53 protein-coding genes, 3 tRNA genes and 1 pseudogene (2 of these 57 only partly in view) are annotated in these 57,671 nt (G+C 39.6%); 31 read left to right on the forward strand and 26 right to left on the reverse strand.

All coding sequences use genetic code 11. The annotated features are described in order from the left end of the window. The 16 genes from CDG59_RS01085 to CDG59_RS01160 all read left to right on the forward strand — a co-directional run. Nucleotides 1–156, forward strand: the end of a protein-coding gene (locus CDG59_RS01085) for an FFLEELY motif protein (protein ID WP_205666450.1). It extends 552 nt beyond the left edge of the window; only the last 156 of its 708 coding nucleotides appear in the window; its start codon lies off the left edge, out of view; it ends in the stop codon at nucleotides 154–156. A gap of 195 nt (nucleotides 157–351) precedes the next feature. After that, a complete protein-coding gene (gene ubiE / locus CDG59_RS01090) occupies nucleotides 352–1,293 on the forward strand; it encodes a bifunctional demethylmenaquinone methyltransferase/2-methoxy-6-polyprenyl-1,4-benzoquinol methylase UbiE (protein WP_004659241.1) in 942 nt (313 codons plus the stop codon). Nucleotides 1,294–1,303: 10 nt separating this feature from the next. Then, nucleotides 1,304–1,984 (forward strand): SCP2 domain-containing protein, encoded by a 681-nt coding sequence (locus CDG59_RS01095; protein ID WP_087543021.1) that lies wholly within the window; start codon nucleotides 1,304–1,306, stop codon nucleotides 1,982–1,984. Between the two features lie 12 nt (nucleotides 1,985–1,996). Further along, nucleotides 1,997–3,616 carry an ABC1 kinase family protein gene (locus CDG59_RS01100; protein ID WP_087543022.1) on the forward strand — a complete coding sequence of 540 codons (1,620 nt, stop codon included), beginning with the start codon at nucleotides 1,997–1,999 and terminating at the stop codon, nucleotides 3,614–3,616. Between the two features lie 122 nt (nucleotides 3,617–3,738). Continuing rightward, a complete protein-coding gene (locus CDG59_RS01105; RefSeq protein ID WP_087543024.1) occupies nucleotides 3,739–5,055 on the forward strand; it encodes an FAD-dependent oxidoreductase in 1,317 nt (438 codons plus the stop codon). A 26-nt stretch (nucleotides 5,056–5,081) separates the two neighbouring features. Continuing rightward, complete coding sequence (locus tag CDG59_RS01110; RefSeq protein WP_087543026.1) at nucleotides 5,082–5,468, forward strand: VOC family protein; 387 nt, start codon at nucleotides 5,082–5,084, stop codon at nucleotides 5,466–5,468. A gap of 34 nt (nucleotides 5,469–5,502) precedes the next feature. Continuing rightward, nucleotides 5,503–5,925, forward strand: coding sequence for a hypothetical protein (locus tag CDG59_RS01115; RefSeq protein WP_087543027.1), 423 nt, complete (start codon nucleotides 5,503–5,505; stop codon nucleotides 5,923–5,925). An 82-nt stretch (nucleotides 5,926–6,007) separates the two neighbouring features. Beyond that, nucleotides 6,008–6,775, forward strand: coding sequence for a bifunctional phosphoribosyl-AMP cyclohydrolase/phosphoribosyl-ATP diphosphatase HisIE (gene hisIE, locus CDG59_RS01120; protein WP_087543029.1), 768 nt, complete (start codon nucleotides 6,008–6,010; stop codon nucleotides 6,773–6,775). 9 nt (nucleotides 6,776–6,784) lie between these two features. Continuing rightward, on the forward strand, nucleotides 6,785–8,287 hold the full coding sequence (locus tag CDG59_RS01125; protein WP_087543031.1) for a UvrD-helicase domain-containing protein: 1,503 nt from the start codon (nucleotides 6,785–6,787) through the stop codon (nucleotides 8,285–8,287). 24 nt (nucleotides 8,288–8,311) lie between these two features. Further along, entirely contained in the window at nucleotides 8,312–9,694 is a 1,383-nt protein-coding gene (locus tag CDG59_RS01130) for an ATP-binding protein (protein WP_087543033.1), read from the forward strand. A 408-nt stretch (nucleotides 9,695–10,102) separates the two neighbouring features. Then, complete coding sequence (locus CDG59_RS01135) at nucleotides 10,103–12,946, forward strand: monovalent cation/H+ antiporter subunit A (protein WP_087543035.1); 2,844 nt, start codon at nucleotides 10,103–10,105, stop codon at nucleotides 12,944–12,946. A gap of 2 nt (nucleotides 12,947–12,948) precedes the next feature. After that, nucleotides 12,949–13,317, forward strand: coding sequence for a Na+/H+ antiporter subunit C (locus CDG59_RS01140; protein ID WP_005218581.1), 369 nt, complete (start codon nucleotides 12,949–12,951; stop codon nucleotides 13,315–13,317). Further along, nucleotides 13,317–15,128, forward strand: coding sequence for a monovalent cation/H+ antiporter subunit D (locus CDG59_RS01145; protein ID WP_087543037.1), 1,812 nt, complete (start codon nucleotides 13,317–13,319; stop codon nucleotides 15,126–15,128). The genes CDG59_RS01140 and CDG59_RS01145 overlap by 1 nt, the downstream gene beginning before the upstream one ends. After that, nucleotides 15,128–15,655, forward strand: a complete 528-nt coding sequence (locus CDG59_RS01150) for a Na+/H+ antiporter subunit E (RefSeq protein ID WP_087543039.1) — start codon at nucleotides 15,128–15,130, stop codon at nucleotides 15,653–15,655. Before CDG59_RS01145 ends, CDG59_RS01150 begins: the two co-directional genes overlap by 1 nt. Continuing rightward, the gene (locus tag CDG59_RS01155) at nucleotides 15,652–15,927 is read left to right on the forward strand and encodes a monovalent cation/H+ antiporter subunit F (protein ID WP_004659265.1); all 276 of its coding nucleotides are present in this window, start codon (nucleotides 15,652–15,654) and stop codon (nucleotides 15,925–15,927) included. The genes CDG59_RS01150 and CDG59_RS01155 overlap by 4 nt, the downstream gene beginning before the upstream one ends. Nucleotides 15,928–15,938: 11 nt before the next feature. After that, entirely contained in the window at nucleotides 15,939–16,319 is a 381-nt protein-coding gene (locus CDG59_RS01160) for a Na+/H+ antiporter subunit G (RefSeq protein ID WP_087543041.1), read from the forward strand. Nucleotides 16,320–16,479: 160 nt separating this feature from the next. Here the strand turns inward: CDG59_RS01160 and CDG59_RS01165 are convergent, their stop codons facing one another. The 9 genes from CDG59_RS01165 to tpiA form a co-directional block, all read right to left on the reverse strand. Beyond that, the gene (locus CDG59_RS01165) at nucleotides 16,480–16,881 is read right to left on the reverse strand and encodes a ribosome-binding factor A (protein WP_004659268.1); all 402 of its coding nucleotides are present in this window, start codon (nucleotides 16,879–16,881) and stop codon (nucleotides 16,480–16,482) included. Continuing rightward, a complete protein-coding gene (gene infB, locus CDG59_RS01170; RefSeq protein ID WP_004659269.1) occupies nucleotides 16,881–19,595 on the reverse strand; it encodes a translation initiation factor IF-2 in 2,715 nt (904 codons plus the stop codon). Before infB ends, CDG59_RS01165 begins: the two co-directional genes overlap by 1 nt. A 10-nt stretch (nucleotides 19,596–19,605) precedes the next feature. Beyond that, the gene (nusA, locus tag CDG59_RS01175) at nucleotides 19,606–21,090 is read right to left on the reverse strand and encodes a transcription termination factor NusA (protein WP_087543045.1); all 1,485 of its coding nucleotides are present in this window, start codon (nucleotides 21,088–21,090) and stop codon (nucleotides 19,606–19,608) included. Between the two features lie 37 nt (nucleotides 21,091–21,127). Further along, entirely contained in the window at nucleotides 21,128–21,652 is a 525-nt protein-coding gene (gene rimP, locus CDG59_RS01180; protein WP_004659273.1) for a ribosome maturation factor RimP, read from the reverse strand. 197 nt (nucleotides 21,653–21,849) lie between these two features. After that, nucleotides 21,850–21,926, reverse strand: a tRNA-Met gene (locus tag CDG59_RS01185). An 85-nt stretch (nucleotides 21,927–22,011) separates the two neighbouring features. After that, a tRNA-Met gene (locus CDG59_RS01190) sits at nucleotides 22,012–22,088 on the reverse strand. A gap of 44 nt (nucleotides 22,089–22,132) precedes the next feature. Next, nucleotides 22,133–22,217, reverse strand: a tRNA-Leu gene (locus CDG59_RS01195). A 57-nt stretch (nucleotides 22,218–22,274) separates the two neighbouring features. Beyond that, nucleotides 22,275–22,604 carry a preprotein translocase subunit SecG gene (secG, locus tag CDG59_RS01200; RefSeq protein ID WP_005162938.1) on the reverse strand — a complete coding sequence of 110 codons (330 nt, stop codon included), beginning with the start codon at nucleotides 22,602–22,604 and terminating at the stop codon, nucleotides 22,275–22,277. Between the two features lie 12 nt (nucleotides 22,605–22,616). Further along, on the reverse strand, nucleotides 22,617–23,408 hold the full coding sequence (gene tpiA / locus CDG59_RS01205; RefSeq protein WP_087543048.1) for a triose-phosphate isomerase: 792 nt from the start codon (nucleotides 23,406–23,408) through the stop codon (nucleotides 22,617–22,619). Between the two features lie 343 nt (nucleotides 23,409–23,751). Between tpiA and pilB the strand changes: the two genes are divergently transcribed. Genes pilB through coaE form a run of 4 tightly spaced genes read left to right on the forward strand, consistent with a single transcriptional unit; the run spans nucleotide 23,752 to nucleotide 28,184 of the window. Next, nucleotides 23,752–25,467 (forward strand): type IV-A pilus assembly ATPase PilB, encoded by a 1,716-nt coding sequence (gene pilB / locus CDG59_RS01210; RefSeq protein WP_087543050.1) that lies wholly within the window; start codon nucleotides 23,752–23,754, stop codon nucleotides 25,465–25,467. Between the two features lie 23 nt (nucleotides 25,468–25,490). Next, nucleotides 25,491–26,717, forward strand: a complete 1,227-nt coding sequence (locus CDG59_RS01215; RefSeq protein WP_004659280.1) for a type II secretion system F family protein — start codon at nucleotides 25,491–25,493, stop codon at nucleotides 26,715–26,717. Then, on the forward strand, nucleotides 26,717–27,577 hold the full coding sequence (locus tag CDG59_RS15630; RefSeq protein ID WP_087543052.1) for a prepilin peptidase: 861 nt from the start codon (nucleotides 26,717–26,719) through the stop codon (nucleotides 27,575–27,577). The genes CDG59_RS01215 and CDG59_RS15630 overlap by 1 nt, the downstream gene beginning before the upstream one ends. 1 nt (nucleotide 27,578) lies before the next feature. Beyond that, on the forward strand, nucleotides 27,579–28,184 hold the full coding sequence (gene coaE / locus CDG59_RS01225; protein WP_087543054.1) for a dephospho-CoA kinase: 606 nt from the start codon (nucleotides 27,579–27,581) through the stop codon (nucleotides 28,182–28,184). Here coaE and CDG59_RS01230 read toward each other — a convergent pair. The 3 genes from CDG59_RS01230 to CDG59_RS01240 all read right to left on the reverse strand — a co-directional run bounded on the left by CDG59_RS01230 (nucleotide 28,181) and on the right by CDG59_RS01240 (nucleotide 30,381). Then, a complete protein-coding gene (locus tag CDG59_RS01230; protein WP_087543056.1) occupies nucleotides 28,181–29,092 on the reverse strand; it encodes a DMT family transporter in 912 nt (303 codons plus the stop codon). The genes coaE and CDG59_RS01230 overlap by 4 nt on opposite strands. 30 nt (nucleotides 29,093–29,122) lie before the next feature. Next, a complete protein-coding gene (gene rlmB / locus CDG59_RS01235; protein WP_087543058.1) occupies nucleotides 29,123–29,872 on the reverse strand; it encodes a 23S rRNA (guanosine(2251)-2'-O)-methyltransferase RlmB in 750 nt (249 codons plus the stop codon). A 182-nt stretch (nucleotides 29,873–30,054) separates the two neighbouring features. Then, the gene (locus tag CDG59_RS01240; RefSeq protein ID WP_004659291.1) at nucleotides 30,055–30,381 is read right to left on the reverse strand and encodes a pyrimidine/purine nucleoside phosphorylase; all 327 of its coding nucleotides are present in this window, start codon (nucleotides 30,379–30,381) and stop codon (nucleotides 30,055–30,057) included. A 342-nt stretch (nucleotides 30,382–30,723) separates the two neighbouring features. Between CDG59_RS01240 and recN the strand changes: the two genes are divergently transcribed. The 3 genes from recN (at nucleotide 30,724) to ruvX (ending at nucleotide 33,488) form a co-directional block, all read left to right on the forward strand. Next, nucleotides 30,724–32,382 (forward strand): DNA repair protein RecN, encoded by a 1,659-nt coding sequence (recN, locus tag CDG59_RS01245; RefSeq protein ID WP_005162954.1) that lies wholly within the window; start codon nucleotides 30,724–30,726, stop codon nucleotides 32,380–32,382. A 115-nt stretch (nucleotides 32,383–32,497) separates the two neighbouring features. Next, nucleotides 32,498–33,052 carry a YqgE/AlgH family protein gene (locus CDG59_RS01250; protein ID WP_004659294.1) on the forward strand — a complete coding sequence of 185 codons (555 nt, stop codon included), beginning with the start codon at nucleotides 32,498–32,500 and terminating at the stop codon, nucleotides 33,050–33,052. Next, nucleotides 33,045–33,488, forward strand: coding sequence for a Holliday junction resolvase RuvX (gene ruvX, locus CDG59_RS01255; protein WP_087543060.1), 444 nt, complete (start codon nucleotides 33,045–33,047; stop codon nucleotides 33,486–33,488). Before CDG59_RS01250 ends, ruvX begins: the two co-directional genes overlap by 8 nt. Nucleotides 33,489–33,654: 166 nt before the next feature. Here the strand turns inward: ruvX and CDG59_RS01260 are convergent, their stop codons facing one another. Genes CDG59_RS01260 through CDG59_RS01270 form a run of 3 tightly spaced genes read right to left on the reverse strand, consistent with a single transcriptional unit; the run spans nucleotide 33,655 to nucleotide 37,011 of the window. Then, nucleotides 33,655–34,656, reverse strand: coding sequence for an HlyD family secretion protein (locus tag CDG59_RS01260; RefSeq protein WP_087543062.1), 1,002 nt, complete (start codon nucleotides 34,654–34,656; stop codon nucleotides 33,655–33,657). 53 nt (nucleotides 34,657–34,709) lie between these two features. Then, a complete protein-coding gene (locus CDG59_RS01265) occupies nucleotides 34,710–34,925 on the reverse strand; it encodes a DUF1656 domain-containing protein (protein ID WP_004659299.1) in 216 nt (71 codons plus the stop codon). After that, nucleotides 34,918–37,011 carry an FUSC family protein gene (locus tag CDG59_RS01270; RefSeq protein WP_087543064.1) on the reverse strand — a complete coding sequence of 698 codons (2,094 nt, stop codon included), beginning with the start codon at nucleotides 37,009–37,011 and terminating at the stop codon, nucleotides 34,918–34,920. The genes CDG59_RS01265 and CDG59_RS01270 overlap by 8 nt, the downstream gene beginning before the upstream one ends. 416 nt (nucleotides 37,012–37,427) lie before the next feature. Between CDG59_RS01270 and CDG59_RS01275 the strand changes: the two genes are divergently transcribed. After that, nucleotides 37,428–38,201: an IclR family transcriptional regulator gene (locus CDG59_RS01275; protein ID WP_087543066.1), complete on the forward strand. Its 774-nt coding sequence runs from the start codon at nucleotides 37,428–37,430 to the stop codon at nucleotides 38,199–38,201. Nucleotides 38,202–38,427: 226 nt separating this feature from the next. Here the strand turns inward: CDG59_RS01275 and pgsA are convergent, their stop codons facing one another. The 6 genes and pseudogenes from pgsA to CDG59_RS01305 all read right to left on the reverse strand — a co-directional run bounded on the left by pgsA (nucleotide 38,428) and on the right by CDG59_RS01305 (nucleotide 44,445). Next, nucleotides 38,428–39,015, reverse strand: a complete 588-nt coding sequence (gene pgsA, locus CDG59_RS01280; protein WP_004674390.1) for a CDP-diacylglycerol--glycerol-3-phosphate 3-phosphatidyltransferase — start codon at nucleotides 39,013–39,015, stop codon at nucleotides 38,428–38,430. A 105-nt stretch (nucleotides 39,016–39,120) separates the two neighbouring features. Then, complete coding sequence (locus CDG59_RS01285; RefSeq protein WP_087543068.1) at nucleotides 39,121–39,918, reverse strand: thioesterase family protein; 798 nt, start codon at nucleotides 39,916–39,918, stop codon at nucleotides 39,121–39,123. 104 nt (nucleotides 39,919–40,022) lie between these two features. Next, a complete protein-coding gene (gene uvrC / locus CDG59_RS01290) occupies nucleotides 40,023–41,822 on the reverse strand; it encodes an excinuclease ABC subunit UvrC (RefSeq protein WP_087543070.1) in 1,800 nt (599 codons plus the stop codon). A gap of 106 nt (nucleotides 41,823–41,928) precedes the next feature. Next, nucleotides 41,929–42,236 (reverse strand): annotated as a pseudogene (locus CDG59_RS15405) (hypothetical protein); the annotation flags it as partial. Between the two features lie 71 nt (nucleotides 42,237–42,307). Beyond that, nucleotides 42,308–43,222 carry a lipid A hydroxylase LpxO gene (gene lpxO, locus CDG59_RS01300; protein ID WP_005162989.1) on the reverse strand — a complete coding sequence of 305 codons (915 nt, stop codon included), beginning with the start codon at nucleotides 43,220–43,222 and terminating at the stop codon, nucleotides 42,308–42,310. Between the two features lie 158 nt (nucleotides 43,223–43,380). Next, nucleotides 43,381–44,445, reverse strand: coding sequence for a GGDEF domain-containing protein (locus CDG59_RS01305; RefSeq protein ID WP_087543072.1), 1,065 nt, complete (start codon nucleotides 44,443–44,445; stop codon nucleotides 43,381–43,383). A gap of 604 nt (nucleotides 44,446–45,049) precedes the next feature. On the opposite strand from CDG59_RS01305, the gene fadB reads away from it, so the two are divergent. Beyond that, nucleotides 45,050–47,203: a fatty acid oxidation complex subunit alpha FadB gene (gene fadB, locus CDG59_RS01310; protein WP_087543074.1), complete on the forward strand. Its 2,154-nt coding sequence runs from the start codon at nucleotides 45,050–45,052 to the stop codon at nucleotides 47,201–47,203. A 12-nt stretch (nucleotides 47,204–47,215) separates the two neighbouring features. Further along, nucleotides 47,216–48,388, forward strand: a complete 1,173-nt coding sequence (gene fadA, locus CDG59_RS01315) for an acetyl-CoA C-acyltransferase FadA (RefSeq protein WP_005163002.1) — start codon at nucleotides 47,216–47,218, stop codon at nucleotides 48,386–48,388. A gap of 67 nt (nucleotides 48,389–48,455) precedes the next feature. On the opposite strand, the gene CDG59_RS01320 is transcribed toward fadA, so the two are convergent. Then, nucleotides 48,456–48,956, reverse strand: coding sequence for a hypothetical protein (locus tag CDG59_RS01320; RefSeq protein WP_087543075.1), 501 nt, complete (start codon nucleotides 48,954–48,956; stop codon nucleotides 48,456–48,458). Nucleotides 48,957–49,245: 289 nt separating this feature from the next. Between CDG59_RS01320 and CDG59_RS01325 the strand changes: the two genes are divergently transcribed. Continuing rightward, nucleotides 49,246–49,944 (forward strand): hypothetical protein, encoded by a 699-nt coding sequence (locus CDG59_RS01325; protein ID WP_087543077.1) that lies wholly within the window; start codon nucleotides 49,246–49,248, stop codon nucleotides 49,942–49,944. A gap of 58 nt (nucleotides 49,945–50,002) precedes the next feature. On the opposite strand, the gene CDG59_RS01330 is transcribed toward CDG59_RS01325, so the two are convergent. Further along, nucleotides 50,003–50,752: a hypothetical protein gene (locus tag CDG59_RS01330; RefSeq protein WP_087537425.1), complete on the reverse strand. Its 750-nt coding sequence runs from the start codon at nucleotides 50,750–50,752 to the stop codon at nucleotides 50,003–50,005. Between the two features lie 176 nt (nucleotides 50,753–50,928). Between CDG59_RS01330 and CDG59_RS01335 the strand changes: the two genes are divergently transcribed. From CDG59_RS01335 to CDG59_RS01350, 4 genes are all read left to right on the forward strand, one after another. Then, nucleotides 50,929–51,624 (forward strand): DsbA family oxidoreductase, encoded by a 696-nt coding sequence (locus tag CDG59_RS01335; protein WP_005163014.1) that lies wholly within the window; start codon nucleotides 50,929–50,931, stop codon nucleotides 51,622–51,624. Between the two features lie 393 nt (nucleotides 51,625–52,017). After that, nucleotides 52,018–52,203, forward strand: coding sequence for a hypothetical protein (locus CDG59_RS01340; protein WP_005163017.1), 186 nt, complete (start codon nucleotides 52,018–52,020; stop codon nucleotides 52,201–52,203). 11 nt (nucleotides 52,204–52,214) lie between these two features. Continuing rightward, nucleotides 52,215–53,657 carry a hypothetical protein gene (locus tag CDG59_RS01345; protein ID WP_087543079.1) on the forward strand — a complete coding sequence of 481 codons (1,443 nt, stop codon included), beginning with the start codon at nucleotides 52,215–52,217 and terminating at the stop codon, nucleotides 53,655–53,657. 194 nt (nucleotides 53,658–53,851) lie between these two features. Further along, nucleotides 53,852–54,982 (forward strand): hypothetical protein, encoded by a 1,131-nt coding sequence (locus tag CDG59_RS01350; protein WP_087543081.1) that lies wholly within the window; start codon nucleotides 53,852–53,854, stop codon nucleotides 54,980–54,982. 90 nt (nucleotides 54,983–55,072) lie between these two features. Here CDG59_RS01350 and htpG read toward each other — a convergent pair whose 3' ends face one another. From htpG to CDG59_RS01365, 3 genes are all read right to left on the reverse strand, one after another. Beyond that, complete coding sequence (gene htpG / locus CDG59_RS01355; protein ID WP_087543083.1) at nucleotides 55,073–56,992, reverse strand: molecular chaperone HtpG; 1,920 nt, start codon at nucleotides 56,990–56,992, stop codon at nucleotides 55,073–55,075. Between the two features lie 116 nt (nucleotides 56,993–57,108). Then, nucleotides 57,109–57,459 (reverse strand): lysozyme inhibitor LprI family protein, encoded by a 351-nt coding sequence (locus CDG59_RS01360; protein WP_087543085.1) that lies wholly within the window; start codon nucleotides 57,457–57,459, stop codon nucleotides 57,109–57,111. 133 nt (nucleotides 57,460–57,592) lie between these two features. Continuing rightward, on the reverse strand, nucleotides 57,593–57,671 hold the 3' portion of the coding sequence (locus CDG59_RS01365) for an OmpW/AlkL family protein (RefSeq protein ID WP_005163031.1). It continues 506 nt past the right edge of the window; the window shows 79 of its 585 coding nt (coding positions 507–585); its start codon lies off the right edge, out of view — the gene reads right to left on this strand; the stop codon is at nucleotides 57,593–57,595.

The following is a 57,671-nucleotide window of genomic DNA, read 5'->3' on the forward strand; positions in this document are numbered from 1 at the left end:
TATCAATTTGAACCTATGTACGATTTTATCCAAGAAGGTTTTGCTGCAATGAAACCGATGAAGTCAGCTGCAACGTTTATCAAAACATTTACGGCAAAAGAACGTGAAATCATCGAAAAAGTCCACGCTGGTCACCCAAACCCATTTCGTGACTAAATTGAATTGATAGCCATCCCTCTTCGTATTAGGAGGGATTATTGAATTCCAAAACAAAAATTAAAAATGCTTTTGAGCATGTGACTTTCTGTATATTATTCATAACAATGATATGCTAAACCCTGTAAAAAAATACAAAATCTGTCATCATGCTTGCTGATTCGTGCCGCTAGAGCGAAAGTTTAGGAGAAAACAATGTCTAACGAAAACCAACAGCCTACCCCAGAAGTTGAGCAAAACCCAAGTTCAGACAAAGTCAGTCCTTTCCTCAGTTCTCCACTTCCTCAAGGAGCGCCTCAAGGTCAACAGCAATCGTTACAACAAGGTTCAACATCAACACCGAATACATCAGTACCAAAATATAATTTGCCACGTGGTGCCAACACGGGAAATGTTGGAGCAACCACTCACTTTGGCTATCAAACTGTAAGCAGTGATGATAAGGCACAAAAAGTTGCTGAAGTTTTTCATTCAGTTGCAAGTAAATACGATATTATGAATGACCTGATGTCATTCGGTATCCATCGTATTTGGAAACGTTTTGCGATTAATATGTCAGGTGTTCGCCGTGGTCAACATGTACTGGATATTGCTGGTGGTACAGGTGACTTAGCAAAAGTATTTAGCCGTGAAGTCGGTCCACAAGGTCATGTCGTACTCTCAGACATCAATGAATCCATGCTAAATGTAGGTCGTGATCGTCTGATTGATGCTGGCTGTACTAACGTTGATTTCGTACTTGCCAATGCTGAAACGTTAGAACCCTTTGCCGATAATAGTTTTGATTTAGTGACTATCAGTTTTGGTTTACGTAACGTGACGGATAAAGATGCCGCACTACAAGCCATGTATCGCGTACTTAAACCAGGTGGTCGTTTATTGGTTCTCGAATTCTCTAAACCTGTGTTCGAACCATTCTCTAAGCTTTACGATCTTTATTCATTCACTGCATTACCAATCATGGGTAAACTCGTTGCCAATGACTCTGAAAGTTACAAGTATCTTGCAGAATCTATTCGTATGCATCCAGACCAACGTACCCTCAAAGGCATGATGGAAAATGCAGGCTTCCAAAGCTGTGACTACCATAACCTCACTGGTGGTATTGTTGCAGTTCACCGCGGATTCAAACTTTAAGGCTTAAGATATGTGGTCGATTTTAGCACTGGGTGCAGTCGAACGTATCATTCATCAGGTGATTGATCTGGATGCGATTACCCGTATTCAGCTCAATCAGCTACAAGGTCAATTGTTGCGGGTGGTGATCGATCATCCACAGCTCTCGGTTGATGTTTTTTTTGATGAAAATAAAGTTCGTCTGGAACCTACCGTGACTGGACACAGTCAAACCCCATCAATATTTGAACAGCGTCCCTACGATGTCCAAAATAAAATTACAGATGCCACAGCCACCCTGCATGTCGCCAATGTGGTCGAATTAGTCAAACTCCTGCTCAGTGATATGGACCAGATTGGCAATATCCCCCTACAAGGCGATTACCATTTATTACAAGATATTCAAAGAATTATGCAGCAAGCAGAGCCTGATCTCGCTGCGCATTTATCGCCTTGGATTGGTCCACAACTGGCACATGAATTGGGTAAGATTCAACTTGCACCCAAACAACTCAAGCGTTCATTACAAAGCCATTTGTTCTTTATTGAAGATACTTTAAAAGAGGATAGCGGTTTATTTGCACCACGTTGGCAAATGGATGATCTTCATCGCGAAACGCGTCAACTCAATCAAGAATTAGATCGTTTAGAAGCGAAATTTCAACAGTTACACGCTTCATTTAATCCAGCAAAACATTCCTCACAAAACTAGGTAAGATTTTATATGATTCCGCATGTTACACGGTTACTCGAACTCTGGCGTATTGCAGCACATTATCGCCTTGACACCCTGTTCCCTGCGGAAGAATTACCAGTAAAAGCCCGCCATGCCCTAAACATTATCAAAACCCATCCTGCGGCATGGTCAAGTCGAGAGAAAAAGAATCCGCTCAAGCTCAAAGAAGCTTTAGAGGATATGGGACCCTTAGCAATTAAACTGGGTCAGTTGCTTTCTACTCGTCGTGATTTGATTCCACCAGAAGTATTATCACAATTGGTGTTGTTACAAGACCGTGTCAAACCATATGACACCCAATTGGCAAAACAACGCATCCAAGAATCGCTCAAGGCTGATGTATCCACACTATTCTCTCGCTTTGATGAGCAACCCCTCGCTGCGGCATCGATTGCACAAGTTCATACTGCTGCTCTGCATGATGGTCGTGAAGTGGTGGTGAAAGTCACCCGTCCTGATATTCGCAACCAGATTCTTCAGGACTTTGAAATTTTGGCATGGCTGGGTGACTGGCTGGAAAACCGTCTGGAAGCTGCCCGTGCGCTGCACCTGTCCGAGATCATTCAAGACTATCGTCAAATTATCTTGAATGAGCTTGATCTGAGTCTAGAAGCGGACAATACCCGCCGAATGCGTCATTACTTTACGGGCTCAAGTATGATGTATGTGCCTGAAGTCTATATGGACAGTAAAGATGTGATGGTGGCTGAACGCATCACGGGTGTGCCTATTTCAGATATCGCAACCTTTGATCGTTTGGGTATGGACCGTGCGGACTTGGCAGAAAAAGGTTTAACCATCTTCTTTACCCAAGTATTTCGAGACAACTTTTTCCATGCCGACATGCACCCCGGCAATGTCTTTGTCGAAACCATTAACCCAAGCAATCCACGCTTTATTGCGCTGGACTGTGCCATCATGGGTGAACTGTCCAAACATGACCAAATGACAGTTGCCCGTATGTTGCTTGCAGTAATGAATAGCAACTTTATGCAACTGATTCAGATCGTACATCAAGCAGGTTGGATTCCACCAGGCACAGATCAAGATGCCTTGTCACGTGAAATGCGCCGCACTGTTGGTCCAATGGTATCAAAACCGATGGATCAATTGGATTTCGCAGGAATTTTGATTCAGGTGATGGATATTGCACGTCGTTTCCATTTGGAAATTCCGCCGCAATTGATGCTATTACTCAAAACATTGGTACACGTAGAAGGCTTAGGCACAGATCTTTACCCACAACTCGATATTTGGAAACTGGCAAAGCCGATTCTGACCGAATGGGTCAAAGCCAATATGAATCCTGTTAAAAATATCAAAGAAATTGGACAACAGATTCCAGATCTATTATTAGGCGCTCAAGATTTACCAACATTATTAATTGATAGTTTAAATGGTTTAAAAAATCAATCGGCTTGGCAAGATAAGCAACTCCGTGAAATTCAGCAAATGCGCTTACAAATGCAACAACAGCAGCGCCGTAGCTGGATGTTTGGCAGCACCATGTTGATTATGCTCACCATTGCGATTATTAGTCCTTGGTTTGTCTCCATCATTTTAATCGTATTAAGTGCACTGATTGCAGTTTGGCGAATTATGAAATAAGTTCAAAAATCCCTTGCTCTGACAAGGGATTTTTTATGGTTAAGATTTCTTTTCAAAAATCGTTTAGTTTCAATTAAGATCATGACTCAACAAATTTATAGACCCCTACAAAAGAATAAATAATGAAAACACCTCATTTTGCCATTATTGGTGCAGGTACAGCAGGACTTACAACGGCGATTCTTCTTGCGCGAGAAGGTCATCAGGTTACGATTTTTGAACAAGTTGACAAGCTCTCTCCAGTTGGTGCTGGTTTATTACTACAACCTTCGGGTTTAGCTGTTTTTGAACATTTAGGCGTACTCGATCAGGCATTAAAACTCGGTGCAAAAGTCACAGGTTTAGAAGGGCAACTTCCCAATAAACGTCTCTTGGTGAATAGCCACTATCATCAGGCAGGTAACAACCTTTATGGTCTCGGTATTCATCGTGCAACCTTATGTCATGTCTTAACTGAAAAATTGGCGGAATATGCAGGTCATGTTACTTGGCGAATGAGTCATAACATTGAGAAAATTGAAGAACAGCCGAATGAAATTCGATTATTTGGCACTGATCAACAACACAACTTTGATGACTGTTTCGATGCGGTACTGACTGCCAATGGCGCGCGCAGCCAACTTCGTCCTAAAGCTTGGGTCAAAGTTGATCAAGCTTATCCGTGGGGTGCAGCTTGGAGCATCGTGCCTGAATGTCTAAACTTAAATCCTGAAATTCTGCATCAATTCTATGATCGTTCTAAAATCATGATGGGCGTTCTGCCAACAGGTGCTATCCCAACGGCTCCTCAGCAAAGGCTTTCCAGTGTATTTTGGAGTTTGCCGACTTCACAACTGCAATCATTCTTAAAAACGGATGAATCAAAACAGGATTGGTTACAGCAAATTTCTAAGCGCTGGCCCGAAGTCGCAGAATGGCTTAAACAACTTTTATTGGATGAACAAAATCAACCACAATGGCTCTCGGCACAGTATCGTGATGTGGTGATGTCTCAATACGGACAAGGTCGAATCGGTGTAATTGGTGATGCTGCACATGCAATGAGTCCACAATTGGGACAAGGTGCGAATATGGCGCTTTTAGATGCGTGGGCTTTTTCCCAATCATTACAAGCTGCTCAGAAAAATCAGCAAATTGACTGGTCAATATTATGGCAACACTATCACCAACAGCGTCGATCCTCGACTCAATTCTATCAGTTCCTTAGTCGTTTACTGACTCCACTTTATCAATCTGATCATTGGTGGGCGGGTAGCATACGTGATCTTACTTTCCCGTGGATGTATCAAATCCCCTATTTCCGTAAAGAAATGGCGATTACCATTTCAGGCTTAAAAAAGGGTATGTTCGAACAAATGAGCTATCAACAGATTGCGACATACCCACACAATGAAAATGCGTTAATTCAAAACAATCAATCACTACCTGAATATGACTAAGCGCAAAAATAGGATTTGAATTAGAAATGAAAATAAGTCATTTAGATCATTTAGTTCTGACAGCCGCTAGTATTGAAACAACTTGTCAGTTTTATCAGTCTGCTCTGAATTTTGAAGTGATTACTTTCGGTGAAAATCGTAAGGCGCTTCAATTTGGTCATCAAAAAATTAATTTGCATCAAGTTGGCAAAGAGTTTGAACCTAAAGCACTTCGTCCGACTGCAGGTTCTGCGGATTTATGCTTTATTGCTGAAACATCTTTAAAGGACGTGATTGCACATCTTCACACATTAAACATAGAGATCGTTGAAGGTCCTATTGAAAGAACTGGAGCAACAGGAAAAATTTTATCAATCTATTTACGTGACCCAGACCAGAACTTGATTGAAATCTCGAATTATCTCAACACTTAAAAATTTAAATTCATCAATAAAAATAAGGTTAGACATGAAATATAGTTTTCTATGGGCTTTGTATCGGCAGGATAAAGGAAAGGCGATTCGTAAAGGATGCTGGTTCTTACTCCCTAGCATTTTTAATTTATTTTGTTTTCTAAATTTCCACTATCAACTCCTTGAATGGCAAGTAAATCCAAAATCTTCAATAGGAAGATTGATTATTAGTCCTCAATTTCCATGGGTGATCTTATGGGATATTCTCCCTTTTTTATTGCTGTTATTGATTCATCAAAAATATATAGCTCGCAGTTTAAATATTTGGGTCTCTATCACTGCTATTTATTTCCTGGTTGATGCGTGGTACTGGTCAAATTACTCTAGTGGAACACTACTCATCGTTGCTTGGGCATTGCCCTTTTTAAAAATAGAAAATACCAATTTAATGGCAACTTATATTCAATCTAACCATTAAATGATTTTTTACCCAACATACATAGCCAACCCTAGTTACAAACGCTACACTAACGGCTTTCCACTCAATGGATTTTTCACTCATGTCAAACTGGTTAGATGAAGTTAAATTTGATTCCAATGGTCTTATTCCTGCCATTGCACAACATCATCAGACTGATCGAGTGTTAATGGTTGCATGGATGAATCGTGAAGCATTACAACTGACGGCTGAAAAAAATCAAGCCGTGTATTACTCACGTTCACGTCAAAAATTGTGGCACAAAGGCGAAGAATCAGGGCACTTCCAAACAGTGCATGAAATTCGTTTAGATTGTGACGCCGATGTCATTATTCTGCAAATTGAACAGCATGGTGGAATTGCTTGCCATACAGGTCGGGAGTCTTGTTTTTATCGTAAACTCACGCCACAAGGCTGGGAAATTGTTGATGCTCAACTGAAAGATCCGACTGCAATTTACGGCGCATCTGCGAAAGTCGAAGCACACGATCATGGTCAGGCTGAACAAGTTGACGTACTTAGTCACTTAGGTCGTTTGATGCAAGAACGCAAAAAAGCTGAAGCGGATAGTTCTTATGTTGCCAGCCTATACAAAAAAGGCATCAATAAAATTTTAGAAAAAGTCGGTGAAGAAAGCGTCGAAAGCATTATTGCAGCCAAAGATTATGCAGCACATGCTTCTTTAGAAAATAAGCATGATCTGATTTATGAAGTTGCAGATTTATGGTTCCACAGTATTGTAATGCTCGGCTACTTCGACCTTGATCCACAAGAAGTCCTTGATGAACTTGCTCGTCGCCAAGGTCTATCTGGCTTGGTTGAAAAAGCCAATCGTAGTCAAGAAGCGTAAACCTCGCCTGTGTCGAATATCGAGAAACCCAAAGCCACCTATGAGCAAGCGATTGCGATAGACAATGCACGTTTAGGTCAATCCTTTAAAGTGATTGCGTATGCTGGCACAGGTAAAACCACAACTTTACAAATGATCAGTGATGCCATGCCCGAACGGCGTGGTATGTATTTAGCTTTTAACAAAGCCATTGCATCTGAAGCACAGAGTAAATTTCATGGCAATGTAAATTGTCGTACCTTTCACTCTCTTGCCTTTCGTAGCGTACCGCGTGGCGTGACTGATAAATTACGACTACCACGTTTAAGCCCAAGTTTTATTGCTAAAGAATATCGTTTAGAGCCTATTACGCTCCGTCGTTTAATGGGTGGACGTTACGAAAAATATGTGCTGATGCCAAGTCGCCTTGCGAGTTTGGTTGCCAATGCTGTCAGCTATTTCTGCTCGACCAGCTCACAATATCCTGCCCCTCGCCATATTCAAGCGCCAAGCTGGTTGCACCAAGATGATATTGAATCGTTACAACAACACTTATATCCAGCAGTTGAACGCCGTTGGTTAGAGTCGATTGATCAAAACCATCAAGCAGGGATTGGTCACGATATTTACCTCAAACTTTGGGCATTATCAGAACCTAATATTCCAACAGATTATGTTCTGTTTGATGAAGCACAAGATGCTGACCCACTCATGTTGGGTATTTTACTACGTCAAAAAAGCACACAAGTGATTTATGTCGGTGATGCACATCAGCAAATCTATGCTTGGCGTGGCGCAGTCAATGCAATGCAACAAATGCCCTTACATGAAAGTCGCTTGACGACTTCATTCCGTTTTGGTGATGCGATTGCTGATGTAGCAAACTCCATACTAGGTGCATTGAATGAAACTGTCCCTTTACTCGGCAATCCAAATGTTAAGTCCAATGTCGTCAACAAACCGCATACCAAAATGCGCGATGCGATTTTATGTCGGACCAATGCACGAGCGATGGAGTTATTACTTTCAGGTTTAGTTCATGGTGATAAAGTCAGCTTACAAGCTGATCACCAAAAACTGAGTCGTTTTGTTGATGCTGCCAGTTTACTCAAACAAGGTAAACGCATCACCGATGTGCCCGAACTGGCTTGGTTTAATTCATGGCATGATGTGCATGAATATTGCGAAACCAATGATGGTAGCGATATCAAACCTTTAGTGAAGCTGGTCGATGATCATGGTACTGAGCCACTCAAGAAAGCACTTGCCAAAATCACGCCGATTGAACAAGCAGATTATGTTATTTCAACTGCACACAAAGCCAAAGGCTTGGAATGGAATCGTGTGCATATTGAAGATGATTACCAATTTAAAATAAATGGCCTAGAACATAAAATTACAGATGAGGAATTAAGACTACTTTATGTTGCCTGTACTCGTGCTAAAGTAAGTTTAAATATTCATCATCTTTACGATTTAATACAACAATTAAAACGGGGCGCTCCCTCAAGTCTTCGCCAGTCCGTAGGTTAAAGCGCTTATGTTCAGGGAGAGCTTATGCAACTTGAATCAGTGCTATTTAAACATGTTGGTATGTTTCGCGACTTAACCATTGAATTTCAACCGACTCAACGTCCAATTACACTTATTTTAGGTGAGCAAGCTACAGGCAAAACTACAATTTTAAAAAATATCTATCAAGCCTTAACGTGGTTTTCCGCACGTTATAAAGATATTCGTACTGCAGGTGTCGTGATTGCTGATCAAGATATTTTGTTGACACGCTTACAAGCTAAAGTTCAAGTCCAAGTTAGAATGAGCAGTGAATTAACTCATCATCTACCAGAAAGTAGCTCTGCACAAACGACTGATACTCAGAATTGTAGTTGGAAGTTATTTAAAACGTTTAACAGTCAAGGCGTTGGAATTAGCCAAGTTGAAACGCAGCAACTTGATCAAATGGTATCGCTATACCAAAAAACCAGTCTTCAAGATCCATTATTTGGATTACCGTTAATTGCGTATTATCCTGCCGAACGCTTTGTACAAGAGGTTAATTTACAAAGCAAGAATGCATCAGGAACACTACAAGATATTGCTGCCTACGATTTAACAGCGATTCCATACACAACTTTTGCGCGTTTCTTTGAGTGGCTACGGGAAATTAGTGATGTTGAAAATGCTCACTCTGCCCATATCGTCAGACGTCTTATTGGCAACGATTTCAGTCAGCAGAATCAATCAGAGGTTTTGCAGCAATTACAACAAGAACTAATGAATCATCCTAAACAACTTTCAGCACCTAATTTATATGCGCTGAAAAAAAGCTTACATACCATCTTTCCAGAATTGAATGATATCTATATTCAATATATTCCTAAACTCCAATTAATGGTGCGTTACAAAGATCAGACCATTCCCTTTCAGCAATTATCGGCCTCTCTTAAATCATGGATTGCATTGGTCGGTGACATTACACGTCGTTTATGCTTGCTTAATCCACATTGTTTCGACCCATGTTTAGAAGGTGAAGGCGTATTATTAATTGATCAAATTGAGCATCAGTTAGATCAAAATATGAGTGCTGAAATTTTAGAGCGTTTGCATCAAGCATTTCCAAGACTACAAATTATTGCTTCAGGCAATCGCGATGAATTATTAGAACATGCTTTAGAATATCAATGCTTCAGGTTAGGTGATAAAGAAATTTATGAGATTAATCTTGAGAAATCTCAACAACAACTTTCACAACTCTATAATGAATTAAGTCAATCAGAAAGCATTCTCTTGCAGCAGAATCAACACTTATTAGAATCAGAAAATTTGGTCAGTAAAGTTGATGAACTCTTGCATCAAATCCAAGCGCTTGATGAACAAGAAAAGAGTCATTTGCTTCATCTACTTAAAATTGATGATACCCCTCAAGAGAGATCAATTTGATATTGGGCTTTAAGATTGATTGCATCATTAATCCTCATAAACTAAGAGGTCAATTTTTTCTTTTAAATAGGTCTTCTTTACTGAAACACTAGATTGTAGGGACAAGCATTTGATCTAAGACCAGATCTCTATCGAATGGAAAATATTCAATTAAATAGCGAACAAAAAACGTTGATAGACAAGTTTTAGCGACAAAGATGTTGTTAGTTTCATGTAATAACATCAGATTTTTGTTGATTTTTTATAGTAAAATAAAATTCATTTTTTACTTTCAAGTTGTGCAATACAACTTGCTCTTTCCGTTAACTTGATTGGGTTTCGAGACTTGAAACTTTGGCTTTCTCTTTGAACGCCTTAAGTCTTGGAAGAAAATCCACCATTAGGTCTCTCTCGACCTAAATCATCGACATGGATACCAGTGTGCTACCGATTATTATTTTATTACCTCTCATACTTGGCACAACCCTTGTCTCACAATTGCAACGTATTTCACGGGGTATGACGGCAATTGGAGCAATTGGCATTAGCCTGAGTTGTTTTATTTTACTGCTTAGCCAAGCTGAAACGGTTTTACAGGGTAATGCCCTGCAACAGAGTTGGGAATGGCTTCCACAACTGGGCATCAATCTTAGTTTTCGCCTTGATGCATTAGGATTATTGTTCGGTTTACTCATTAGTGGGATCGGCACACTGATTTATATTTATGCCTATTATTATCTCAGCCCTAAAAACTCACTCAGTAAACTGTATCAGTTGCTCATGCTATTCATGGCAGCGATGCTTGGGATTTCACTTTCCAACAATTTAATTATCTTACTGGTATTTTGGGAACTGACCAGTATTTCTTCATTCTTGCTCGTGGGCTATTGGAGTCAATATGATGCCGCCCAACGTGGTGCGCGTATGGCACTCACGATCACAGGGATGGGTGGTTTGGCGATGCTAGGGGGCTTTGTCCTCTTAGGACAGATGGCAGGTACTTACCAGATTGACCAATTGGTGTTAATGAAAGAGTCTATTCAGCAGCATCAATTATTTGTTCCCACTCTACTGCTCATTTTACTAGGTGCATTTACCAAAAGTGCGCAATTCCCATTTCACTTTTGGTTGCCAAATGCAATGGCAGCACCTACGCCTGTTTCAGCCTATCTCCATTCAGCAACGATGGTGAAAGCAGGTATATTTTTATTAGCCCGCTTAGCGCCACTCTTTATTGGGGCAGTGTTGTACCACAATATCGTAACTTTCGTCGGTTTATTCACTTTATGTATGGCAGCGGGTTTCGCCATATTCAAAGAAGATCTCAAAGGGCTTTTAGCTTATTCAACCATCAGCCATTTAGGTTTGATTGTTTGTTTACTCGGCATTGGTTCACCACTCGCTGTTGCAGCAGCAATCTTTCATATTATTAATCATGCAACATTCAAAGCTGCTCTTTTCATGATTGCAGGCATTATTGATCATGAAACAGGAACACGTGATTTACGTAAGCTCAGTGGTATCTGGCAACTTCTTCCGTTCACAGGTACTTTAACCATGATCACCGCTGCTTCGATGGCTGGTGTACCGCTAACCAATGGCTTTATTTCCAAAGAGATGTTCTTTACGGAATTACTGGCAAACCTATCAGGTCCAGTAATGATAATTGCAGCGATCGTGGCAACTTTATCCGGTATTTTTGCTGTTACTTATTCTATTCGCTTGGTACATGGCGTGTTCTTTGATGGTGGGCTTGGTAAACACGTTCCTAATAAAGATGCACACGAACCGCCTCTCGGAATGCGCTTACCTGCGATTATATTAGCGACATTATGTATTCTGGTCGGCATTCTGCCTGCACTATTGGCTGGAACAGTCGTGAATAGTGTAACGCGCGCGAGTTTGGCTCAACCTGAATTTGAGGGTGTTCATTTAGCGATTTGGCACGGTATTAATGCACCTTTAATCATGAGTCTAGTTGCATTAATGGGTGGTGGTTTATTTTACTTTAGCCTCATTAAAAATCAGCATTTACGTAAAATTGACTTAGACCCTTATTTAGGTAAATTCCAAGGCAAACTTTTATTTGAATCATTCCTGAAGCATCTCTTACTTACTAGTCGAAAAATCAAACAAAAGACTGAAACTGGTTCTCTACAAAGTTATCTTCTTTGGATTGTTTTCTTTAGCATTATTATGGTGGGTTTACCCTTATTCAATCAGGGATTAACAACTGGCACACGTGAGCTTACCCATGCTCCATGGATTGCTGTGGTCTTATGGCTCACATTATTCTCTGGCTGTTGGATGATGTTGTGGTTCCACCACGAACGGATTAAAGCTGTTTTAATTAGTGGTGCTGTTGGACTTGTCGTCACCATGGTGTTTGTCACCTTATCTGCACCAGATCTTGCACTTACGCAGATTACTGTTGATGTTGTTACTACTGTTTTATTGTTGATGAGCTTATCATTATTACCGCAGTTAACCCCTTACGAATCGAGCCGTCCACGCCGTTGGCGAGATGCAAGCTTAGCAATCGCAGGTGGTATCGGTATTGGTTGGATTACATGGCTAATATTAACGCGAGAACATAATTCAATCTCATGGTTCTTCTTACAGCAATCCCTCCCATTAGGCGGTGGTTCAAACGTCGTCAATGTCATTCTAGTTGATTTCCGTGGTTTTGATACCTTCGGTGAAATTACAGTATTGGGTATTGCGGCAATAGGGGCACTGTGTCTCATGGATGGTATGCGTGCACATGGCACCACCATGACACAAGGTTTATCTTATCGTTTTAACCCTTCACCATTGATGTTACGTATTTCAGCCTCATGGGTACTTCCCCTTGCCCTTGTCATCAGTATCTACATTTTTATGCGTGGTCATAACTATCCGGGGGGTGGCTTCATTGCAGGTCTGATTACGGCAATGGCGCTGATTATTCAATATATTGTTTTAGGTCAGGATAGAACCGAACAACTGATCAAAGCAAAATCTGGTCGTTTATATGAGATTTGGATTGGCTCAGGTTTAGCAATTGCAGGTTTAACGGGTATTGCAGCTTGGTTTTGGGCACGCCCATTCTTAACAACAGCACATATTTATATAGAACCGCCATTATTTGGAAAAATGCATTTAGCTTCGGCTGTGTCATTTGATCTAGGGGTTTATATGACCGTTGTTGGCGCGACAATGCTGCTAATTTCAGTCTTAGGGGATTCGCGTCACTCAAGTATGTCAGGACCTGTTCCAAGTGGAGATAAATAAACATGGTTAGTATTGAGTTTTTGCTCGCTTCGGGAATTGGTCTGCTAACAGCAACAGGCATCTATTTAATTTTACGTGCCAGAACCTTTCCTGTCGTACTCGGTCTGGCCATGATCGGTTATGCCGTAAATTTATTTTTATTTGCAGTCGGTCGTATTCAAATTAATGCACCTGCAATCATTACAGAAACAACTAAAGTAACAGATCCGTTACCGCAAGCGTTGGTACTCACTGCGATTGTGATTGGTTTTGCAACAACCGCTTTTATTGTACAACTTGCTTTACGCAGTCGTTATGAATCGGGCACGGATCATGTTGACTCCAAAGAAGAAGCAACTGTGACTTATGACCCACGTGAGGATGAGCCATAATGTTTGATTTCAATAATTTTTGGCATGCTCATACTCCTATTTTAAGTATTTTAATTCCAGCATTTACGAGTTTTTTACTACTTTTATTAGGCAATCCTGGTTCTGGTTCTCTAAAACAGGATTGGCGCCAACCTTGGCGACGTGGCATTAGCTTAGGTTCTGCACTTCTAGGCTTAATCACAGCAATCAGTTATTTGATGATCGCAAATACAGGTCAAGTTACCGTTTATCAACTTGGTGAATGGTCTGCTCCTTTTGGAATTGTTTTAGTTCTCGATCGTCTCGCTGCATTCATGTTGGTGCTCACTTATGCACTTGCAGTGCCTGTCATTTGGTACGCAAGTGATAACTGGGATACCCGTGGGCGCTATTTCCACACCATGTTCCATTTTTTGTTAATGGGTATAACGGGTGCATTCCTGACAGGTGACTTATTTAACTTATTCGTGTTTTTTGAAATCCTGTTAATGGCATCTTATGTATTGCTATTACATGGTCAAGGGCGACCACGTTTCCAGCTAGGCATACATTACGTCACGATTAACTTACTCGCATCAGCGCTATTTTTGATTGGTTTAGGGATGATCTACGGTAGCGTTGGTAGTTTAAATATGGCTGATGTGAGTCGCCTTATCCCAACCTTAGACAGCGATCAACATAAACTTGCAATCGCGGGTGGCTTGTTACTGTTTGTGGTATTTGGGATCAAAGCAGCAATGCTACCTGTCGGCTTTTGGCTACCAAAAACCTATGCTGTTGCAAGCACACCTGTTGCTGCAATTTTTACTATTATGACCAAAGTTGGTATTTATGCCATTCTACGTGTCAATGGTACTGTTTTTGATGATGCAATGGCACAAAGTATTTTCAAAAACTGCTTATTAATGATTGGTTTGATTACTTCATTCTATGGTGTAATCGGTGCAATTGCTGCTGAACGCTTACGCCGTTTTGTTGGCTTTATGGTGTTGTCATCGATTGGAACATTACTCATCGCTATTGCCATGTTTAATACCCAAGCATGGTCAGCAGCATTGTATTATTTAGTCCACAGTACCCTAATTGCGGCTGCATTCTATTTATTTTGTGGTTGGATAACTGCGCAACGTGGTTCATTTAAAGATCATTTAAAAGTTGCACCGAAAATCAAACAGGAAAAAGCGGCTGCTTTTACTTATTTTACCATTGCATTAATGATGGCAGGTTTACCCCCTTTCAGTGGTTTCTTAGGTAAAGTTTTTATCTTACAGGCTACTGCTGAAACGCCTTATCAAGGTTGGATTATTGCTGTTATTCTGATTGTTAGCTTACTTAGCATTATCGCATTCACACGTGTTGGTTTTATCCTTTTTTGGCGTGCTAGCCCACCCGAAGAAAACTCTAAAGAATCAGCATATACCGCTTATCAAGCACTACCTGATACAGCACCTAATCGGAATGACAAAGCAATCTATGTACTACTGATTGCTTTGATGAGTTATGTTGTATTTGCAGCACCAATCCAGAGTTATACAACTTCAACTGCACAACAAATTCAAAATCATGCGCTTTATCAACAAGCGATTCTAAAACATGATAGTCAAGGTCGTGCCATTAGCGTGCAGCCATTTGATGCGGCATATTTGCCTGAAACTAAATATGGCGGTGAAGTTGAAGATCATAATGCGATATTAATTCCAGATGTTATCTCAAAACCGACGCTACAAGGCGAACATATTTCGGAATATAAACAACGTCAAATTGCTGAGCAAACTTTATCAAATCCAACTATTCCAAATACCACACAATTAAAACCGATGGAGGAACGCTAATGCAAAAACGTGCTTTGCTTGATCGTTGGTTTCCCCACCCCTTTGTGTCATTTTTAATTTTTGTGACTTGGCTCATGCTGTCACATAGTTTAGACATCACAGATATTTTTATTGCAATTCTATTAGGTATCTTTGTTTCACGTTTGGTAAGCCCTTTTATTGCACGTACACCACATATTCATTGGTTTCCTGCAATCAAACTTTTTTTTGTGGTGTTATGGGATATTGTGATTTCAAACTTTCGTGTAGCTAAAATGGTGCTTGGACCAATGGATGAGTTGCATCCAAAATGGTATCGCGTGCCATTAGAAACTGAACATGAGCAAGTAAATACTCTACTCGCAATGATCATTACAACAACGCCAGGTACGGTATCCGCAGGGATTGATCAAGAGCGAGGAGATATTTTAGTTCATGCACTCAGTACCGATAATGTTGAATTAGATATTCAAGACATCAAAAATCGTTATGAGCTACCTTTGCTCGAAATCTTTGATGTAAAGATTGCAGAAGGAGCAGCAAAATGACCATTTTACCTTATGCACTTGCGATTAGTTTAGTGGCGATCACGATCTCCATGTTTCTTTGTCTCATCCGCATGATCATTGGGCCATCTGTCGTTGATCGCTTGTTAGCACTCGATACTCTTTTTCTTAATGCAACATGCTTAATTGTGGTGTTAGGCATCTATTGGGCAAGTACCAATGTATTTGAAGGTGCTTTATTGGTGGCGATGCTCGGTTTCGTTTCAACTGTTGCACTGGCTCGCTATTTTACCACTGGACATGTGATTGATTAAGGAGAGTGGTTATGCAAATAATTTTTGAGATTATCATTTCGTTCTTTTTGATGTTTGGTGCATTTTTCATGCTCGTTGGTTCAATCGGAATGATTCGCCTACCCGACTTATTTATGCGTCTGCATGCACCGACTAAATCAAGTACGCTAGGCTTAGGAAGCTTTTTAATTGCAGCTATGATATTTGGAGCGACACAAGGTCGGTTTGGTTTTGCCGAATTGTTGATTACTTTATTTGCCTTTATTACTGCTCCAGTATCTGCCAATTTAATGGCACAAGCTGCAATTCATTTACGTTTGCGTTCAACCAGTGGTGATGTTCCAGAAGCTTTAAATCGTCCGCTACCATGGCAACGTTATCGTCGTAACACAGAAAAGAAAGATCAACTTTAAGTCGGTCTTTTTATTGAGTTCAATGTATTTTTTAAGTTTTAGAAACCCTAAGCTAGTTAATTAGCTGAAAGATATAATTTTAATAGAAAAAATCATATCAATCTAGACAATGATCTATAGCACAAAAGAAAGCCACCCGAAGGTGGCTTTCTTTTAGAACTTATTCTTTATCGTCTTGCCCTTGTTCAGGCAGATCCTTCACAGCTTCCGCGATCAGACCAAACATATAGTTACCATAGGCATTGGTTTTATCGTAATGGAAACGCAATCTTGGCGTAATACGTGTCTTGATACGACGGCTCAATTCATGACGCAAGAAACCAGAAGCTTTATTCAATACATCTAAAGTTTCTTTATTTGCGACTTCACTTTGCTCATCACCAAGTTCACGCCCCATCACAGTGACATAAACTTCAGCATAACCCATGTCTGCACTGACTTTCACCGCAGAGATGGTCACTAGACCACCTAAGCGAGGATCTTTAAGCTCTTGACGGATCAGCTCAGACAACTCACGTTGCACTGAATCCGCCATGCGCTTTAAGCGTTGGCTACCCGCCATTAAAGACTCCGTTTAATCAATTGAACATCATAGACTTCGATCTTGTCTTTAACTTTGATGTCTTTATAGCCTTTGACCGCAAGACCACATTCCATACCAGCACGAACTTCTTCAACCACTTCTTTATAACGACGAAGAGATTCAAGTTCACCTTGGAATACAACTACGTCATCACGTAATACGCGAATCGGTTTATTACGATGCAGTGTACCTTCAAGTACCATACAGCCAGCTGCTGCACCAAACTTACTTGAGTGGAAGACTTCACGTACTTCTGCAACACCCAAGATCGTTTCACGATGTTCAGGTGCAAGCTTACCGCTCATTGCAGCTTTTACATCATCAATTAAATGATAGATGACGCTATAATAACGAATATCGATGCCATCTTGATCAGATTTTTGACGAGCAGTGTTATCTGCACGGACGTTGAAACCTAATAATACTGCTTCTGATGATTCAGCTAAAGTCACATCTGACTCTGTGATTGCACCAACACCAGAACCAATGATACGGACTTTCACTTCATCAGTAGAAAGCTCATCAAGTGCAACATGTAATGCTTCTAAAGTACCACGCACATCGGTTTTGAGCACGACATTCACATAAGGAATATCTTTTTTACCCATAGATGCCATGATGTTTTCAAGACGCATTGCGCTTGCGCGCTCTAGACGTTTATGACGTTCACGATCTGAACGAGCATCTGCAACTTCACGTGCTTTCTTCTCATCATTCACGACAAGAACTTCGTCACCTGCCATTGGTGCATCAGGCAAACCTAAAATTTCAACTGGAATTGAAGGACCCGCTGAGGTGATACGTTGACCATTTTCATCAACCATCGCACGTACGCGACCATAAGATGAACCTGCAAGAACCAAATCACCAATATTCAAAGTACCGTTTTGTACCAGAATAGAAGTCACTGCACCGCGACCTTTGTCAACACGTGCTTCAATCACTACACCTTGTGCCGCGCCTTCTGCTGAAGCTTTAAGCTCCATCAATTCAGCTTGGATCAAGATGAGATCAAGTAACTCATCGATACCCGCACCAGAGTGTGCTGAAACTTTAGCGATAGGTGTATCCCCACCCCATTCTTCAGGCACGATTTCTTTATGTGCTAATTCATTTAATACACGATCGACATCAGCAGATTCTTTGTCCATCTTGTTAATAGCAACAATAATCGGTGTACCCGCAGCACGCGCATGATCAATTGCTTCAGCAGTTTGTGGCATTACACCATCATCAGCTGCAACAACAAGAACTACGATATCTGTTGCTTTCGCACCACGTGCACGCATCGATGTAAACGCAGCATGTCCTGGTGTATCTAAGAAAGTAATAATGCCTTTCTCAGTTTCAACATGGTATGCACCGATATGCTGGGTAATACCACCCGCTTCGCCTGCTGCCACTTTAGAACGACGGATGCGATCAAGTAACGATGTCTTACCATGGTCAACGTGACCCATAATGGTAACAACTGGCGGACGAGTTGTTTGCTCACCACGTGCTTCTTCAGCTGCAACTAATAAGTTGTCTTCTGCTTGTGTATCAGAAACTAAAACTGGATTGTGGCCCAATTCTTCAACTACTAATACTGCTGTATCTTGATCAATCGCTTGGTTTTGAGTAACAAGTTCACCCATTTTCATAAGTGTTTTAATTACTTCACGAACCTTAACCGCCATTTTCTGTGCAAGATCAGCAACAATAATTTTTTCACCGATCTCAACATCATAAATTTGCTTCTTAACAGGTTTTTCAAAACCATGTTTATTCGCTTGGCTAGTTTTTAAACCACGCTTATGATGACTCTTGCTAAAGCTTTGCTCAGCCTGAGCATCACCACCACGACCACCTTTTTTACCGGCACGTGGATTTGCTGTCGCACCACCGCGTTTAATTTCACGGTCTTCCTTATTAAAGGAATCTTCATATGCTTGGCCAACAAGACCAGCAGCTAAAGGTGAATCATCGATTACACGAATCGTTGTAGTCGCATCATCACTCGAATATTTTGATGCCATTTTACGCATTTGCTCAAGCGTACGCTGTTGCGCTTCTTCAGCAGCCTTACGACGGACTGCTTCTTCAGTTGCTTTCAACTGTGCTGCTTGTGCTTCACGTGCTTTCTTTTGTTCAGGTGTTTCTGTAGGGCGAACAACAGGCGCTTTCAAAATCTTATCGCTGTTACGCTTTTTCACTACAACTGCTGCTTTCGCAGTTGTTTGACCTGCATTATCAGAAGTATGTGCTGCACGCATTGCTTCTAACGTTGCATTGGCTTTTTGTTCAGCTACATCACGTGCATTTTGAACAGCTACATCACGTGCATTTTGCTCTGCGCGTACTTTAGCATCTGCTTCTGCACGTGCTTTCGCTTCTGCTGCAAGTAATTCTGGATTCGGTTTAGCAAAAACTTGTTTCTTGCGAACTTCAACATTAATGTTTTTTGCTTTACCCGAAGTACTTGTTACTTTAGCAGTACTGGTTGTTTTACGTTTCAACGCAATTTTTCCTGTGTTACCACTGTCCTGACCATGTACTTTTTTCAAGTGATTGATCAAAGTATCTTGCTGTTCAGCGGTAATAATGTCATCTGCTTTACGCTGTGGTAGACCTGCTTCGCGAACCTGCTCTAGGAGTTTCTCTACAGGACGTTCTACGCTGAGCGCTAACTCTTGAATCGACTTGTCCGTCATCTATTATCTCCTAGTTAAACCATGATTCACGTGCTTTCATGATCAATTGACCTGCTTTGTCATGATCTAAACCTTCGATATCCGAAATATCATCAGTCGCTTGATCAGCCAAATCATCAATTGTAATCACACCACGCGCCGCCAATGCATAAGCAATCTCAGTGGTCATACCATCCATACCGAGAAGTTCTGCGCTTGGCTCTTGAATATTTTCTTGCTGTTTCAGTGCATCAGTTAAAGCAGCTTCTTTAGCACGGCTTTGAAGCAATTCAACTAAATCTGCATCTAGTTCAATTTCATCAAATGTTTCAGCTGGAACATAAGCAATCTCTTCTAATGAAGTAAAGCCCATTTCCACCAATGCCATGGCTAAATCTTCTTCAATATCGAGACGTGTAACAAACATATCTAAATACTGTTGTGCTTCATTTTGCTGACGAGCACGATACTCTTCTTCTAACATCATGTCGAGTTTATAACCCGTCAATTCCGATGCTAAACGAACATTTTGCCCTTGCGAACCAATTGCACGTGCTAACTGATCATTGGTTGCGAAGATAATATCTGCACTACGTGCATCTTCATCTAGCACAATACCTGATACATCAGCTGGCTCTAATGCGCTTGCAATATATTGTGCTGGATCATCAGACCACACCACGACATCAATACGCTCACCGTTCAACTCTTGTTGTACTGCTTGAATACGTGTACCACGCATACCAATACATGCACCTACAGGGTCAATACGATGGTCATTAGTTTTCACTGCAATTTTAGCACGAACACCTGGTTGACGAGCAGCTGCTTTAATTTCGATGATTTCTTCAGAAATTTCTGGAATTTCTTTTTTCATCAATGCAATTAACATCTCAGGACGAGCACGAGATAATAATAATTGCGCGCCACGACCTTCGCGGTTTACGCTGTATAAAATGGCATTGATACGTTGCTTAGGACGCAAAATTTCTTTATGAATGGTTTCTTCACGCGCCAAGTAAGCTTCAGCGTTATCACCTAGATCAATGATGAAACCATCTTTGGTTTGTTTTTTGACTTCGCCGTAAATCAACTCACCCACTTTAGATTCATAGGCATCGGCAACCAAAGCACGCTCAGCTTCACGAATCTTTTGTACAATGACTTGTTTCGCAATTTGAGCAGCAATACGACCAAACTCAATTGACTCAACTTCTAGCTCACGCACATCACCGATTGACCATTTTGATGGATCAACATCTGAGATTGCATCTTGGCAAGCTGGCATTTCATGATCTTCATCCGCCACAACTGTCCACTGACGGAAAGTGCGATAATCACCTGTTTTACGATCAATCTCAATACGAAGCTGTGCTTCTTCTGAATGGGTTCCTTCGTAAAACTTTTTCTTCGTTGCTGCAACAAGTGCTTGCTCTAATGCTTGGAAGATCGCCTCACGACTAACACCTTTTTCATTACTAACCGTTTCTGCAACGGTAAGAATTTCGCGGCCCATAAGTCACCTACCGATTTCTTATAAAATTAAGTTAATATTAGTCTTGATAGATTAAATTTGCTTTATCAATATTATTACTATCAATTTCAAGTACATGCTTACCTTCCACTTCAACTTGAATGATTTCATTTTCTAAGTCTACAGAAAGTAATTTCGCTTGAAACTTACGACGATTTTCGACGGCAGCAATTAATCGTAAAGCCACTTGTTGCCCAATATAAGCAGGCAATTGATTGAGTTGGAAAAATGGACGATCCCAGCCTGGTGAAGAGACTTCTAAAGCATATTCACCTGAAATTGGGTCATGAACATCAAGCATTGCACCCACTTGTTGTGTCACTAAAACACAATCTTGAACGCCAATACCACGCCCTTGTTCAACTTCGCCATCTTCATTCAAGATAGGTTCAACATTCTCATCAACTACTTTATCAATATAAATACGTAATAAAGAACGTTTACCTTGAGGTAGGAATTCAATCCCCCATAGATCTACACCACACGCAGCTACTGCTGGCGCGATTAGATCATGCAATGCTTGAGATTTATTTGATAATTTCATTTACTCTCGTCGCTCTCATGCGAGCCAATCAATCTTAACCGTATAGTGAAGCACGACTATTTGACCAATTGATGTCGAACACTACACGATAGCTAAACAACCAATAAAAAAGGGCGTAAATCGCCCCTATATTACACAGAAAACCGAAGTCCACTGTGCAAAAAGGCCCACCTTATTGTGAGCCTCTTTTAGAAACTTGGTAGCGGGAGCTGGATTTGAACCAACGACCTTCGGGTTATGAGCCCGACGAGCTACCAGACTGCTCCATCCCGCATCAACGTGCAAAATTATATACACAAATATAAAAAAGTCAATTTAAGTTTTTTATATTTGTTTGATTAAGTTGCACCTTAATCAAATGGTAGCGGGAGCTGGATTTGAACCAACGACCTTCGGGTTATGAGCCCGACGAGCTACCAGACTGCTCCATCCCGCATCAACAACATCACTGCATACACCAAACTTACTGGTTATTAAGCTTGGTGCGGAAGGGGGGACTTGAACCCCCACGCCCGAAAGCACTACCACCTCAAGGTAGCGTGTCTACCAATTCCACCACCACCGCAGCTTTGTGGGACGCATTCTATTCCTTTAAATATAAAAAGGAAAGTGCTAATTCAACTTATTGAGTTGTTTTAGGTGCGTTTGATGAAGTTTCAGGCGATGTTACTGGTGCAGAGGTCGTGGTTTGAGCGGATTTTAAGCTATACGCATCAGCTGTTTGTTTTTTTGCAAAAACAGCCAAAGTTAAACTTGTAGCAAAAAACAAGGCTGTAAAAATTGCAGTTAAACGAGTTAAAAAGTTACCCGCTCCCGAGGCACCAAATACCGTAGCAGCACCACCGCCACCAAACGACGCTCCTGCCTCAGCACCCTTACCTTGTTGCACTAAAACCAATCCAATAATCATAATTGCTAAAATGATATGTACAACGAGTATAAAACTATACATTTCTACTTCCTATTATTTGCTTTGCGCAAATGCTTTTGCAATTTGATAAAAAGATTGTGCATTGAGTGATGCACCTCCAACCAAAGCGCCATTAATATCAGGACATGCGGCCAACTCAACAGCATTCTCGGCTTTGACACTACCGCCATACAATATAGCCATGTTTGTACCGAATGATGTAATTTGTTTTAAGCCTTCACGTATTTTTGCATGCATTGCTTGAGCATCCGCAGGTGAAGCTGTCTTCCCTGTCCCAATTGCCCAAATCGGCTCATACGCTATCACAATATTTTGCCATTGTTCAGCTTTAACGACGGATGCAATATCACAAATTTGTTGTAATACCACTTGCTCAGCAGCGCCTTGCTCACGCTGCTCTAAGCTTTCGCCAACGCAATAGATCACCGTCATACCTGCATTTAATGCATTTTGCAGTTTTGCTTTTAAAATATTGACGTTATCACCAAATAATTCACGGCGCTCAGAGTGTCCAATCAACACATATTCAATCTGGCTATCTTTTAATAGCTCCGCACTTACCTCACCTGTGTAAGCACCAGTACCTGCCACACGAGAAAGATCCTGAGCCACAGTATAAATGGCTCTAGTTGCATCTTTTAACTGAGCATGAACACCACTCAAGGCAATCGTCACGGGCGCTACACCAATATGACATTGCTCAGGAGAAATATTGTCCTGTTGTAGTAACTGCTTAAATTCTTCTATTAATTGGAAAGCACTCGCATGCATTGGATTCATTTTCCAATTGCCAATAACCCAAGGGGTAATCGCCGAATTCGACATACTTCGCCCACCTACAACTAATTTATAAAAAATGCTGTATATTTTACACGTATTTTTATAAAATTCATTTTTTCTTTTCAGTTTAAGTTTCAACCAACAAAAAAATAGATCTAAAAATTCTCGTCTCTTTTACATATATATGTCGATTTTTTACAATCGTTTGCTTTATTTCTAACGAAGGCTACTCTTTAAATCTGAAATTAATTTGTAAAAAAATCGATCAGTTCAAGTTTTTCAATATGAACCAAGTAAAAAACAACACTTTCTATAGTAGTATTTTTACGTAACAAAAGTATAATTTTGAGAATAGCTATTATAACCATATTGTGAGTAAGGCGGACAGATGTCAGGATTACATACGTCTCCAAAGTTTTCGGGGTTCATTCGACGTTTAGTTGAAGATGGTCATATGACTGCTGCAAATATGCAGAATGCAATTGATGCAGCCAAGAAAGCCAAACAAGATATTGTTGCTCATTTAATCGAACAACATCGTCTTTCTCCACTTACCATTGCAGAAAGCATCTCTGTAGAATTTGGCGAACCACTTTTTGATTTGGCGGTTTACGATGTTGGATTATTACCTCGAGAATTAACCGACAATAAACTCATACAAAAACATCGTGTTGTTCCGTTAACACAACGTGGACAAATTTTGTATGTTGCTACGAGCAATCCAACCAATATTGATGCATTAGATGCAATTCGTTTCAATACCAAACTTAATATTGAACCAATTATTGTTGAGCATACTAAACTTGAAAAGTTAATCGAACAACATTTTGGTGATTCAAGTAGTTTCGATTTTGGTGACAGTGAGGACTTCGACTTAGATATTGATGTTAATCAAGATTCACCTCAAGAAGATGATGACGCATCACCGCAAGGTGACGAATCCCCAATTGTCAAATATATTAATAAGCTTTTAATTGATGCAATTCGCATGGGCGCATCAGATTTACATTTTGAGCCCTATGAAAAAATGTACCGTGTGCGTTATCGTGTTGATGGTGTGCTCCGTCAAATCGCTACACCTCCTTTACAAATGGCAACCCGCTTAGCTTCTCGTTTAAAAGTCATGTCTCAAATGGATATCTCTGAAAAACGAATGCCTCAAGATGGTCGTATTAAACTCAAATTGTCAAAAACCAAAGCCATCGATTTCCGTGTAAACTCTTTACCCACACTGTTTGGGGAAAAATTAGTACTACGTATTTTGGATCCATCAAGCGCTATGCTCGGAATTGAAGCATTAGGCTATGAAGATGATCAAAAAGCATTATTCATGGAAGCACTTGAAAAGCCTCAAGGAATGCTACTGATTACGGGTCCCACAGGTTCGGGTAAAACTGTATCGCTATATACTGGTCTAAATATTCTAAACACTGAGGATACTAATATTTCAACAGCGGAAGATCCTGTTGAAATTAACTTAGAAGGCATCAACCAAGTCAACGTGAATCCCAAAACCGGGTTAACTTTCTCTGCTGCACTGAAAGCTTTTCTACGTCAAGATCCAGATGTAATCATGGTCGGTGAGATTCGTGACCTTGAAACTGCTGAAATTGCAATTAAAGCAGCTCAGACAGGTCATATGGTCATGTCAACATTACACACCAACAGCGCACCTGAAACTTTAACTCGTTTGCGTAATATGGGGGTACCCTCATTCAATATTGCAACCTCAGTCAATCTTGTCATTGCACAACGTTTAGCACGACGTTTATGCTCACAATGTAAAGCACCAGTTGATATACCTAAGCAAAGTCTCATTGAACTTGGATTTACTGAACAAGACTTAGCCAATCCAGATTTACAGATCTTTCAACCGATTGGCTGTGCGGAATGTCGAGAAGGGTACAAAGGACGTGTAGGTATTTATGAGGTGATGAAGGTCACTCCTGCAATCTCTCAAATCATCATGGAAGATGGTAATGCACTACAAATTGCAGCGGCCTCAGAAAAAGCTGGTTTTGATAATCTGCGTCGCTCAGGACTAAAAAAAGTAATGCAAGGAATTACCTCCTTGCAAGAAATTAACCGCGTAACAAGTGAATAAAATCAATAAAAAGGATTAATATCATGGCAGCGAAAAAAGCGCAAATGATGCCTACTTTTGCTTATGAAGGGGTAGATCGAAAAGGCGCCAAAATTAAAGGGGAATTACCAGCACGCAACATGGCCTTAGCAAAGGTCACATTACGCAAACAAGGGGTCACAATTAAAACCATTCGAGAAAAACGCAAAAATATTCTTGAGGGTTTGATGAAGAAGAAAGTAACGACCTTAGATATTACGGTCTTTACTCGTCAATTAGCAACCATGATGAAAGCAGGGGTACCTCTCGTCCAAGGTTTTGAGATTGTTGCAGAGGGTTTAGAAAATCCAGCAATGCGTGAGGTTGTACTTGGTATCAAAGGTGAAGTAGAAGGTGGTAATACTTTTGCAGGGGCTTTACGCAAGTATCCACTTTATTTTGACAATCTTTTTTGCTCATTAGTTGAATCTGGTGAACAATCAGGTGCGCTTGAAACCATGTTAGATCGTGTTGCGATTTATAAAGAAAAAAGCGAACTTTTAAAACAAAAAATTAAAAAAGCTATGAAATATCCAATCACTGTTATCTGTGTTGCAGTAATTGTAACTATTATTCTCATGGTTAAAGTTGTTCCTGTATTCGAAAGTGTCTTTTCATCCTTTGGAGCTGATTTACCAGCATTCACAAAAATGGTTGTAAATATGTCCAATTGGATGCAAAAATATTGGTTTATTCTAATTATTATAATTGGGGCAATTATTACTTGCTTCCTAGAAGCAAAAAAGCGCAGCAAAAAATTTCGAGATGGTTTGGACCATCTAGCTCTTAAGCTTCCAATATTTGGTGACCTAGTCTATAAAGCAATTATTGCGCGTTATAGTCGAACACTTGCTACTACTTTTGCAGCAGGTGTACCTTTAATTGATGCTCTAGAATCTACAGCAGGTGCAACCAATAATGTTATTTATGAAAATGCTGTCATGAAAATTCGTGAAGATGTGGCAACAGGACAACAACTACAATTTGCAATGCGAGTTTCCAATCGCTTTCCAGCTATGGCAATCCAAATGGTTGCAATCGGTGAAGAATCTGGTGCTCTTGATAGCATGTTAGATAAAGTAGCAACTCATTTTGAAAATGAAGTTGATAATGCAGTCGATGGTCTTACTTCAATGATGGAACCTTTAATTATGGCAATTTTAGGTGTACTTGTTGGTGGTCTAGTCATTGCAATGTATCTCCCAATTTTCCAAATGGGTTCTGTCGTATAATGCTAGAGATCATTTCTTATTTTATCCAAAATCCAACTGCATTATACGTCGCAGTTGGACTTTTAAGTTTATGCATTGGTAGTTTTTTAAATGTCGTCATCTATAGAACACCAAAGATGATGGAACAAGAATGGCATCATGAATGCCAAATATTATTACACCCAGAACAACCTATAATAGACGAAACAAAATTAACCTTAAGCACCCCACCATCTACATGTCCAAAATGTAAATCTGCTATTCGCTGGTATCAAAATATTCCTGTAATGAGTTGGTTAATGCTTCGTGGCAAATGTGGTGCTTGCCAAAATCCAATTAGTATTCGCTATCCACTTATTGAACTCTTAACAATGATTTGCTCATTAATAGTAGTTGCTATATTTGGCGCGACCGTACAAATGTTATTTGGTTTAATACTCACTTGGGTCTTGATCACATTAACGTTTATTGATTTCGACACACAGCTATTACCCGATCGCTTTACCTTGCCACTTGCCGCACTAGGCCTAGGAATCAATAGTTTCACTGTTTATACTTCTGCAGGCTCAGCGATTTGGGGCTATTTGATTGGCTTTCTATGTTTGTGGATTGTTTACTATATCTTTAAACTCGTCACAGGCAAGGAAGGCATGGGCTATGGTGATTTCAAGCTCTTAGCCGCACTCGGGGCTTGGATGGGGCCAATGATGCTACCTCTAATTGTGCTACTCTCTTCAGTTGTTGGTGCAATTATTGGTATTATTTTGATAAAAATGCGTGGTGAAAACCAACCATTTGCATTTGGTCCTTATATTGCAATTGCTGGTTGGATTGCATTTTTATGGGGAAATCAAATTATGAAAATATATCTAGGTGGATAATATGAGTTTTATCTTGGGCATTACTGGTGGCATTGGTAGTGGCAAATCCGCCGCGACACAATGGTTTGAATCCCAAGGAATTGTTGTAGTCGATGCAGATATTGTAGCTCGTGAAGTGGTTGATCTAGGTCAACCTGCTTTGAAAGAAATTCAACTTTCTTTTGGAGACTGGGTATTACTAGAAGATGGCAATCTGAATCGCCGTGCACTTCGTGAACACATATTCCAGTTTCCAGAAGCGCGAGAAACACTCGAAAAGATCACACACCCTGCTATACGCCAATCCATTATTCAACAATTACAACAAGCAGAAAGTCCTTATGTCATTTTAGTTTCACCTCTTCTCTTTGAAACTAATCAGCATGAACTTGTGCATCATACCCTACTCATCGATGCAAATGAACAAACACAACTACAACGTGCAAGTCAAAGAGATGGACAAAATGAAGAACAAATCCGAAAAATTATCTCGGTACAAATGCCTCGCACCCAAAAGCAATTACTCGCAAATGATATTGTTATGAATGATGGTTTACTTGAGCACCTTCATCACCAACTAAAACCATTACATCTAAAATATCTACAAAGCGCTGAGCAAGCATTTTAATCTTGCTTCTGTTGCGCCAGTCGTTCACTCAGCGTGTCTTTTTTAAACCAGCGCCACGGCTGTAATGCACCAAAACCCATTCCGACTAAACCACAAACAATCGCTGCATTTAGAGGCTCATCAAGCAGTGGAACAGCAATCACAGCTGCAATAAAAGGCGCCAAAGTAACAATACTCCCCGTTTTAAAGGCACCTAAACGCTCAATCGCAGCAACATAGGTCAATGTCGCAATAATTACGACCAATACACCATGAAATAAACCTTGAATGACTAAATGAATGGGTTCTGCTTCTTGAAAATGTTTTGGAACAAATAAAACATAGACAGGTAAATAAATAATCGCTGACCAAATTGCCACGCTCACCATGGAATGCCAAGCCGATAATTTCCATTGTTTTAGCAGTACGGTGAAGATGCCCCACCAAACAGCGCTGATAAAAAAAAGTAAATCGCCTAAGCCAAAAGCGGTCGCTTGATCACGCAGCATCAGATAGCTCATCAATACAAGCGCACTTGACATGATGCTGAGACTCAACCAAGTATGTTTATCAAAAGGTTGTCTAAACAACAAATAAGCAGCAACTGCCGTACATAGAGGAATACAGCCATTTAAGAAAATTGCAGCATGGGCTGCTGGTGCTTGCAAAAAAGCAGTATAAACCGTTAGACAGTAGGCCAACCCACCAGTTAAGGCCAAAATAATTGGACGGGGATGCCACAGAAATGTCAAATCTTTTTTATACACCAGCACAGGCATGAGAATGATAAAAGCAATCGCAAAACGCATGGCCACCAAGTCCCAGGCACTGACATTCCAGTGCAGATTTAAACGGGAGAGAATGGTAAAACCACCCCAGATGCACATGGTGATACAGACAAACAGATAGCCTTGCGTGCGAGCAGTCATTTTTAATTACATTGACGATAATTGTGTGAATTATACAGCATTACGCTGACGGCATGCCTCATAAAGTGCCATGCCTGTTGCCACACTGACGTTTAAACTTTGTAAATCACCAGACATTGGAATATAAACCGTATGATCACATTGAGACTGAGTAATCGGTCTTAAACCTGTGTCTTCCGCACCCATAACAATGACAACTGCACCCTTAAAGTCACATTGCTGAATTGGCAATGCTTTTTCATCTAGCATTGTGCCAATAACACGCATATGTGTGGTCTCTTTTAAATGAGCTAAGGTTCGAGCTAAGTTAGTCACTTGAATAAACTTAACTTTTTCCGCCCCACCTGCTGCAACTTTACGTGCCGTCGGAGTTAAACTAGCTGAACGATCACGTGGCACAATCACCGCCTGAACACCCATCGCAGCTGCGGTACGAATACATGCACCGAGATTATGCGGATCCGTCACTTGATCTAATGCCAATAACAAAGCATTCGGTGACTGCTGCATCAATTCGTCTAAATCTTTTTCATTTAAGGTTGGATGTGGTCGAACTGCAGCCACTACACCTTGATGAAAAGGTAAGCCTGCAAGCTTTTCCAAACTATCCCGACTCGCCTTTTGGACGCTAATCCCAAAAGGTTCGGCAAGTTGCAAAATCTTTTGTAATCGCTGGTCATCACGACCTTTTAAGGTAAATAAAGTCAAAACGCGTTCAGGCTCTAACTCCAACAATGACTCAACCGAATGAACGCCATAATAATATTCAGGTTTTGCCATGAACGACCTCTTGCAGTATTCCCGATCTATAAAGGGAGATTTTGAAAAAATAAAAATCCTGCAAAGTAGCTTTACAGGTGAGGAGCGAATAGCTCCGCAAGGGAATTTAATAAAAAAATCCTGCAAAATGAATTTACAGGATTCTCTTTAGGTATAGTGTACCCGATTTAGGAAGCGATCAGTTAACCTTCTAAATGACATACATAATCAAGCACTTCATCAGTCTCGATGTGGAAAACACTATTTCCTGGGACATAAAAAGACTGACCTGCACGGAATAACTCACTTTCTGTACTGTCTGCAATTTTTACACGACATTCACCAGAAATGATTTCCATACGTTCTGGCACATGTGTTTCAAAAGTTAATGCCTGTTCAGTAGGTAAAATCACACCTAATGTCTTTTTAGTACCATCTTCAAATTGTACAGTATGGCTGATACATGCCCCACCAAAATATACATTTGACTTTTTAATGACCGTAACATGATCAAACTGCACTGAACTCATGCATACTCTCCAAATAATGCAGCATTTATATTAGGTTATGATGGACGTAGTTTAATTATGCCTGCGTCACTAATCAATCCATTTTTATCATGCTTTAACAGCAATTTTTATGCCTTTCTACTAAAGTTATGTTCAACTCACAAGCACTTTTAGATCAAAGCATCCGATCTAAAATACAATAGAAAAAATCTTATAAATTGATAGACAAGCTTTACATCACTAAATTATTCAAAACAACTCCAGAAATAAAACATGATTTCATCAACACAACGCTGATCCTCTTGTTCGATTAGCAAAATTTCTCTATCTTTAAGCAAAAGATTGCGTGCACTGGATGCATATATGCTCACCCATTTAACTTTAATTAATTTTGCACTTGCAGACCATTTAGCTTTAGATATTGAACAAGGTTTCAATGTTTTGACTGGAGAAACTGGTGCAGGAAAATCGTTATTGTTAGATGCACTGTCTGCGTGCTTGGGTGAACGTACCGATACCAACTATGTCCGTTATGGTGCAGATAAAGCAGATGTCACTGCTGTCTTTAGTTATCAAGCTGAAAGTGCGGAAGCAAAATGGCTTACAGAACATGAACTAGATGATGATTCTGGTGAAATTCATTTAAGACGTGTCATATTTGCGACAGGCCGAAGCAAAGCATGGATCAATGGACGCCCAAGTAGTTTGTCGGAGTTAAAAGAAATTGGACGCTTATTGGTACAACTTTATAGCCAGCATAGCCAACAGCAATTACTTGAGCCCCCTTATCCGAAGCACTGGTTAGATCGTTATCATAATTTTGCCGAACCAGCAAATGAAGTACGTGAAGCGTATAGCACATGGCAAAAAAACATTCGCCAGCATCAAGCCGCTTTAGATGCGCAAGCCACGCGTATTCAAAAAATACAAAATTTAGAATCCCAAATAGAAGAACTTGAAGAGATTGTCCAAACGGATTATCGAGAGATTGAACAAGAGTTTGATCGTCTCAGCCATCATGAACATATTATGCAAGACTGTAGTTACAGTCTAAATGTTTTGGATGAGGCTGAACAAAATATCACTCAAGAAGTTGCTTCAATCATTCGTCGTTTAGAGTCTCATGCAGGGCGCAGTGAACAGTTATCAAATATTTATAATTCGTTACTCAATGCGCAAAGTGAGATTGAAGATGCAACCGCGAGTTTACGTCAATTTATTGATCGCCAAAGTTTTGATCCTGAAAGAATGGAACAGCTCAATACAACCTTAGAAATTTTCCATCGTCTCGCACGCAAACACCGTACCCAGCCTGAATTACTCAAACAAGAATATGAAACTTGGCAACAGGAATTAGAGCAATTACATCTATTAGAAGATCCTGAAACCTTAGCTGAACAGGTAGAAATTTCTTATCACATTTTTATGCAAAAAGCTGAGCACCTAGATCAGATTCGTCGTACAGCCGCAGTTCCACTGGCGAAGCAATTGACTGAACAAGTGAAGCCGCTTGCTCTACCTGAAGCATATTTTGAATTTAAGTTCGAGCCAATGGAAGCAAATGCCGAAGGTCTCAGCTTTATTCAGCTTCTTTTCACTGCCAATAAAGGCATTCCACCACAACCGCTGGCTCGCGTTGCATCTGGCGGTGAACTCTCTCGTATTGCACTGGTCATGCAAGTGATGAATGCCGAAAAAACAGAATCTGAAGTTTTGGTCTTTGATGAAATTGATGTCGGAATTAGTGGTGGTACAGCCGAAGTGGTTGGTCGTTTACTCGCCGATCTAGCTCAGCATGTACAACTACTCTGTATCACTCACCAAGCTCAAGTTGCTGCACAGTCTGACCAACACCTATTGGTCAAAAAACAACAAACAGATCCAGCAAGCAGCACCATTATTGAGTTGAATGAGGAACAACGCATTCTAGAACTAGCACGTATGTCTGGCGGCGTCGAGATTAGCGAAACCACCTTGCAACATGCCAAACAACTGCGTCAACTAAAATTTCAATCCGCTTAAAACGCATAACAAAATGTGAGAAAAAGATTGGCGAAATCCGATTAACTCTTGTATGTTGATAAGAAGAACCTATATAGATAGATCAGCATAATATTTTTGATGGAGAATCGCCTAGGTGACGAAACAATATCTAACTCACCGTTGTCTCATCGCTCCACCAGACATAACAGATGACTTCTTTGCCAATACTGTTATCTATGTGGCACGCCATGATGAAGATGGTGCACAAGGCATTATTATCAATCGCCCTTCTGAATTACAGATCAAAGAATTATTGAACGATTTAGAGATTGATGCAGATAATGTACAACCTCATGCTGTGTTGCAAGGTGGACCATTACGCCCAGAAGCAGGTTTTGTCCTACACACAGGTCAACCTACTTGGCATTCATCAATCGCAGTAGGTGAAAATGTTTGCATTACCACCAGTAAAGATATTTTGGATGCAATTGCACATAACGAAGGTGTCGGTCGTTACCAAATTGCTCTAGGCTATGCCAGCTGGGGCAAAAATCAGCTTGAAGAAGAAATGGCACGTGGTGACTGGCTGATTTGTGACTCAGACATGGATTTAATTTTTAATCTACCTTATGGCGATCGTTGGGATGCGGCATACAAAAAAATTGGGGTAGACCGTACATGGTTTGCTTCAGAGATTGGTCATGCCTGATTTTAAAACTTCGCAATCCATTATGGCCTTTGATTTTGGTACTCAAAAAATGGGGATCGCAATTGGTCAATCCACTATTGAGAGTGCTAATCCTCTGCCATTATTCGTGATGAAAGATGGTATCCCTGACTGGAACCAACTATTAAAACTCGTGAAAGAGTGGCAACCCAATCTTTTTTTAGTCGGTTTGCCATTAAATATGGATGATAGTGAATCTGAACTCTCTGCTCGCGCACGAAAATTTGCACGACGTTTGCGTCATCAAACCAATATTGAAACGTGGATGGTGGATGAGCGTTTGACTACACGCGAAGCGAGAGAAGAACTTGAGTCTTATCAAAATAAAGGCCGAGCAAAACGCTTATCGGCTGATAGTTTCGCAGCCGCACTACTCATTCAAAGTTGGTATCGTGATCCTAATGGAGTAACACCTTAATTATTTATATTTAAGCGCTTTATCACGGTATAGCACACTGATGTACCGTGATAAAATCAGATCCAGACCATGAAAATAACTGCTTTAGCACGTCTATAACCCAAACCATTTGCATAAAATTTAGAATGCAATTCTTAAAAAATAAATCAGCTCAGACTACGTCTGATTATTTCTCAATAATTCTCACCGTTGCAGTTCGCCCTGAAACAAAAGCCAATGGATTCTGAGGTTGTTCATCTAAAACAATTTTTACAGGCACACGTTGCGCTAAACGTACCCAACTAAAAGTAGGGTTTACATTTGCCAATAGATTAGAACTACCAGAACGCTCACGATCTTCGATCCCTGTTGCAATACCTTGAACATGACCACGAATGAATTGACGATCCCCCATCAGCTGTACCGTTGCCGAATCACCGACATGAATACGATTCAATTTGGTTTCTTCAAAATAACCCACGACATAAAGCTGATGACGATCTAGCAGCGCAGCAACCGCTTGCCCAACCTTAACATAATTACCAACACGTAAATCAAAGTTAGCTAAGGTTCCATCCGCAGGTGCAACGACTGCCGAACGACTCATATTGAGCTGAGCTAAATGTAAATTGCTGTTCGCTACTTCGATCAAAGCTTGCTGTTGTTGAATGGCAGCCTCAGCCTGTTCGATACTCGCTGCTAGCTGCTCTTTTTCCGCAATCGCCTGATCGCGTGTAGCAAAAACCTGATCTTGCTCTTGCTTAGAGATTGCACCATCCATCAAACTCGCATAACGTGCTGCATTCTTCTCAGCCAATTTCATATTAGCTTCAGTCTTGACCAAATTTGCCTTTGAACCGACTAAGTTTGCACGCGCCTGAGCCAAACCGGCATTGGCTTTAGCTAAATCAGATTTAGCTTGTTCAACGTCAAGTGCTTGACGTTCTACATCAATCTTGAAAAGAACTTGTCCTTTCTTTACCGTCTGATTGTCCTGTACCAGCACCTCAGTTACTAATCCATTAACATCCGAAGCCACTTGAACCACATCACCACGCACACGACCATCACGTGTCCACGGTGCGGCATTGTAGTAATTCCATAAATGCACGACTGCATATATCGCAATCAAAACCGAAAGTACTAATACAATTGGACGTATGACTTTTCGTACATCAAATGCATTCATGTTCATCACCTTTACCACATATTTTTAAATCATTAAATTTCGGAGAGAGCTACTTAAAGGCTTGTACCTTGTAAATAAAGACATAACCAATGCATACACAGCAACAATCCCAAGTACAAACACAAGTTGAAAATATTCGGTAGTACAATCCAACCTCTCATAACTAAGCGGTCGATCAGTGGACTCATCAGCTTAAAGAGCACGTAGGCGATGATGGCTTGCACCAAAAGAATTGGAATATAGATTCCATAAACGTTAATCTCACCCATGCAATACACCTAAATCATATGTTTCTGAATCCATCTTTTGTGTTGAGACATGCCCGATGCTTTCACAAATATTATTCAGAGAAATCAACATTCTTTGAGCGAGTTGCTCATCTTCAATTTGCACTGCAATCCGCTCTAATAGATCAATCTGCTGTACAATTCGAATTGGAAAATGGTTCAGAGAAAGTTGTTTCTCTTGCATTTGAAAATATTCTGTCAGTTGCTGTTGCAGCACATTGACTTCATTTTTCAAACTGACCAATTGGGGGAGTTTTTGGCTGATTTCTTGCAATCGGACTAAGTCAATAATTGAACTACTCTCAATCAATGCATTCTGAATCGAAATCTTAACTTGAGGATTTTGAACCATTTTGGTATTCAATACTCCAACTCGGTCCAACATACTGCGTAGATGAATTTTGAACTCACTACCATAAGATAGATTTAATGCCTGACGCATCGCCTGATAATGTAAAGTTAAAATTCGCGTTGCACTGGTATCAGGTGAAACAGCTCGAACTAAATCAATCACAATGAGTGAAACCAATACGCCCAAAACCATTGCAAATGAACTATCTAAATAAGAAACAGCATCCATGCTGTATTTATTGTGCAGATTCAATCCCATCATGGTGTTAATCCCAAGTACCATCCCTACAGGCATTAACATTTGATTGGCCATCATGGTGACAGCCACTAAAAACACAGGAAATAGCACCAAAGCCAATTGCCAAAAATGAGTCACATGCGGAAAAATACCAAATGCATATAAGAATACTAAGCCTGCGGATACAATACTGCCCCAAATAAAAATCCGTAGTACAGGTACTGGGTTATCCAGAGCAGTTAAGATACACGCCGTAATTGCACCCATTTGCGCCATCATAAAACCCGCCTTCCAACCTGACAGAATCCAAGCTGCAGTGACAATAAAAGTAATCAGTACCGCACTAATTCCACCTCGTATCGCAATACCATGATCACGATGTAAACTTGGATATTTCGTCGTAATGGCTGTAATTTCTATTGGAATTTCTTTATTACCTTGCTGAATCTGTTGCCAAAGTAGTTTTACTGCCAAGATATTGGCTATAAAATGACGAACATCCATCTTTAATGCAGCCAATACAACTTTCTGTTCAGACGTTGCTTTAGAAATCAGCTCAGCGAAATCCTCTTCAAATCCAATCGGCAAAGTCTGTAAATCAGCAGGTACTAAACTTTTCTCTTGTTTTAAAAATGTCAAAGTATGCTGACGAAGCATATCCAAATGCGAAACAAGATTAACCAAGTGCAAATGTTCGAGTTGTTTCACACGTTGAGACAATGCAACCAAATTCGCAACCACCAATGACACTTGATGTAGCATTTCTTGTAAAGGCTTGGTCATGCCTTTCAACTCACCTTTCTCATAAGCCAAATGTACAGCTAAAGCATGAATATCAGAGGCATCACGAGTAATCACAGATAAAACTTGCGTGTAATTTTCAGGTGTTTCTTGAACTGCAATCAATTTTTCAAAAGTTGCTTCTAGATCGTTTAAGGTTTTATTGACACGTTGCTTGATCATTGCGCCAACATGAACTGGAAAAAAAGTTGCCGAAACAACGGCAGAAGAGACCACCCCAACTGAGATTTCAAGTACACGTGCAACAGCGATATCAAAAATATTGTAGGTATCGATATAGGTAATTGCATTGTAAACAATCATGGCAGTTGAATATCCTGCCAACATAAATACGTAGCTACGCGGCGTGCGGTCTAGTAATGACACATATAAAGCAAAGCCCACCCAGAGAGATAAAATAACCGTAAATAGCCACGGCGTATTAATAAAATGTGGGGTCAATAACAGTGCTATGACTGCCCCTGCTACAGTTCCAATCAAACGATACACACATTTCGAAGACACCATTCCTGAATAAGGATTGGCAATAATCATGACCGTTCCAATCGACCACATCGGATTAATCAAATCTAATTCAAAAGAAATAAACAGTGCCAGCATGCCTGCTACAAAGGTTTTACAAGCAAAAATAAGATCAAGTCGGCTTGGTCTGAAAGCTAACAGCTGTTTAAGTAACATGAATATGTCTCAATTCTAAGTCAGCCTGATCTAATGACACATGACAATGTGGCACGAAGTTACACCAATTTGGAGTATCAAATCAGTTGACAAGAAAAAGCTGATTATGGGGAGCAAGGCATAGTGTCTAGAGCAAATGGAGATAATTTAACGAATTTCATTATCCAATGAAGACACTACATCTATAATTTTTTCAAAACAAAGCAAATTAGTCAACATAAATTATCACTATTTGATAATTTTTCATTTTAATTTAAAATATTTTCAATAAAAGCCATATTTTTTCTCAATTCAAGGCTTAATTGGTCGAGGAAAAATATTCCGAGCTAAAAGTCCATACACGATCTCAGGCTTTTCTGTTATAAAGCAATAAAAGTTCGATTTTCACGTTATTTTTAAGGAGTAGACAACGCATCATGGCAATTTCGAGTTTTGGTAAAATTCTCACCGTGCTGGATTTATTTTCAGTTTCACGTCCGATTATCAATGTCGATATCATTTGTGATGAGCTTGGTCTCTCAAAACCCACAGCCTATCGTTATCTTAAAGAACTTGTTTCAACAGATATTTTAAAACGCATTAGTGGTACATCAGGAGACTACACTTTAGGCTCTAAAATTGCCGTTCTTGATTATATTTCTCATAGTACCGATCCATTGGTTCAGATCAGTATTCCTTTTATGCGTGATATCGTAGATCGTACTGAACTCTGTTGTTTATTAACCTATTTAAACCATGATTATTGTATTGATCTACACCATGAAACCTTTAAAGAAGCAGAACTTATCTCTTACGGAAGAGGTTGTCCACGCCCTGTTTATGTAGGTGCTTCACCCAAAATTGTGATTGCTCATCTTTCCAAGCAACATATTCAAGCTTATTATCATCAGTTTACTCAGGAGCTTGCTCAGGTAGGCTTTGCCCATAGCCTCGACGAATTCATGCAGCAAATGCGGAAAATTAAAAAACAAGGCTTTTATTTATCGCAGGGTGAGATTGATCCAATGGTATGTGGTCTTTCCGTGCCAATTCGCTTTTCTACTAAAGAAGCACCGATTGCACTCACGCTAGTAGCATCAAAAAATCGTTTTGATTTCTTGAATATTCAAAAACTGATCGAGATCTTGCAAAATAATGCAGGGCAAATTGAACATAAATTTGCAACACTTTCCGAAAATCAGTCAAACTGAATTGAGAATTTTAAAAAATATTTACATTTTTATCCGTTGTAAATAGCAATATATTCTCATATTATGATTATGTTCTTCAGCATACCCTCCTAAAAAGAGTATGACTTTCCTCAGAGAACTAAGCCCATCTTTGTTATGGGCTTTTTTCTTGACCAGTTCTTATCGAAAGGCATAAAAAAGCCTTTCAAAAGAAAGGCTTTCATTTATATGGCTATACAAAAAATCGTTAAGGCTGCTTCAAATAAGGCCAAGCAGCTTTCATATAAATAAACATCGACCACAACGTCAAAATCACTGCCGCATAAAGCAAAGCGTAGGCCCACATTTCCAGTGGTTTCCAGTTCAACAGGAACACACTAATCGCAATCATCTGGAAAGCAGTTTTATATTTACCCACAGTCGAGACTGCAACGCTCGTACGTGCACCTAATTCAGCCATCCATTCACGCAGCGCAGATACGGTAATTTCACGCGAAATAATCACAATTGCAGCAAAAGCCATTGAGATCGTCGGTTGCCATTGCACCAATACAATCAATGCCGCCGCAACCATAAGCTTATCGGCGACTGGATCAAGGAAACGCCCGAAAGCAGAAGTCTGATTCAAAGTCCGAGCTAAATAACCATCGAACCAATCCGTCACTGCTGCAAGAACAAAGATTGCAGTCAATATCAGATGTCGCATCATTCCCCCATGATGCTCAGCAATCCCAATGGCAGGCGGCCAATAAGCAATTGCCAGAAACACGGGAATAAGGGCAATACGCGCCAAAGTTAAAATATTAGGAATGTTCAGGATTCGCCCTGTGCTCATAAACACCGCCATGTTGTTCGCATCAAATATGCATGTCGCACAAAGGATGTGCCGAGATTGTATCCATGTGTAAGCAACTTTATACGAAATGCACGGCAGTGTCGACTAGGCAAAAACGGCAACTGTTTGTCGAAGTATCGCAATCAGTCGATTTTCATCATCCCAAAGATAGGCATACTCGGTTGAATAACCATGTTCAGCATATTCAGTCACTACTTTGTATTTGAACCAATCCTGTACTTGATGAGCAATCGGCTGCAAATAGGTAATCTGCCAAGTTAATGAGCTTGCAGGTGCAGGGGTTTTAAACATTGGTAACACACCCGGTGGCCACACATCCATCAATCCAAATAGATCGGCCAATTTCATTTCGCGATTTGGATGCAACTGAGGAATAAAACGACACCATCCGCCAAAGTCAGGTACTTTGCTACCAGACATTGGATAATTACCTTCAGCCCAACATAGTTCAAACTGTTGCAAACATTGTGGCATTAAGCCTTCAATATAAGCCGTTTTTTCCAACTGCGCAGGCAATGGATAATCAGGAATTTGCGGTAGATTTTGCACATGAATCCGAGATTCACGCTGCGAACCAAAACTTGCTATTAAAATACTTTGTACAGTATCTGCTTGCCATAACCGCACTTCTAAGGTTGTAACCGATTTACCTTCTCGCAACACCTCCGCCGTGAGTTTAGCCTGCCCTTCTTGCACAGGACCAACAAAGGTCACATTACAACTCAATAACTGCTTTGTTGTATCATGAACCACGCTCTGCGCCTTTTGGATTAATAATCCTGCAACTAAACCGCCAAATACGGTGCGACCTTGTAACCATCCTGAGGGAATATCAATCCACTCTTGATGTTCAACCTGTTGATACAGCGGAAGCAGTGACATTATCTTTCCTTAATCGTCAAACCATCTTATCTTCAAATGTTTTTATCTGTTTGTGAATGATCATTGACGTATCAGTCATTGAGAGATTGAACCAATCGGTCAAGTTATTCGTGCAAAATTTTATAAATCGTTCTCGCCATGACTTCACCCAAACCGGGTACAAGCATCAACTCTTTTTCTGAAGCTTTTAAAACACCTTGTATACCACCAAAATGAGTGAGTAGATCACGACGGCGTTTTGGCCCTAGCCCAGGAATAGCCTCTAAAACTGAACTACTACGGCGTTTATCACGCTTAGCTCGATGTTTGGTAATGGCGAAACGATGCGCTTCATCTCGCACTTGTTGGATGAGGTGCAAAGCTTTATGGTCTTCGGGTAATTGAATCTTAGTCCCATCGGTAAAATGCAGCGTTTCTAATCCCGGTTTACGTCCCTCACCTTTAGAAACACCAATCATAAAAGCATCAAGCGCTAATTCTTGCATGACCTCCATCGCCATATGCAACTGCCCTTTACCACCATCAATCAAGAGTAGATCAGGTAACATATTTTTCTTATAACGGCGTATCAACGCTTGGCGCATCGCCGCATAATCATCACCGCCCGTAATATCCTGAATCGCAAACTGACGATAATCTCGCTTTCTTGCACCGCCCTGATCAAAGACCACACAAGAAGCAATCGGTGCTTCACCCATGGTATGACTGATATCAAAACATTCAATCCGATCAATCGGACGCCCAACCACTTGTTCAAGTTGATGAAAACGCTCGTTCAATTCCAAATGATTACTCAGTTTGCCTTTAATGGCATGTTGCACATTCATTTGTGCCAGTTCTAGCCATTCAGCCCGAGTCTCTCGCACTTTATGCTTGATTTGAACTTTCTTATTGAAGCTTTGCTGTAATGCTTCTTCTAATTGTTTTTGATCGGGAATATCTACATTTACAATCAATTCTGATGGCACTTCATCCGCCACTTGGAAATAGAAATTCGCCATAAAATCATTCAGCATTTGCGCCAAATCATCTCCCAACATATCTGGAAAATAACTTTTTCCACCAAGCATACGTCCATTACGAACATGCATGATTTGTACACAAGTCACACCCGCTTGATAGGCAATCGCCAAAATATCGGCTTCGCCTTTGATCTTAAATACTGCTTGTTGTGCTTGAACCTCGCGCAATAAAGCGAGGCGATCACGATAAAATACGGCTTTTTCAAACTCAAGAGCTTCCGCCGCCTGTTCCATTTTTCCAATCAGCTCTTGATTGAGTTCTTTGGTATCACCCTGTAAAAAACGAATTGAATTGTCCACATCTTCCTTATAGTCCTGAGGGCTAATCAGACCGACACAAGGCGCTGTACAACGTTTAATCTGATACTGTAAACAAGGGCGTTTACGTTGTAAAAAATAACTGTTTTCACATTGGCGCACATTAAATAATTTTTGTAATACAAGCAGCGTATCTCTAGCACTATAGGCACTGGGATAAGGCCCAAAAAACTTGCCGACCTGATGCTTGCCCTTGCCACGCCCACTGGCAATGCGGGGATAGGGCTTGTCTGCCGAGACAAAGATATACACATACGACTTATCATCGCGCAGCATAATGTTGTATGGCGGACGATGTAATTTAATCAGATTTTGTTCAAGTAATAATGCTTCAGTTTCAGAACGAACAACCAAACTTTCGATGTCATAAATTCGCGCGACTAAAGCCTGTGTCTTAGGATGGTCAATCGTTTTAACAAAATAGCTGGATACACGATTCTTTAAGTTTTTGGCTTTCCCGACATACAGTAACTCTCCATCTTTGCCGAGCATTTTATAAACACCAGGCAATTGAGTCATATGAGTCAGGATTTTTTCAATATGTTCACGCGCGTTTGGATTCACAGCAGACTTTCATCATCAGTAATGCTTTCGATGATGTAGTCTGCATAAATCAATTTCAAGTCAATTGAGCCAAAATGCATCAATTCAATAACTCAAATAACACCTATCATTTAAAAACTCGACTCAATACTTGATCAGCGCTCTTAAATGCAGACTCATGAAAGAAATCATAGGCTAGTTCATTCGTTGGAGCGATTGGATTAACTTCTCTAGCTGTATGCTAAAAACCCCAATATTCCCTAGACTGATGGCGAATCCGAGTGTCTGCTAAATTAAACTCAGTATTGTCCAAGCTGCATTTTGCCAAATATCTTTGCGGATAATATTACTTCCTACACTTAGATGCGACAGATTTTGGGTTGGATAAGATTCAATATAATCTTAAGTACTCAACTGAACTTGTTTTTGCCAACATTAATAAACAAATAAATAACTAAATCATCGTTATAAAAAAACGCCCTTTCGGGCGTTGATCTCATTCAGACTTAAAATACATAAGGTCGAATAAAAATTAAGAAAAATAGCCCTAACATGATGAACCATTTCAAAAAATAATATAAACCACGATTGCTTGCTTTTAAGGCTTTGGCTTTTAAACGAAACTGATAAACATAACCAAAGACTTTATTTAAGCCACCTGTTTGATCGCCTGCCTCATTAGGTGAACTGGCTGCGGTCATGACACTTTTACCAAACCAATGATTAAACTTTTCCATAAAACGGGTTTTTAATGGGCGTTCTACATCAGCGAAAAAGATAATACGATTCTGGTTCGTCGTGTTTTCCGCATAATGGATATAGGTTTCATCAAACACCACACTTTCACCATCACGCCACGAATATCGCTGACCATCAACATCAATAAAACAGCGATCATCATTTGGTGTAATCAAACCTAAATGGTAACGCAATGAACCCGCATAAGGATCACGATGGCGAACTAAACGGCTATCTGGTGCTAACTCAGTAAACATCGCAGCTTTAATTGTTGGAAGCGTTTTTAATAATGCGGTTGTTTTTGGGCAAAGTTCAGCAGCAGATGGATGTGCCGAGTCGTACCATTTCAAATAGAAACGTTTCCAACCTGTTTTAAAGAAGGAGTTGAAACCGAGGTCATCATAACTACTTGAAGCTTTAATCCCACCTTTGTCATATAAAGCTTTGGCTTCGTCTCGAATCATTTCCCAATTTTCATCTAAAACTTTTAAATCTTTAAAATACTGCGTATCAATATAAGGTTGATTCGGTACTTTAGAAAACATGTACATTAAAAAGTTTATAGGTGCAAGAATCGTTGAATGATCGAAAAATTGACGATAAAACGAATGTTTTACTTTACCGCGTCGTTGAATATACAAAGCTGAAATGATAAAAATCGCTAAAATGATCCATTTAACCATTGAAAAAATCGACCAAAAAAATGAATCTCGGAATTTTATCATCGTCTTTTTTAATTTCTAGCCAATTTTGGTTCAACAATTTTTTCCACTTGATTCATTAGATAAAATAAACAATAAATATCATGTATATATAAAAATAAATCTTCTAATAAAAATTGTTATTTTTTTATTTTTTGCTGTTTTTTGACCAAATACATTTTTGCATCAGCTTCATGAATCAAAGTAGATGCATCTAAATAACCATCAACATGATCTGTTTGTTTTACACCGATACTCAAAGTAATACTCGGCTCAATATGATAAACATACTGTAGTAATCTTGGAACGAAACTTTCGAGTGCCTGTGCTTCAGTACAACGTGGAAACACAATACAAAACTCATCTCCACCACATCTAAAACAATGATCATCCAAACGTGCAACAAATCGAATCGCATCCGCTACAACTTTTAACATTTGATCACCTTTAGAATGCCCAAAATTATCATTAATGATTTTAAAATCATTGATGTCAATAAATACGACTGTAACGGGTTCTAAACTTCGTTCAGCCGCATAAATTGTCGAATTTAAAATACGATTTAAATGTCTCACATTTAATAGTCCTGTGAGCGGATCAGTTTGAGATAAAGCTTCCATTTGCTGAGCCCGATCTTCTAACACAGAAGCATATTGCTCAATTTTTTCTTTAGACGCCTTCAACTCACTGACCAAACTCCACACATAGGTTTCTACAACCAGCGAAATATCAAACATAAATAACTTTTCTAAAGTAGAACGTATTTGATGAAAATTCTCTGTATCGCCTAATTGTTGTTGAATCATTGATATCAGCATGATTTTGAGATGATAGACGGCGGATAAATATAATTTGGGTTCGACACCAATTCGTTTATGCACTAAACCGATTCTCAATCGATTATTGACATAATTGGCATCATAATTACCTGAAAAAAGTTCTACCAAGTATTGGCGTTGTGCATGTTGTAACCGAGATAAAGTGTCTATATCGCCAATCAGTGAAGCAATCTCCGAAATCGAGGTTTGCTGTTGATAAAAGGTAATCACAACTTGGTCAAGTAAATACTCAAGATCAATTTGTTCCCCTAAGTCAACCAACTGCTGTAATTCTTGATGACTTAAACTAAGCAAAGATCGTCGATATTCAATTTCTTCAATCGAAATATGCATTTGTTTCATCAATGTTTGGTCTGTTGGTTTCATCTTTTACCCAGCCTTCCCTAAACAGGTTTGTTTTTTTATTCAGCTTCCCAACCACATCATCAACAAATAATTATTTTTCTATTCGTTTTCATATAAACCCTAAAAACAGCTATAACTAACATTTTTTGTCATAAAATCAAACTATGTCTCATTTTAAAAACAAAAAAAATCTTTCAAAATCCTTTTTCTAACAAAGAGTTAACAACAAAATATTGCTTTCGCTATATCTATAATAAAGCAATAAATAAGCCATAACTTTAGCAACTTCACTTAAAGCTTAAATATGCTAATAAAAAATATACGAATTTAAAAATGATTTATGGGTTGCTTAATACAATTTTTACGTTTAAAACCGATAAGCACATGACTAAAATCAATAAACTTTTCACTGTTTTTAAAGGAAAAAATAGCTTTCTATTTTTATACAAGCCTTAGAAATAAATTCTTTAAAAGAATAGATGACCCTAGCGTCACGGCTTGATACAACTTGTTATGTCCTTTTTGGATATAGTTATCGTAAGATTAGCAAAGCATTTTGTGTGCGCTAACGCATACACGCTTTATGACATCAACTCAGAATCCTCCACAACAAGGGAGATCAGGCATGATCCACGCTGGCAATGCCATTACCGTCCAAATGCTTGCGGACGGAATTGCAGAATTCCGCTTTGACTTACAAGGTGAGTCGGTTAATAAATTTAACCGTGCAACCATCGAAGACTTCCAAGCAGCAATTGCTGCGGTTAAAGCCAATAACGACATTAAAGGCTTAGTTGTTACCTCTGGTAAATCAACATTTATCGTGGGTGCAGATATTACTGAATTTGGCGACAACTTCGCTGCTGGTGAACAAGCAATTGTTGATTGGCTTATGCCTGTACATGACGTCTTCAATAGCTTTGAAGATTTAGACATCCCTAAAGTTGCTGCGATTAATGGTACAGCGCTTGGTGGTGGTTTTGAAATGTGCTTAGTGTGTGACTACCGTGTCATGTCTGAGCAAGCTCAAGTTGGCTTACCAGAAATCAAACTCGGTATCTATCCTGGTTTTGGTGGTAGCGTACGTTTAAGCCGTTTAATCGGTATCGACAATGCCGTTGAATGGATGGCAATGGCGAATCCTAAGAAGCCAGCTGCTGCACTGAAAGATGGTGCTGTAGATGCGGTTGTTGCTGCTGACAAACTTCAAGAAGCTGCTGTTGACTTAGTTAAACAAGCTATTGCTGGTCGTTTGAACTGGAAAGCAAAACGTCAAGAAAAATTAGACGCAATTAAATTGAATCCACTTGAACAAATGATGGCATTCAATACAGCAAAAGGTGCGGTACTTGCAAAAGCAAACCCTGCTCAATACCCTGCGCCAAAATTATTGCTTGATTCATTACAAGCAGGTGCAAGCTTAACACGTGATGACGCATTAAAAGCTGAAGCTCAAGGTTTTGCTAAAGCAGCAATTACTCCACAAGCTGGCGCATTGATTGGTTTATTCATCAATGACCAAGTTGTGAAGAAAACGGCGAAGAAATATGAAAAAGGTGCTCATCCTGTAAACCAAGCAGCTGTTTTAGGTGCTGGTATCATGGGTGGTGGTATTGCTTACCAAGCGGCGAGCAAAGGCACTCCAATCATCATGAAAGATATTGGTAATCCACAACTTGCTTTAGGTATGAAAGAAGCGAATGGCTTGTTGACTAAACAAGTTGAACGCAAAAAAATGAAACCTGCGCAAATGGGTGAAACGCTTGCTCGCATCCGTCCAACTTTAAGCTACGATGAGTTTAAAGAAGTAGACATCGTGATCGAAGCTGTCACAGAGAACCCTAAAGTAAAAGGTATCGTACTTGCAGAAACTGAGAAAAATGTTCGTGACAATACGATTATTGCCTCAAACACTTCAACGATTTCAATTACGCGTTTAGCAGAAAACTTACAACGTCCTGAAAACTTCGTTGGTATGCACTTCTTCAACCCAGTACACATGATGCCATTGGTTGAAGTGATTCGTGGTGAGAAAACCTCTGAAGAAGCGATCGCAACAACTGTTGTTCTTGCTCAGAAAATGGGTAAAACACCAATCGTTGTCAACGACTGCCCAGGTTTCTTAGTTAACCGTGTATTGTTCCCTTACTTTGGTGCATTCGACCTTCTTGTAAAAGATGGCGCGGATTTCCAACAAGTGGATAATGTCATGGCGAAATTCGGCTGGCCAATGGGTCCTGCATACTTGATCGACGTTGTTGGTATCGATACAGGTGTACATGGTGCAGAAGTGATGGCTGAAGGTTTCCCTGACCGTATGAAGCCTGACTACAAAGGTTCGATCCAAGCGATGTATGAAGCAAAACGTCTTGGTCAGAAGAATGACGTTGGTTTCTACAAATACGTGTTAGATAAGAAAGGTAAGAAAGCGAAAACTGTTGATCCAACAGCTTACGAAATCATTGCGCCTTTCGTTACTGGTGAAAAACGCGAGTTTGACAACCAAGAAATCATTGACCGTATGATGCTTGCTTTCTGTAACGAAACAGTTCGTTGCTTAGAAGACAACATCGTTGCAACTGCTTCTGAAGCAGATATGGCGATGATCATGGGTGTAGGTTTCCCTCCATTCCGTGGTGGTCCATGCCGTTATATCGACCAAACAGGTGTTGCTGAATACGTTGCGCTTTGCGACAAATATGCACATTTAGGTAAAGCTTATGAAGCGCCACAAATGTTGCGTGACATGGCTGCTAACAACAAAAAATTCTACGGTTAAGGAGCGACGTGAATGGCTACTTTAAATCCACGTGACGTTGTGATTGTTGATGGCGTTCGTTCTGCCATGGGCAAATCACGTAACGGTATGTTCCGCAATGTTCGTGCCGACAGTTTATCTGCTGAATTAGTACGTGCACTTGTTGCTCGTAACCAGTTTGATACCAATGAAGTTGAAGACATCATTTGGGGCTGTGTAAACCAAACTTTAGAGCAAGGTATGAACATTGCTCGTAATATTGGTTTATTGGCTGACATTCCAAAAACTGCTGGCGGTCAAACAGTAAACCGTCTTTGTGGTTCTTCTATGCAAGCACTTCATACTGCTGCTGCACAGATTGCAACCAACCAAGGTGACATCTTCATCATCGGTGGTGTAGAGCATATGGGTCACGTAGGTATGATGCACGGCATCGACCTTAACCCTGAAGCATCTAAACACTATGCAAAAGCATCGAACATGATGGGCTTAACTGCTGAAATGTTAGGTCGTATGAACGGTATCTCTCGTGAAGAGCAAGATGCTTTCGGTGTTGAATCTCACCGCCGTGCTTGGGCTGCAACTCAAGAAGGTCGTTTCAAAAATGAAATCGTGGGTGTTGAAGGTCATGATGCTAATGGCTTCAAAACCCTTTGCGACATCGACGAAGTGATTCGTGCTGACGCAAACCTTGAAGCATTCAAAGCGCTGAAACCAGTTTTCGATCCTAAAGGTGGTTCAGTAACAGCAGCAACTTCTTCTGCTCTTTCTGACGGTGCTTCTGCAATGTTGTTGATGTCAGCTGAACGTGCTGCATCTTTAGGTTTAAAACCTCGTGCTGTGATTCGCTCTATGGCGATTGCAGGTTGTGATGCTGCGATCATGGGTTATGGTCCAGTTCCAGCAACTCAAAAAGCGCTTAAACGTGCTGGTTTAACGATGGCGGATATCCAAACGATCGAATTAAACGAAGCATTTGCTGCTCAAGGCTTATCAGTCATGAAAGGCTTAGGCATTTATGACAAACAAGACATCATCAACTTAAATGGTGGTGCGATTGCATTAGGTCACCCATTGGGCTGTTCTGGTGCGCGTATCACAACAACATTGTTGAACGTGATGGAACAACAAGATACTCAAATCGGTCTTGCGACCATGTGTATCGGTCTTGGTCAAGGTATCGCGACCATTATCGAACGTGTTTAATCGACACTGAGATAAAGAGAAAATCCCCGCTATATGCGGGGATTTTTATCTTAATCAATGATATAAGCTATGGTTGTCTAAAATCTTTTAAACCATTTTGAATTTGCTGCTGTAATAGCAAAATATCATTCAAATTGACTTTAATCGAACCATCACGAATGCCATCAATATTGTTTCGATTTATATTAAGTGGCTCTAATATTTTAAATACACCATTAGTTGGATCAGATGATTGAAAACCTGAGGCCACCGCTAGAATATACTCTTGTAACCCAGGTGAAACTTGAGATAAGCCTGACTGCACCTTTGGTTCAAATTCAACTGCACTAATATTCTCAGGAATTTCTGCATTCTGCATATCAGTATGAGTTTTATAAATACGATGCTGAAGTGCTTGACGTACTTTTTTATCTTCTTGAAATGGAGTAGGTCCTACAACTTCTTCACGTAATTCAGATTCAGCCATAATACGAATGGTTGGTAAAGTTTCAACCTCTTCGGCATGTACTGCTGAAAATCCAACCAAAGTAAATACCATCATCAGCGCTGATCGTTTTAGAAAGTTCATCACTTGCTCCAAAAATCATTCACCATAAACATTGAATAAAAATAGCTATAAATTAAGCCTACAATAAAGTGATATTGAATTCTGTATCACTCTGATAAACGGTAAATAGGATTATTTTTTTGAACGTAAGATAAAATGAGCGAATCAAACAATGTGTCTGATCTTTGTAAAATGAATAGATAAAAGAGGAAAAAATCTCGCATAAGCTCGTTTTTTTGATTACTGTGCTCGAGTGAATTTATAAATATTGATTATTTTATATACTTTAAAAAGCGATTAGGAGAAATGGATGATTTCAACTCTAATTAAAATGACTACAGCAATATCGATTACAGGATTATGTTTAGCAGGTTGTGCAACCAAAACCCTTATTACCAAAGACAGTAAAGCTTATATTCGCACAAACAAGGTTACTTTGGTTGAAGATAGTGTCATTGCATTTGGAAGACCTGCTCAACAATCTGCAAATTTACCTAAAGATAGTCTCGTAATCGCAGGGCAAAAGAATAGCTATATCCTTACCCAAGGTGGATCTCAATTTGTGAGTTTAATCACAAAGCTCGACCCCAAAAATATTCAAATTACACGTGAGCTAAGCTTTTATTCTGAAAAAAATGATGGCAATTTTTCAGGCACACTCCCCCTTTCATATATAAAACTAAAAGAAGACTTGAGCAAAAAAGATTTAGAGTTTTTCATTGAGAATGGTGCGAGAGAATGTTCTTCTTCAAGTGATGAACGTATGCAAGCTCAACGCTTCTGTTTCGATATCAAACTCGCTGGTGTTGTTTATCCTACTGCAAATAATCTAAGCTCACTCAAAGCATTAAGTAAGCCTTACCAAATCTCTATCTATACCAATAAAGAAGAAAGTTATAAATCAAAATCAGGTATGAATCCTTTGGAAAAACTGGTATTGCTCCCTTTTGCCGTGGCGATTGATGTGGTGAGTCTACCTTTCCAAGCAGCAGAAAAGATCTTTGATTAAGCTTAAGCTCGAACTCAGTCATGCAATGATGTATACAAGGCATCATTGCATCACGAAATTATAATTCTTCATCTAATACTGCAACATTGTTTTGCTTAATTTTATCCATCTTCTGATTTAATCTGAGCACATCTTGATAAAGCGCATTAAACTTTTTGACTTGTGCTGTTTCCTTAAAAAGAATCTTGTTATCTTCTCTTTGCCAAGGATCAGTTTTTAACATATCAAACATCGCTTGTGCTTTCTCAATCACGTGTTGTTCAATCGGAAAAATGTCATGCGCCTTGTCTGTTTTCAGGTTATTTTGCAGTTTTTCTTGTAAAGATTTTCTCATTTCATGATGAATGGCGAGATTTTTTGCTTGTTCAAGTGAATCTGCCTGTATTTTCTGTCTCTTTATTCCATATTCAGTCGAGATTTTTCGCACATCCTGAAGCATCTTTTCAGTCTCACGATAACTTTTTTGACGGTCTAGATCTAAACGTTCGACATCTAGAAAAGTATCCCAATTTGCTGCTTTGAGTTGTCTTAAATAAGCGTTTCTTGCCTCAACATTTTGCATCCAATAACTAAGTAGAAACTCGGACATCAACTTATAATCACCAGATAAACGATCATCATGTACGTTGAGTTGTATAGGCTTGCTCCAATCCTGCGCTTGATCATAGAGCCCACGCATTTTTTCAGCCATAACAATTTCAAACATTTGTTCGGTATTGGCTGCATTTTGCTTTAAGCGATATTGATAGAAAAAGAATGTACCCAAACAAATCACGACGGCAGTTAAAAATAATAAAAAACGGCGCATATAGCCTCCAAGTATATTTATATTTTTTATGTTTTGACTTTAAGCTTAATCAGTCAAACATAGACTGTTAATTGATTTTTATTTCATTTTTCGTAACGGAGCATTACATTTTCATCGCTTTAAATTTCGTACTTTCGCCCCTATTATCAAATCAACTGAAATTGTAGAGATATGCCATGCGCGTAGATATTTGGTCAGATGTCGTTTGCCCTTTTTGTTATATTGGGAAAAAGCGTCTTGAACATGTTGCTGAACAAGCAGGAATTGAGCTTGATATTCATTGGCATAGCTTTGAACTCGATCCAGATGCACCTGCCAAACATGAGACTTCGAATACGGAACGCTTAGCAAAGAAATATGGGCGTAGCTTTGCTGACATGGAAGAAATGGAACGTAATGTTGCGGCTATGGCAGCGACTGAAGGCATTGATTTTCAATGGCAAAAAGCCAATTCAGGCAACAGCTTTAATGCACATCGTATTATCCATTTGGCTCAAAGCAAAGGTTTGGGTAACGAAGCAAAAGAAGCTTTTTTTCATGCTTATATGACTGAAGGTCTTGCAATTGGTGAACGTGAAGTGGTTGAAGAAATCGCTTCACGGATTGGTTTGGATCATGCTGAAGTCGAGTATATATTGAATTCAGATGAACTGGCAGATTTTGTTCGCCATGATGAAAAAATTGCACATGAGCAATTAAATGTAACGGGTGTACCCTTTTTTGTTTTTAATCAAAAACTAGTACTTTCAGGCGCACAACCACGTGAGATTTTCTTACAAGCATTACAACAAGCTCAATCTGCTTCTACAGAAGAAATTCAGCAAACAGAGGCGGCTCAATGTAGCGATGATCAATGCGAAATTAAGCCCTAACAAGCTTGCTAAAATACAAGCTTCAGCAACTGTCTGAAGCTTGTGTGCAGCGAACTATTCAAACTAGATGTGATGGCTACGTCACCTATTATCTTAAAAAGCATACCGTTTATCTCTAGTGGTAAATTCTGTAACAAACTAAGTATTTTATTGATCAACTTTTAACTAAAAAAAATGTGATTAAAATCACACTAAAGTGATAGATTTATAGATATACTTCCCCAGTGCGATCTATTTATCCGATTTATTGTTTTAAAATGTTGATACTTTGAAAGCCAAAACATGATCAAAATCTCTATTTGGAATAACTAAATGAGATTTTTTACTAACTTGCAGTCTATAGATTTTGCATATTTTTCTTCTATAATCGTCATAAAGTGACATTCTTTTGTTATGAAAATTCAAGAGTTACAAGCCCTGATAAATGGTCAGATTCAACCCGAACAAATATGTATTGAGCAACTTGTAGCCTTGGCTAGACAGCATAATTTGACGAATACATCTGAATACAAACTGTTAGATGATGCTGTGAATATTGTACTTATTCATTATTTAAAACAGGCTCAAGCCTATCTCTAAGGAAACTATCAATGGACGTATTAGAGAAAGCATTATTGGTTGATGAGCTCAAACATCTGATTGTTGGGCTAAACAACGATAAAAACTCACTTTTTGAGATCGCAAAATCAAAGCAACGTATTAAGGATATTTGTGCTTCTTGTGACGATCCATTGTTTCAAGAACAACTCACTCCATTTAAAGAATTTATTCAACAAGAAGAATTTTCGGCTGAAGAATTAGAAAGCTTTGGGTATGCACTCACTTATTGTGGAACATTTAAATTTATGGGGCGTGTTGAACATGCTTTATTTGCATCAGGCGACATGGGATGGGCAGCTTTACGTCAGTCACAGCATTGGCAAATTTGGGTTATTCGTCCTGCATTGTCTTTTATAAAGAGCCCTTGGTTTACATCTACTCGACAAGCACTTGAATGGATTCAAACGAGTACAAGTGATTATATAAAAACAGATGATGAACTCAAAAGTCTTATTCCTGTTTTAGAGCCAATTCATCAAACTTCAACAAATTTATCATTAGATTCAAATCAGACAATTCACAAGGACAGATTATCTGCTATGAGAGAAGAAACTGCGAATTTTGAAGCACAACTCGAAGCAATTATTCAGGAAAGAATTCAATCTGTACCCAATACTCCAACACCAAGTATTCCAACGGTCGCAAAGCCTAAACCAAGTTTTAGACAAAATGTGCGTCCTGTTGCAAATCTAAATAAAGCGAAACCTGTTGCACTAAAAGATTTTAATTTAGATGGACTCGTATGTCGCTTAGAGCGTATCGATCCTAAAACATTTCCATCTTTATATCGTGTAGAGCTACACGATGAGATTAATCAAAATATTAAAATTGATTGGTTATATTTAAAAGCTGAGAATGACGTTCAACCTATTTGGCAAACAGCTCAAATCTTTGTTGCTGAACAGCTTTATGCTCAAGGACAGTTTTCACATTATGTCGTCCTTATTGGTACTCATAGTGTCGAATATGCTGCAACAATCTTACAAGCTTATACAGACCAACGTCATACTCAAACAAGCTCGATTCATCAAACAGACTGGGTTATTTTTAAACAACATTATCACCAACATGAAACACTATTTAATGAATGTATCATGAATGGTAATCAAGTTTGGCAGCGTAGTGAGCGATCTTACCCTTATATTCCTGCTGCCTTTATTAACACGCAAAAGTTTATTCCTTTTGAAGAAACAACAGCGACTTTTCTGACGCCAGTCATCCTACTCAAAGAGCGTCAAAAAATCAGAGTGCTACACGGCGCAGAACGCGTAAAATTATCGAGCGAAGATCAAGCTTATCCGTATCTATTGTTAGATCGTGCAGACGGCTATACATGGCAATTAATACGTCAAGTGATTAGCCGTCTCCCTCAACCAATTTCAGTTCACGATCTCTATCAAGCACTCGAAAATGCGGATGTTTCAGCGACCTAAATATCCATTTTTAAGACACATCTAATCCACCATCAAACTTGTGATTGCTTATTGCAAGTTTCATGGTGGATTTTCACAAATACTCATTCAAATTTTCAAACGTATTGTTAAATTGCTGTTTTTTGTGTCTTTAGCTTGATTTTATTGCTTGAATAATCAAAAGTTAAATGAAGAACAATATATAAGTTTTAACTATGACGACTTTAAATCAAACAGTACCATCATATATTTTATATACGCTCATTGCACTTCCATTCGGTTTATCAACAACTGTCAATGCTGCAACTAAATCGGTTGAACAAACTGAGAATAATATTCCCAAAGCGGAAATATCAAATCAAGAAAATTTCTTAGACTATATTCCTAAATGGGTAGATGCGAGCCCCGCCGTTCTTCCTGAACAATCTGATCAATCTATTGTTCCTCCAACCACTGAAACTGAGAATAAAACTTGGGTTGATCGTAAACAGCGTGATATTCGCAACTGGGCTGATCGAACCTCGGTTAAGATTGATGACTGGTTTGGTGATGTCGACCCTGAAAAACCAGCTTCAGCAACGATTCGTTTTATGTTGGACAATTATTGGAATGAATATGATAACTATGAAGTTAAACCTCGTATTCGAGGAAAAATCAAACTTCCAACTTTAGAAAAAAAATTTAGCGTAGTTTTTGGTGATGATTCTCTAGATGACGAATTTAAAAACAATATTGCCAATACCAATACACAACCAAATCAAGATCCAAATAAAAAACTTGATTCGAAACAAACACGTGACAGCAATGGTTCTATTGCATTACGTTGGTCTAATTTCTCCAAAAAGCTACCATTTGATACAGATGCAGATATTGGTATTCGTTCTGGTGATGATGTTTACTTACGTCTAAGAGCTGAGAAGCATTGGGATTTGCACAATGATTTCCACTTTAATGCTGAACAAATCTATCGATATGGTAGTCAAAGTGAGAACTATTTGCGTACAAATTTAGAATTGATACATGCCCGCCCTAACCAACCTTTTCTTTCAAATCAATTCAGTTTAACTTACGCTGACAAGCAAGATGATGATTTGTTATGGGACAATCGCATTTTCCGCCAACACCAATTCTTTGCGCATAACAATTTTAATTACGGCCTCTATACGGGTGGCTATTACAACAATAATGACTTACGTCTAAACAGTTGGGGCCCATTTGTCTCATGGCGGCAACCTCTGTGGCGTGAATGGTTTTATGTGCAGGGCGATCTGAACTATTTCAATGATCATCGCGAGGATCGAAATCATTATGTGAGTACTTTCGTTCGTCTTGAAACGTTGTTCTGATGAAAATATCAACACAACTGTGGATAACTTAAATGTTATCCATAGATATACAAAACCTCTGCCGAAGCAGAGGTTTTTAGGTCAAATCACTTATTGTAATAACAAGCTGTTGATACGTTTGACATAAGCCGCAGGATCTTCTGGTAGGCCACCTTCAGCAATTACCGCCTGATCGAAGATCACATTCGCGAGATCATCAAACTGTGCTGAGTTTTCTAGTTTTCTTACCAATGGATGTTCAGGGTTAATTTCCAGCGTTGGCTTGCTTTCAGGAACCGCCTGACCTGCCTGTTTCAACATGCGAATCAATTGCGGAGAAAGCTCACCCTCACTCGTTACCAAACATGCTGGTGAATCCACCAAACGTGTCGTTACTCGCACTTCTTTGGTTTTGTCTTTCAATGAGCTGCTTAAACGCTCCACCACAGGTTTAAATTGTTCAGCGGCTTCCTCAAGCGCCTTTTTCTCATCCGCATCCTGTAGATCACCAAGATCAACTGCACCTTTAGACACGTTCTGTAATGGCGTACCATCAAACTCAAAGACAAAATTCATTGCCCACTCATCAACACGATCTGCCATGAGTAAAACTTCAATGCCTTTCTTCTTGAATACTTCAAGTTGTGGTGAGTTTTTCGCAGCCGTTAAATTATCCGCAGTCACATAATAAATCGCTTTCTGTCCTTCTTTCATACGTGCTTTATAGTCGGCAAAAGAAGTACTGATTTCATCATTGCTAGAAGTTGCATAACGCAATAACTTCAAGATACGCTCACGATTACCCGTGTCTTCACCTAAACCTTCTTTTAATACCGAACCAAACTCAGTGTAGAAAGCTTTAAATTTCTCTTGGTCTTTTTCATCTTCCGACTTTGCTAAACCATCCAATAAAGTCAAGACACGACGCGCATTGCCTTCACGAATGGTTTTTACATCACGGCTTTCTTGAAGTAATTCACGGCTGACATTTAATGGTAAATCCGCACTGTCCACCACGCCTTGAACAAAACGTAAATAGTTTGGAATGAGGTTGTCTGCTTCATCCAAAATGAATACACGCTTCACATACAATTTGATGCCCGCTTTTGCTTCACGTGTAAACAGATCTTGTTTAGCCTGACTTGGGATATACAATAATTGCGTATATTCAGTGCTACCTTCCACGCGGTTATGCGCCCATGCTAGAGGTTCTGCAAAGTCATGGCTGAGATTTTTATAAAAGTCGATGTATTGCTCATCAGTGATTTCGCTCTTACTACGTGTCCATAACGCACTCGCTGAGTTAATCGCTTCCCATTCATCCGTCTTCACCATCTGACCGCCTTTAGGCTCTTCACCTTCAGCGACTTCCTCTTCTTGCCAGATTTCTTTTTGCATTTCGATTGGCAAGCTGATGTGATCTGAATACTTATTGATGATTTGTTTAACTTTCCACGACTCTAAATAGTCGAGTGCATCATCACGTAAATGCAAGATGATATCGGTACCACGGGTTGCTTTCTCAATTGTTTGAACTTCGAACTCGCCCGTTCCACCACTGATCCAACGCACACCTTCGGCAGCATCCAGACCTGCACGGCGCGACTCCACCGTGATTTTATCGGCAACAATAAAGCCAGAATAAAAACCAACACCAAATTGACCAATTAACTGTGCATCTGCTTTCTGATCACCACTTAACTTGGACATAAAATCTTTAGTGCCCGATTTTGCAATCGTACCAAGATTCTCTATCGCCTCTTGTTGGCTCAAACCAATACCATTATCGGAAATAGTTAAAGTTTTATTCTCTTTATTCAAGCTCACACGAACATGTAAGTTTGCATCATTTTCATAATATTCAGGGTGATTAATCCCTTCAAAACGCAGCTTATCGCAGGCATCCGATGCATTGGAAATCAGTTCACGTAAGAAAATTTCTGGGTTGGAATACAGCGAATGTGTTACCAAATGTAATAACTGAGCAACTTCAGCTTGGAAACTATAATTTTGTGCGACTTGTTCACTCATAAATCACTCCTTATCTTGAGGCTTATATATTTGGAATGATTTATGAATGGTGCATATCTTGAATATTTCAATCCTTGTGTTTTATTTTTTCAGTTAAAAAATGCACAAAAGAACAATTAGAATGGTCCTTGGCTCAATATACGTGTTTGTAGAAGTTGATCCAATTGCTGTTGTCTTTGTGCATAAGCAAGACGAAGACAAGAAGTATTTGCTGCACATGAATTACGCTGTTTCAACCATTGGAATTGCTTATCTTTTTCTGCATCACGCCCTCCCATAGGTAGTGCTTGCAAAATAATTTGGTAAGTTGTTGCCAGTTTTACATCCGCATCATTTAAACCACGATCATTACAAATCTGTTGTTCCGATTTCAATTTTGCAGCTTTGCATGAGAAACTGGCGGCATGGGTTTGAGATAAAATGAGTAATGACATAAGAAATAATGCTGAGCTTAATAATTTTTTCATCACCGATCACAACTTATTAAAAACTCGTTCTTAGCTTACCGCACACTCTGTTTCAAGCTTGTATCTGTTTTATATTGCGATTGCAAAATAAAAAACCTCACGATTTGTGAGGTTTCTTTAAATCTAAATCGTCTTAGAACTTATAGCTATAGCCCAAAGTATAGACCATAGGATTTAGGTCTAAATCAAACTTCGTACCATTAACCAACTTA

This window comes from Acinetobacter sp. WCHA29 (assembly GCF_002165335.1).
In the GTDB taxonomy this organism is placed as follows: domain Bacteria; phylum Pseudomonadota; class Gammaproteobacteria; order Pseudomonadales; family Moraxellaceae; genus Acinetobacter.

What these genes read in the sequence shown, in the direction of transcription:
- ubiE (WP_004659241.1), top strand. Translation starts at nt 352, where the DNA reads ATGTCTAACGAAAACCAACAGCCTACCCCAGAAGTTGAGCAAAACCCA.
- CDG59_RS01095 (WP_087543021.1), top strand. Translation starts at nt 1,304, where the DNA reads ATGTGGTCGATTTTAGCACTGGGTGCAGTCGAACGTATCATTCATCAG.
- CDG59_RS01100 (WP_087543022.1), top strand. Translation starts at nt 1,997, where the DNA reads ATGATTCCGCATGTTACACGGTTACTCGAACTCTGGCGTATTGCAGCA.
- CDG59_RS01105 (WP_087543024.1), top strand. Translation starts at nt 3,739, where the DNA reads ATGAAAACACCTCATTTTGCCATTATTGGTGCAGGTACAGCAGGACTT.
- CDG59_RS01110 (WP_087543026.1), top strand. Translation starts at nt 5,082, where the DNA reads ATGAAAATAAGTCATTTAGATCATTTAGTTCTGACAGCCGCTAGTATT.
- CDG59_RS01115 (WP_087543027.1), top strand. Translation starts at nt 5,503, where the DNA reads ATGAAATATAGTTTTCTATGGGCTTTGTATCGGCAGGATAAAGGAAAG.
- hisIE (WP_087543029.1), top strand. Translation starts at nt 6,008, where the DNA reads ATGTCAAACTGGTTAGATGAAGTTAAATTTGATTCCAATGGTCTTATT.
- CDG59_RS01130 (WP_087543033.1), top strand. Translation starts at nt 8,312, where the DNA reads ATGCAACTTGAATCAGTGCTATTTAAACATGTTGGTATGTTTCGCGAC.
- CDG59_RS01135 (WP_087543035.1), top strand. Translation starts at nt 10,103, where the DNA reads ATGGATACCAGTGTGCTACCGATTATTATTTTATTACCTCTCATACTT.
- CDG59_RS01140 (WP_005218581.1), top strand. Translation starts at nt 12,949, where the DNA reads ATGGTTAGTATTGAGTTTTTGCTCGCTTCGGGAATTGGTCTGCTAACA.
- CDG59_RS01145 (WP_087543037.1), top strand. Translation starts at nt 13,317, where the DNA reads ATGTTTGATTTCAATAATTTTTGGCATGCTCATACTCCTATTTTAAGT.
- CDG59_RS01150 (WP_087543039.1), top strand. Translation starts at nt 15,128, where the DNA reads ATGCAAAAACGTGCTTTGCTTGATCGTTGGTTTCCCCACCCCTTTGTG.
- CDG59_RS01155 (WP_004659265.1), top strand. Translation starts at nt 15,652, where the DNA reads ATGACCATTTTACCTTATGCACTTGCGATTAGTTTAGTGGCGATCACG.
- CDG59_RS01160 (WP_087543041.1), top strand. Translation starts at nt 15,939, where the DNA reads ATGCAAATAATTTTTGAGATTATCATTTCGTTCTTTTTGATGTTTGGT.
- CDG59_RS01165 (WP_004659268.1), bottom strand. Translation starts at nt 16,881, where the DNA reads ATGGCGGGTAGCCAACGCTTAAAGCGCATGGCGGATTCAGTGCAACGT.
- infB (WP_004659269.1), bottom strand. Translation starts at nt 19,595, where the DNA reads ATGACGGACAAGTCGATTCAAGAGTTAGCGCTCAGCGTAGAACGTCCT.
- nusA (WP_087543045.1), bottom strand. Translation starts at nt 21,090, where the DNA reads ATGGGCCGCGAAATTCTTACCGTTGCAGAAACGGTTAGTAATGAAAAA.
- rimP (WP_004659273.1), bottom strand. Translation starts at nt 21,652, where the DNA reads ATGAAATTATCAAATAAATCTCAAGCATTGCATGATCTAATCGCGCCA.
- secG (WP_005162938.1), bottom strand. Translation starts at nt 22,604, where the DNA reads ATGTATAGTTTTATACTCGTTGTACATATCATTTTAGCAATTATGATT.
- tpiA (WP_087543048.1), bottom strand. Translation starts at nt 23,408, where the DNA reads ATGTCGAATTCGGCGATTACCCCTTGGGTTATTGGCAATTGGAAAATG.
- pilB (WP_087543050.1), top strand. Translation starts at nt 23,752, where the DNA reads ATGTCAGGATTACATACGTCTCCAAAGTTTTCGGGGTTCATTCGACGT.
- CDG59_RS01215 (WP_004659280.1), top strand. Translation starts at nt 25,491, where the DNA reads ATGGCAGCGAAAAAAGCGCAAATGATGCCTACTTTTGCTTATGAAGGG.
- CDG59_RS15630 (WP_087543052.1), top strand. Translation starts at nt 26,717, where the DNA reads ATGCTAGAGATCATTTCTTATTTTATCCAAAATCCAACTGCATTATAC.
- coaE (WP_087543054.1), top strand. Translation starts at nt 27,579, where the DNA reads ATGAGTTTTATCTTGGGCATTACTGGTGGCATTGGTAGTGGCAAATCC.
- CDG59_RS01230 (WP_087543056.1), bottom strand. Translation starts at nt 29,092, where the DNA reads ATGACTGCTCGCACGCAAGGCTATCTGTTTGTCTGTATCACCATGTGC.
- rlmB (WP_087543058.1), bottom strand. Translation starts at nt 29,872, where the DNA reads ATGGCAAAACCTGAATATTATTATGGCGTTCATTCGGTTGAGTCATTG.
- CDG59_RS01240 (WP_004659291.1), bottom strand. Translation starts at nt 30,381, where the DNA reads ATGAGTTCAGTGCAGTTTGATCATGTTACGGTCATTAAAAAGTCAAAT.
- recN (WP_005162954.1), top strand. Translation starts at nt 30,724, where the DNA reads ATGCTCACCCATTTAACTTTAATTAATTTTGCACTTGCAGACCATTTA.
- ruvX (WP_087543060.1), top strand. Translation starts at nt 33,045, where the DNA reads ATGCCTGATTTTAAAACTTCGCAATCCATTATGGCCTTTGATTTTGGT.
- CDG59_RS01260 (WP_087543062.1), bottom strand. Translation starts at nt 34,656, where the DNA reads ATGAATGCATTTGATGTACGAAAAGTCATACGTCCAATTGTATTAGTA.
- CDG59_RS01265 (WP_004659299.1), bottom strand. Translation starts at nt 34,925, where the DNA reads ATGGGTGAGATTAACGTTTATGGAATCTATATTCCAATTCTTTTGGTG.
- CDG59_RS01270 (WP_087543064.1), bottom strand. Translation starts at nt 37,011, where the DNA reads ATGTTACTTAAACAGCTGTTAGCTTTCAGACCAAGCCGACTTGATCTT.
- CDG59_RS01275 (WP_087543066.1), top strand. Translation starts at nt 37,428, where the DNA reads ATGGCAATTTCGAGTTTTGGTAAAATTCTCACCGTGCTGGATTTATTT.
- pgsA (WP_004674390.1), bottom strand. Translation starts at nt 39,015, where the DNA reads ATGAGCACAGGGCGAATCCTGAACATTCCTAATATTTTAACTTTGGCG.
- CDG59_RS01285 (WP_087543068.1), bottom strand. Translation starts at nt 39,918, where the DNA reads ATGTCACTGCTTCCGCTGTATCAACAGGTTGAACATCAAGAGTGGATT.
- lpxO (WP_005162989.1), bottom strand. Translation starts at nt 43,222, where the DNA reads ATGGTTAAATGGATCATTTTAGCGATTTTTATCATTTCAGCTTTGTAT.
- CDG59_RS01305 (WP_087543072.1), bottom strand. Translation starts at nt 44,445, where the DNA reads ATGAAACCAACAGACCAAACATTGATGAAACAAATGCATATTTCGATT.
- fadB (WP_087543074.1), top strand. Translation starts at nt 45,050, where the DNA reads ATGATCCACGCTGGCAATGCCATTACCGTCCAAATGCTTGCGGACGGA.
- fadA (WP_005163002.1), top strand. Translation starts at nt 47,216, where the DNA reads ATGGCTACTTTAAATCCACGTGACGTTGTGATTGTTGATGGCGTTCGT.
- CDG59_RS01320 (WP_087543075.1), bottom strand. Translation starts at nt 48,956, where the DNA reads ATGAACTTTCTAAAACGATCAGCGCTGATGATGGTATTTACTTTGGTT.
- CDG59_RS01325 (WP_087543077.1), top strand. Translation starts at nt 49,246, where the DNA reads ATGATTTCAACTCTAATTAAAATGACTACAGCAATATCGATTACAGGA.
- CDG59_RS01330 (WP_087537425.1), bottom strand. Translation starts at nt 50,752, where the DNA reads ATGCGCCGTTTTTTATTATTTTTAACTGCCGTCGTGATTTGTTTGGGT.
- CDG59_RS01335 (WP_005163014.1), top strand. Translation starts at nt 50,929, where the DNA reads ATGCGCGTAGATATTTGGTCAGATGTCGTTTGCCCTTTTTGTTATATT.
- CDG59_RS01340 (WP_005163017.1), top strand. Translation starts at nt 52,018, where the DNA reads ATGAAAATTCAAGAGTTACAAGCCCTGATAAATGGTCAGATTCAACCC.
- CDG59_RS01345 (WP_087543079.1), top strand. Translation starts at nt 52,215, where the DNA reads ATGGACGTATTAGAGAAAGCATTATTGGTTGATGAGCTCAAACATCTG.
- CDG59_RS01350 (WP_087543081.1), top strand. Translation starts at nt 53,852, where the DNA reads ATGACGACTTTAAATCAAACAGTACCATCATATATTTTATATACGCTC.
- htpG (WP_087543083.1), bottom strand. Translation starts at nt 56,992, where the DNA reads ATGAGTGAACAAGTCGCACAAAATTATAGTTTCCAAGCTGAAGTTGCT.
- CDG59_RS01360 (WP_087543085.1), bottom strand. Translation starts at nt 57,459, where the DNA reads ATGAAAAAATTATTAAGCTCAGCATTATTTCTTATGTCATTACTCATT.